The organism is bacterium (assembly GCA_040755795.1).
Lineage (GTDB): Bacteria > UBA9089 > CG2-30-40-21 > CG2-30-40-21 > SBAY01 > JBFLXS01.
Genome location: JBFLXS010000003.1, coordinates 1 through 56,028, shown reverse-complemented (window position 1 = coordinate 56,028; position 56,028 = coordinate 1). Strand labels below are relative to the sequence as shown.

Sequence of the window (56,028 nt, the reverse complement as noted above, 5' to 3'; positions counted from 1 at the left end):
GCGGGAAATTTAATCTTTATGCCTTTCTCCCACCAATAACTGACCGATTACCTCAGCCGAACGGTATTTAATTACCAGTTACCAATTACCAGTTACCAATCACCAGTTACCAGAATCAAATTCCGTGTGTTATTTGTTCAACACGACAATAGGACATCAAAACCAAATTGTTAATCAATCATGAGATGTCGGTCCTCAAAAGCTTGCACTGATGAAAATCCGTGATGGAATCCTGCGACTGGTAAATAGTTTTTAATTTTTTCTCTGCGTCTCTGTGTCTCTGCGGTGAACGCTTACAAATTACACTCGTCAATAAAAAACATATTGAAAAAAAACTCTTGACATATTTTAATTTTAGAATATAATATAAAATTAGTTATGAAGCTATTTTCAAAGACAAAATTAAAGGCTTACTTTTTTACCGGATTATTTACTTCTTTACCAGTAATGGCAACGGTAGTTGTTGGGTGGTTTATTTTAAAGTTTGTTATAAACTTACTAAGTTTGCCTCTTTCTGGTCTTTTAGATTTAAAACTCCCAGCCATTAAATTAATTGTTCCATTAGCCGGCTTAATAATTACGATTATGGTTATTTTAGTCATAGGTCTTTTGATGGCAAGTTTCATTGGGAAGACTATTATTGCGTGGTTTGAGGAACTTTTAGCTCGTGTCCCGATAGTAAGTAATATTTACACAGGTTTTAAGCAATTGATAGAAATATTCCTGATGAGAGGCAAAGAATCCTTTTCACGAGTAGTATTAGTTGAATATCCGCGTAAAGGGATTTACGCCGTAGGATTTATCACCTCAGAGGCAAACCCACAAATAGGCAACTCTACGGGTAAAGAAGTGGTTAATATTTATCTCCCAACAGCGTTAAATATTGCCTCTGGATTTTTAATTGTTGCACCTCTGAGTGAAATTATACCGTTAAATATCTCTGTGGAAGAAGGTTTAAAGTTAGTCATTTCAGGAGGTTTTATTGTTCCTTCAGATAAATTTCAGTTACCAAATGAAGTCTCTCGGATAAAAATATCAGAGAAGGTAGAGGAGATAAGAGGGAATATGAGCAAATTACAAAATTCCAAATCACAAATTCCAAAAGACAAATAAATTCCAATGACCAAAATTCAAAATTCCAAACCATAATAGGACACAGATTTTCGCAGATTATCAGCATAATAAAAAAATTAAATAATTCAGCCACACAGGCATTAACTCGGTTATTCATCGCATTTTATTTGATTCCCGGCACCGACAGGAACAAACCCTGTCCCTACAACAAAAAAATCCGTGTTTCATCCGTGTTCATCTGTGGCTAATATGTTTAAAATCTTGAAAATCTGCGGAATTCATCTTGTGTCTAACAAAAAGAATGAACTTTGGAATTTGGCGATTGGAATTTGGAATTTATTTGGGATTTGGTGCTTGGAATTTGGAATTTTGACTGCATCCGTCTGGTAAAAGATGTAGGTAAAGATTTTAAGCTGGGGGGTAAAACATAAACATAAGTAACTGTAACTGTGGTAAAATCAAGGGTTAATTTTATCCGAGAGCGTTCCAAACTCAAAAGGGGGTGTGATAGCAAATGAAGAAAGATGAGTTAATAAAGAGGGTTGCCTCAAAAATAAATCTTGATAAAAAAGAGGCGAAGCAGGTAGTTGATGTTATTTTAAAGAGTATTATAAATGGATTAAATAAGGACAAGAGATTAGAAATAAGGGGATTAGGCGTTTTTGTGGTAAAAGATAGAGCACCGCGGCAAGGAAGAATAATCTCTACTGGTAAGAAAGTACCTATTCCTGCACGAAGGGTGCCTGTATTTATCCCGGGTAAGATATTGAAAAGAATAGTAAATAAGTAACTATTCACCGCAGAGACGCAGAGGAACAGAGAAAACATGGAAATAAATCAGATAACAGAAAAAATTATTGGTGCAGCAATTGAAATACATAAGACATTAGGTCCATGTCTATTAGAATCTGCATATGAAGAGTGTTTATGTTATGAACTATCTATGGTGGGGGTTAGCTTTCAAAAGACAAGTTGAATTACCTGTAATATATAAAGGATTTAAGTTAGATTGTTTTAATGTTTCTGTTCTAAGAGATGGAATTAAGCGTATAGCCAAGAGATTTTAATTTTTTCTCTGTGTCTCCGCGTCTCTGCGGTGAATAGTTACCATTAATTTAATAATTGAGCGGCCGTAATTCAGTGGTAGAATGCAAGCTTCCCAAGCTTGACGTCGTGGGTTCGAGTCCCATCGGCCGCTCCAGCTATTTGATTTCACTACAAGAGAGCGTTGCAAATAGTTTTTAGTTACGGGGCGGGTTTGGGGTGAGTTTTGGGTGATAAAAGATGCCAAATCTATAAAAAAGAGATAATCTGCTTAGTTGACATCAAGATTTTTTCAACACCCTCAAAAAAATTTGTTGACAAAAATAAAAATTATATGATATACTTTTTTATATAAACTAAACTTTTGCGTTTTTCGCTAACACTTTGTATTTCAATCTCTTGTGTAAATAAGGGGAAATGGGAAAGAGGGGAAAAAGGGAAAAGAAGTATTTTCCTCTAAGTATAAGAAATATAGTTAGTTATACATAAAATTCTTTTTCCTCTTTTTCCAGTTTTTTCCAAATTTCCTTTATTACACCTAAAAAAAATGCAAAAGTTCAAATATAAATGAGATGGTCAAGATACATTTTGCACAAGTCTTTTAACAGAATTATTAGGAGGATGATAAGAAATGACAGATGAAGAACTAAAACCATTCAAGATAGGAGAAAGAGAAGAGATTCAAACTAAACCTATATTTAAAAGAGAGGAGAAAAAAGAAGATTTTGTATTTCATTTTCCCTATCTTCAAAGCCTATTAGACGAAAAAGATGGAGTGGAAAAGATTAAAAGGATTTATGAGAAATCAATGCGAGAGCTAAATTTATCTCTGGAAAAGGCAAAGAATCAAATGGAAAAAGAAAGGGCAATGAAAGTAATGAAGGGTTATGAAACAAGTATGGAATTGATGAACGAATTGGAAAAGATAAAACAAGAATTAGAAACAAAAAGAGTAAATTAAACTATTGCTCTGTCGCCATTCAATTGATGTCCCCCGCTGGCGGGGGATTAAGGGGGTGGAATATGAAATCTGAAATAGAAGAATCCACCCCCTACCCCCGCCAGCGGGGGACAACGGCCAATCAATCACTGGAATGGTGACAGAGCACTATCTCTACGACGGCAGTTAGCTTTACAAAGTGGATTATTTTGTGATATTTAAATAATATTTTATGGTAAAAAGCAACTTTTTTAAAAATACTTCGATAATTTAAATAGAGAACAAAATTTTAAGAGAAAAAGGAGGTATAAAAAAATGGGTATTACAATTGATCCAAACATAGGGATTAATAAAACTATTGGAGATGTAGGTAGACCTACCAAAACGGGTTCAGCTGCCTTTGCGGAGAAATTAGCTGAGGGGGCGAAAGTAGCAGCCGTTACTACCGCAGGGATGGCCGCAGGACCTATTGGAAGCGCTGTAGTAAGCAAATTGTTAGGTGGAAATCAAGACCAGGGAGAGATGATGAATAGTATGATGAAGAGTAATATGGACCTTCTTCAACTCCAAATGCAGATTCAAAATATCTCCCAAACCTTTCAAACACAAAGTAATATTATGAAAACCGATCACGATGCCAGAATGTCTTCTATTAGAAATATTAAAGGATAAAGGTGAATCTATTTATGGAAAAAATTATGGATGTTGATAATGAAGAACTTAGTTGCTTAATGGAGTCAGGTTATTTGAATCTGGCTAAAGGAAGGTTTAAAGAAGCTCAAGATATCTTTGAAGGGGTAGAAATACTGGTTCCAAATAGTGAAGTGGTTCAAATTGCTTTAGGGAATCTATATTTTGATCAGGGCAAGCCAAAAGAAGCTTTATCCTATTTTCAAAAGGCATTAAGCTTAAATCCGGAAGATGGAATTAGCAAAGTCTATGTAGCTAAGGGCCTCTTAGCTAATCAAAAAAGAGAAGAGGCGGTAGCTAAACTCAAAGAGGTAGAGAAACTTGATGCTCAAGAGAGTGCGAAAAATTTGGCTAAATCTTTACTTCAAGCTATTGGAGAAGTAAAATGAGAATTTCGGGAAAACAAGAGTCAGTGCCTTTTATCCTTGAGAATAAGATAGAACAAGAGGATACTACCCAATTTAAAGAAAAGATAAAATCTTCTTTTCAAAATCAGCCAGATAAGATAGATAATTTACAAAAGATAAAAGACCCATTTTTAACAGAAATAGAAAATATTTCAAAACAGTTTAGAGAAAAGAGGATAGATTCTTTACCGGGAGCTATATCTAAAATAGTAGATTGGGTAATAAAAGAACGATTTTGTCATGCAAAGATTAAATTGGGTGAAGCGAATACATTCATTACTAATTTTATTCAATCAGATCCATTACTTTCAAAACAAGTAGAAAAATTGCTTGTTTCATATAAGTAAGTATAATCTTCTGAGCCAGAAGGGAAAAAGAGTAGGAAATTTAAAAAGTGGAGAAAATTGAAGACAAAGAAGAAAGAGTGATAGAATATCTTCCCTATGTCTATCACCTGGCAAGGCAAATATCTCAACATGTACCCGAGGTAGATATTGAAGATTTAGCTGGATACGGAAAGATTGGATTAGTAGAGGCATCGCAGCGGTTTGATCCCAAAAGAGAGGTAAAATTTACTACCTTTGCTTATTATCGAATTAAAGGAGCAATCTATGACGGATTGCGCAAAATGGGGTGGATACCCAGAAGCCAATATAAAAAGCTAAAACTCTTTGAAGAAGGTGCAAATCAGTTCCTGGGAGATTTTCAAGAAAGTAAACAAGAGGTAATAAAAAGAACCACGCAAGAAGAAGCCTTTGAAATAAAAGAGATTATCTCATCTTTAGCTTCTATTTATATTGTTTCCTTAGAGAGTCTAAGAGAACAGGAGGGCAAAAAAGATAAAGATTTTATGGTCACAAATGAGGCAAATCCTCATGAGATATATGAAACAAAAGAATGTTTTGAATTACTAAAACAAGCCAGGAAAAAACTTTCTTCGATAGAGAATGAGGTAATTGAACTGTATTATTATCAAGGACTTACATTTGAGGCAATAGGAGAAAGATTAGGATTTTCTAAATCATGGACTTCTCGAATTCATACCAATGCGATAAAAAAATTAAATCAATTAATGGTCTAAAATATTTAAGAAAGGAAGGTGAGAAAGATGAGTCTCCCAATATCCAGCATACCTGTAAAGATACCCAGTGAAGCAATTAGTCCAGAGGTAACTCAACAATTACCTAAATCTAACTTCCATCAGTTGATGGAAAAAGTGGCGAATGTTGAACCTACTTCCTTATCTTCTGAAGATACTCTGTTATCGCAAAAGGTAGAACAAAGCAGTAGAAATGAGATGATTGAAGGAGTAGGTAAAGTTGCTATTGATTTAAACAACTCTTATCAGAGATTAGATGAAATAAACCGCCTCCTTTTTAGTGGTACAAGAACATTTATGCCCCAAGAGCTTTTAGCTCTTCAAGCCGAAGTTTATCGCCTCTCGCAGGAGATTGAACTGGTAAGTAAAGCGGTAGGGAAAACGGCTGATGGATTAAAAACAATTATGCAGACGCAGGTTTAGGCTATTATTAAGGAAAGTATTATGGAACGAGATAAAAAAAATAAACTTAAAGAGGTAAAATTAAGTTTTCTTATCTTATCTATTTTAGTCTTAACCGGTTGTGGGACGGTAGAATTACATCATGGTCTGAGTGAAGATGAAGCGAACAAAATATTAGTTGTGCTCCACAATCATAATATTTATGCCAAAAAGATAAAAGAAGAAAGCAAAAGGGAGATAAAATGGAAAGTAGTCGTAAAAGAGAGTCAAGCAAAAGCAGCCTGCAGATTACTTCAAGACTATAAATTACCTGGAGAAAAGGAAAAAGGGGTAACTGAAATCTTTAGTAATACTAATTTAATTCCTACTCCCACTGAAGAAAAAGCCCTTTTTCTTCAATCCCTCTGCGGAGAAATCTCTAAGACATTAAAAACTATAAGCGGTGTAGTTAATGCCAGGGTTCATATCTCTATGCCAGAGACAAATCTATTCTATGAAGACGAGAGTCAAAGACCAAAACCCACTGCTTCTGTCCTTATAGAATATGAGGGGGAGAGGATAGTGAGGAGAGAATCTATCCAAAACTTAGTAGCTAACGCGGTAGAAGGATTATCACCTAAAAATGTAGCGGTAATTGTTTTATTCCGTCAGCCTAAGCTTAGTTCAGAAGCAAAAAACAGTCTCATCCCCTTTTCATATCTCCCAATAATAATTGGCGTTCTTCTTATTCTCATTGTAGTTATCTCTATCTTTTTAGTGATAAGTGTGATAAAGATCCAGAGTTTAAAGCGAAAAATTTCTCAATACCAAACCTGATAATCAACAGGAGAAATTATATGTTCTCTCTCACTAACCTAACAGAAAAAGAAAGAAGTTTACAAGTATTATTAGTAATTGAGGAGAAATGGTGTGATGAATTACTTCACTACCTTCCAGTGAATAGAGAAGCAATTTTTAAACAACAATGTGATAAATTGTTAAATCTCTCTCAAGATGAAAGAAAAAGGTTCTTATCAGAGGAACTACAGTATCTCCAAAATCAAAAAAAACTTTTCAAAATAGAAGAAATACACCCTACCTGGTTAGCTAAAAATCTCCAAAAAGAACGACCATTTATTATTAGTTTTATTCTAAAGCATCTTCCTCCTAATAAAAGAAACGACATTTTAGCTATCTTTTCTGAGAAATTGAAAGAGAATCTTTCTCTATCTCCTCTCAAATCGGTAAATATATCTTCAGAGATGTCTAAAATAATAAGAAAAAAGTTTGAAAATAGGTTTATTTCAATGAAAAACTTAGGCGGAAAGGTTAGTAAGATAGTTTTATTAAAAGAAGAGAATTTTTTAAAATTTATCAGAGAAATAGGACTGAGAGAAGTAGCTAGAGCCATTAAAGGAATTAATGAAAATGACTGGACACAATTATACTATAGTCTCCATAGAAAAGAGAGAGAAGAACTTTCTATAAAAATGAGAGAATTAACACAGATAGATAATGAAGAGATTAAATTCTCTCAAGAAAGATTTGGCACCTGGATAACTTATGTTAAGAAAACCTTTCATCAGATAGAAGATCTTTTTAAAGAGGTGGGTCTGCTGATATTATCTGCGCTATTATTGGGTGAAAATAAACAGGTAATTACCCAAATCTGTCAAAAACTTCCCATTGAAGATGCAGAAAAAATATACCTCTATTTAAAAGAACCCAAGTTCACCCTTGCCCAACAGGAAAAAGATAAACTATATAAATTAATTGAATCTGTGATAGAAGAATAAGGATAAAAATATGACTGACGATAAGAGGGTAAATTTTAAAAAGATGTTAAAAAAAGCAGATGAATTAGAAGAGGTCTATGAAGGTAAGAAGGTAGGCAGAATATGGCAAAAAGAACAAAGACCAAAGATTGTTGATGATTTTCTTAGGCAAAAGGAAAAGATAATTAAAGGAGAAAAATGTGGTTTTTCCAAGACACCTCTTAAAATGGAAAAAGACAAGGTGATAAAAGCACCAGTTATTTTAGCTCAGGAGAGGGCAGAGAAGATTATTGAGCAGGCAAATAAAGAAGTAGAGATGATTAAAAGCCAGGCAGAAAAAGAAAAAGAATTAGCTATCACCCAGGGGTATGAAAAAGGTTATCAAGAAGGATTAGCTCAGGTTACAGAACTCCTCCTTAAGGCAAAGGAGGAAAGAAAAAGATGGTTCACCTCCGCGGAACCTAAGCTGGTTGAATTGTCCATAAAAATTGCTAAAAAGATAATTGGTCAAGAGCTTAACTTAGACCAATGGAAAATTACAACCATTGTGAAAGAAGCACTTCAAGCAGTTAAAGAACAAGAAAGGATAATTATACGCGTCAACGCGGACGATATTGAAAAATTAAAGGTAAGAAAAAATGACCTTCTTAACACCTTAGAAAAAGCAAGAGATATAGAATTTAAAACAGATTCAGAAATAGCCTTAGATGGTTGTGTCATTGAAACAGAGATAGGGAGGATAGATGCTCAAATAGATACCCAGTTATCAGTGATAGAAAAGACCCTTTTGTCTTTAGGAAGGTGATAAATATGGGGATGTTAGAGGAAGCTATTAAAATGATAGATGGTATTGCTCCTCTACGCGTAGTAGGGAAGGTGATTGAGGTAACAGGAATAACAGTTAAGGTTTCTGTTCCTCAGGTGCAGATAGGAGATATTTGCTATATTAAAAAATCTAAGGAAAATCTCTTAGTTAAAGCTGAAGTAGTGGGATTTGATCAAAACAAGACTATCTTGATGCCTTTAGGAGATATTAGTGGCATTGGAGTAGGGAATGAAGTCATTCCCACTTACCGGCCTTTTACAGTAAAGGTAGGAAATGAATTATTAGGCAGGATATTAAATGGATTAGGTGAACCTATGGATATTGAAACAAAGGGGCCATTCCTCTCGATGGAAGAATATCCAGTCTATAATTCGCCACCCAACCCGCTCCAAAGAAAACGCATCACCAGGGCATTATCTATGGGAGTAAAAGCAATTGATGGTTTGTTAACCTGTGGTGAAGGTCAACGCATGGGCTTTTTTGCCGCAGCTGGGGTAGGAAAAAGCACCCTTATGGGTATGATTGCTCGCAATACCAAAGCAGAGGTGAATGTCATTGGCTTGATAGGTGAAAGAGGCAGAGAAGTAAATGATTTTTTGGAAAAGGAGTTAGGGGAAGAAGGATTAAAGCGTTCGGTAGTAGTGGTATCTACCTCAGATCAACCATCTTTAGTTAGATTAAAGGCAAGTTATGTTGCTACTACTATTGCCGAATATTTCCGAGACCAGGGGAAACAGGTAATTCTTATGTTGGATTCGATTACTCGATTTGCCCGAGCGCAACGAGAAGTAGGCTTAGCCGCCGGAGAACCTCCTGCACGACAAGGATTTCCTCCCTCTGTTTTCGCTATCTTACCTAAACTATTAGAACGAGCAGGAAATTCTGATAAAGGCTCCATTACCGCCTTCTATACTATCCTGGTTGAAGGAGATGATATGACCGAACCTATAGCTGATGAAGTAAGAGCAATCTTAGATGGACATATTATTCTCACTCGAGATTTAGCCAGCAAAGGACACTATCCGGCTATCAATGTTTGTGAAAGTATCAGTCGGGTAATGGATAATATCATTTCTGAAAAACATCTACAAGCGGCAAGAAAATTAAGAGAGGTCATTGCTACTTATGAGAAGAATAAAGAGTTGATTAAGATTGGCGCCTATGAAGAGGGTTCTGATCCAGAGGTGGATTATGCCCTCCGTAAGATAAAGGAGGTAAATAATTTCTTACAACAAAAAGTTGAAGAAAAGATAAGTTTTGAAGAAGAAATAGAAGGATTAGTAGCAATATTTGCATAGGAGTATTATGCTTATGAAAGATTCAGCTTATCCACTTCAACGCCTCTTAGAAATTAAAATAAAAAAAGAGGAAGAAGCTACACTTGAAATGGCTGAGGAAAAATCAAAACTTAAACAAGAAGAGGAAAAAGAAAGATTGCTCAAAACAGAAAAAGAAAAGGTGCAACAACAATTACAAAACCTTTCTGACGAAATTAATGAAAATTTATTTCAAAATTCGATGATGATATACGAAATTGCCCAATATCGAAATTATAAGCAAGCCCTTGAGAATAAAATAGTAGAGATAGAAAAGGATATTGACCAACAGCAGATAAAGGTAAAAAAGGCGCAGCTTAGGGTCAACCAAGCCAGAGAAAAACTCATTCAAGCCTGTAAAGAACGGCAAGTAATTGAAAAACATAAAGAGAATTGGTTAACTCAAATAAAGAAGCAAATACTTAAAAAAGAACAAAAAGAACAAGATGAGATTGGTGGACTTCGTTACTCATTTAAAGATAGACTTTAGAAGGAGAAGCGGATATAAACCTGCGACTCACATAAGAGGATGAAATCTTGTTCCTGACATGCGCAGGAAGAGGCATATCCGTGTCCGTTGTCCGCTTTTCGTTCCACAGCTCACGGACAACGGTCTTTTTCAGGAGAAACGCTCATGAATCTGCGACTCACAAAGGACGATGAAAATGTAGTTTTGCAAGTCAAGCAATTACAACAAGTTACAGACATTTTCAGGAGAAACGCTCATGAACCGTGGGTTCACAAATGAGGATGAAAATAGTGGTAGGAGATAGAAGGTAGGAGGTAAGGAGATAGGTGTGAGGAGTGATGTTTTTTTTACTTTCTACTTTCTACTCTCTATTTTCTACTTACTTATTTTCAGGAGAAGATTATGAAACAGATTGACTCAACAAAGGACATTTCAACTATTAGCTCAACTTATCCTTCTGCGGGAGAAAAAAAAGAAAAGTCAGAAATTTCTCCTCCCAAAAAACCATTTGCCACATTTATTAAAAAGGAAGATACTCAACTACCCGTGTCTAACCTGAAGACTATTTCTCACACAAACATAGGGCATTTAAGTCAATCACCCGAGTTTGATAAAAAAAAGCAGATTTCTACCCCTCAAATAAACCAGGAAGCTGTTATCTTAGGCCAAATAATGCCTGCTATCTTGACTAAACCACCCGAGGTTGTTCAAGCACCCTCTCCTTCCTTGACCAAATTAAGCTTAGACCAAATATTACCCCCGCAGGAAATTGATAAGATTGTCCAAAGTGTAAGGGTAGGTACCAATGAACTTGGTCGCACTGAGTTTCAATTTGACCTAAAAACCGAGATATTAGGAGGACTGAAATTAAAGATAAGTAACAGTCAAGAAGGAAAGGTCTCTATCTCGTTTATTACGAACTCGGATGATATTCAAAATCTAATTGAATCTAATAAAACCTTGTTAGAAAATAATTTCATAAAAAGGGGATTAATGATAGAACAAATATTTATCGGACCATCTCATTCAGGCAAAGATTCTTCCTCCTATGATGAGAAAAAACAACATTCACCAGAAATAGAAACCTCCTCAGATGATATATCAATTAAACGAGTAAGGAAAAAAGAGTATATTTCAATTTACCCAGGATCAAATAATACCAGAGATTATACAGTATGAGGGGAAAATGAAGAATACCAAAAATATAACCCTGTTTTCATTTAACCACCTGCCCAGGATAACTTATGATGAACTATACTTGATAAAAGGGTTCTCAGATTATTTATCAGCAACTAATTTTGAAGATGATTTTATTAAAAAACTTTGCCTGGCTTTAGAAGAATATATGCACACTCCAGTAAAGATTAAGATTATAAAAATAAAAAGGGAGTCTTTTGAAGGGTATAAAAACACCTTGCCTGAATTTCCAGTTTGTGGGATAATCAATATCTATGCCTTAGATAAAAAAGTAGGAGTAGAAATCGATCCCGAATTATCCCTCTGTCTTATCAATAGATTATTAAACTTAAATGAAAAAGAAGAAAACCTTTGTTTATCTAAGCCATTAACGGATATTGAGGAAGGAATATTAGAGTATCTTTTGCTTAAAGTAATGCGTTTTCTTCATCAATCTTTAACCATAGAACTTCGATTAGAAAGATTAAGCACTCATTCAGAAGATTTAAATCTTTTAATTAGGGATGGCGACTTAGAGGTAGTAATTATGCTCTTTGAGATTAGTCTCGGAGAGGAAAAAGGATTTGTTAACTTATTATTTCCTTTAAGTTTAGTTCAAAGTCTGTTAATAGAGTCTAATAAAAAATCTTCAGGGTTTTTTGAGCATTCAAGATGGGTTCAAATAGAAGATTTAACCATACCGGTTAGGGCACAAATAGGAGAAGTCAGTCTCTCCTTTCAAGATATAGAAAACCTGGAGATAAATGATGTAATATTGTTAGATAAATATACCATAGAGGTAGGTGAAAGGGGATTAAAAGGAGAGGTATCTTTTCAAATAGGAGAGGGTAATATAGAAAGGGTAAAGGGAGAAATAGTCTCAGCTGATAATGGCTGTGTAAAGATTAAAATTACCCAACTTTAGTTACCACTGAATGATGCAAAAAGGAGTGTCAGGATGGAGAAAAACAAATCAGATCAATTTTCAATTCCAACAGAAGGAACTGTAGAGAATAGTTTAGATAAAAGTAAACAATTACTTAAAGAGATTGTTGTTCCACTTTCAGTTCAGTTAGGACAAACAAAGATATCCATTAAAGAAATTGGTCAATTCAAGATAGGAGATATTATTGAGTTGCACAAAAAGGAATCTCCAGTGTTAGTGGAACTCTGGTCTCAAGAGAAATTATTAGCCATGGGAGAGTTAGTTAATATAGAAGGGGAGTTAGGAGTACGAGTAATAGATCTTGTAAGCTTTAATCTGGGAGAGAAAGAATGAGCGAGACATTAAATTTTGGTATGGTGTGTTTACGAATGGTAGTGGCGCTGGGGATTGTGTGTGTGGTGGCTTACTTTATCCTCTCAAAGATTGTGCCCAGAGCAATGAGAGCAAATCTGGGAACAGGAAGGATGATAAAGGTTGTTGACTATTTTAGATTAGAGCCTAAAAAAACACTTTACATTATAGAGGTAGAAGGAGAGTATATTCTTATTGGAGTAACTGAACAGATGATTAGCCCTCTTGTTTTAACCCAACTTAATCAAGAAGCGATAAAAAAAGTTGTCTCTCAACAAACTCAACAATTACAGGCTAATAAAAGACAGGAGAAACCGGGCATGTCCCGCTGGGACACAAAGGACGATGAAAATATAAGGAAGGATGCGGGCAGGGCTGCTGAAGTCAAGCAACGCAGACTAAAGCTTGCAGATACCAGCCTTCCCGAACCCCGAGTCCCGAGTCCCGATTTTCAGGAGAATAATGATGATAGCAAGAAGGAGAAGTAATATCCTAATTTTTTTAGTCATTACCGTGATTCCCCTTTTTTCTCATGCTATTGTTTTTGCTCAAGAGACGCCGGTGATAAGTCGTCCTTTTGCTTTAATTATTGCTTTAGCAGTTTTATCATTAGCGCCATTTATTTTGATTATGATGACCTCTTTTGTGAAAATAGCAGTTGTTCTTTCCATTTTGCGAAGTGCTTTAGGCACCCAACAAATTCCTCCCACCCAGGTTATTACAGGATTAGCCTTTATTTTAACTATATTTATAATGACTCCTGTGGGTTTAGAAATACATCGAGAGGTAAAAGATATTATCAAAAGTCCTACTAACCAAATCTTTTCTGATACCTCATTTGGTTTGGTGGCAAAGGCATGGACAGCAGGACGAGAACCACTGAGGGAATTTTTAAAAAAACATGCCCATCAAAAAGAACGATTACTCTTCTATTCCTTAAGTAAACGCATGCGTAAAGCAGAAGACAGAAAAATGCTTACTCCCAAAGACTTCTCTGTGCTTATCCCTGCATTTGTGATAAGTGAATTAAAGGAAGCATTTCAGATTGGGTTTATCATCTTTGTCCCTTTTATTGTGATTGATATGGTCATCTCAAATATTCTTTTAGCCATGGGGATGTTTATGCTCTCTCCTACCGTCATCTCTTTACCGTTTAAACTTCTCTTGTTTGTATTAGTTGACGGCTGGGGTTTGATTACTAAAGGATTAATTATAGGCTATCTCTAATTTTATCTTTCAGGAGGAATTTCGATGGAGAATTTAGTGCTTAAGATTTCCAGAGAGGCACTTTTGTTGGTTTTGATTCTTTCAGGGCCACCTGTGTTAATAAGTCTGATTGTGGGTTTGATTATTAGCATTTTTCAAGCTGCTACCCAGATCCAGGAACAAACTATAACCTTTGTCCCAAAGATAATAGTGGTTTTCCTTACACTCATCATCTGTGGTAATTGGTTAATGGAATTGATGGTTAGATTTACTAACAACCTCTTTACTACTTTTCCAAACTATATTAAGTAATTTTTGGGAAATTTGTTCAAGTGGTGGTAAATTAGAGAAGGGAAAGGATAATAACTATATGGAATGGATAATCATAAATTTTTTTAAATATCACGGCATAGATATATATAGAAGTTTGGCTATAGCAGGGCTTATTTTTGCTCGGTTACTGGGCACTATCTTTCAAACCCCATTTTTAGGTGGTCGGTTAGTTCCACCTCAAATTAAAGTAGGGACAAGTATTATCCTTCTCTTTGTCTTTTATCCTATGGTGGCTGATAATATCCAGGGGGAGTTACCTACAGGTGCCCTTCCCTTATTTTTTCTCTGGCTAAAAGAACTCTGGGTAGGGTTTACTATTGGTTTTGTTGCTTCTTTAATCTTTTTTGCGGTTCAATCATGTGGTAGATTTATTGACCTTCAACGGGGTTCTACCATGGCTAATATAATGGATCCCTATCTGGCTACCCAAGCCTCTCCGCTGGGAGAGTTCTTATTCCAAGTAATGATAGTTGTCATTTTAGCCATTAATGGACATCATTTCTTTTTTTATGCCTTTGCCAGGGGTTTTCAGATAATTCCTATTAACAGTTTCCCGGTAATTCCTCCTGGAATTACCCCTTTGGTAGAATTAATTCTTAAATTAAGTGGAAATATTTTCTTGATTTCTCTAACCTTAGCGGCTCCAGCATTAGTGACATTATTCTTAATTGATGTAGGATTAGGTATTGTCAATCGTGTTGCCCCTCAGATTCAGGTTTTTTTCTTAGGTATGCCAATAAAAGCAATGATGGGTGTATTGATGTTACTCCTTGCTTTTGCCTTGATGCTAAGACAGATGGAGAGGTATTTAGACCTGATGCTTCAAGATGTTTATCAGGGAATTAAATTTTTGGGTGGATGAAGCAACTTTTTCAAGATAGTGCCGATAATTGAAATAGGTAATTAACTTTTATAGAAAGGGGTGATTCAAAATGGCTAAAGTAGAAGGTGTAAAAACTCGGCCTGTAGTAACACCAGGACCTTCGGAAGAGACAAAGATTTCTAAAAAGGCAGGAGATTATCAAGGTCATCCTGTCCGGAAAGCCTCGAACAAAGGAAATGCTGTAGCTACAGAATCTCGCTCAACTAAGACTCAAGAGAGGAAAATTCAAATTCAGAAATCAAGGAATCTTTTTCAAACAATAATCAGTGGGGCTAAGGATTTGGTGAAAAAGGGAGTTAAATCTGTAGAGGATACTGCTAAAAGAGCATATGAAGCTGTAAAAGAAGTAAGTGAGAAGGTTAAAGAAGGATTTGAGACAGCCAGAAAAATAGTTTCACAGAGTGTTCAAGACAGAGAGAAGCAAATACAAACACAAAAAGCTACTGAATCTCAACGGCAAATGGATATTAACAACCTATCTGAGAGAGCCCGTCAGAGTGGTTTATCTGAAACAGAAGCTGCCAAATTGAGGAATAGTATTAGTAGCCTTTCTAAGAATGAACAAGGTAGAGAGATCAAGTTTTTAGAAGGGATTGTTCAATCACCTAATGCCGAAAGGGCGTTAAGGACTTACATAGCTTTGCGTGATCGTGAAATAGATAACCCTTCACGGATTACTCGTGATATTGTCCACACCTTAACCCAAGGCGTATCTGAACCTCGAACTACTGCTACTGCAGGAAGAGAAGGAATTTTAGGCAGAAAGGAGGCTTTAGATGCGGCTGATGCCTTGATTAGAATGCCACAAAGTGAATACCAGCGTGTAACAAACCTTCTTAGCAGGGCAGGGCAACGTGATGATGGAACAATCCCAGCTAACGCTAGTGCTCAAACAGAACGAGTTTTAATTCTCAACGCTGGAGCTGCCCGAAAAGATGAGTTAGGTAGTCCTTCTTTATGGAATAGGATCCGGATGTTGGTAGGTTATCCAAGTACTCATATGCGGGACATTGAGCAGTATGCTGCTCAGATACGTAGTCAGCCAAGGGAAGAGTTAATTCGACGATCTACGGTACTGGATCTGGATGGGGATGTTCAGGCAGAGGCATTGCAGCAGCGTTTTACCCACTCCTGTACCCCCACGGCTCAACAAATGGCCCGAGCTGAAGCAGACCCTATCTATGCTTGGCAACTTCATGAAGAAGCAATTCACAGTTTACAAACTCAGGGAGATATTGCAGATGAACAAAGACAGTTATTAACAGCTCATGGCGGTAGCGCTGTAGCTCGGGATGGTGGAGTAGGAGTTGGTAGAGGGATGTGGCCAGAACGTACACTTAACACCTTCGTTGGCCAATATAGTAACGAAACATATGTACGGAATGACATTGACAATTCTGTTAATTCTCGAAGTAATGCTCTGAACCGAATTGACCCACTCTTACGGGGAGGTACAGATGTTCCTATTGTAGTAGCATGGAATGGTGGTGGCAGTCACTCGATGTTAATCACAGATGTACGTGGCAGTGGGGATAATAGAGAATACTTGGTTTCAGACCCATGGACAGGGAAAACCGATTGGATAAGTAGTCAAAACATTATTAATGGAAATACCGACTTTTTTGCTGGACAGGGTCGGTTGTGGATTACTTATGAATAAATACTAAAAAAGGAAAGAGTGTCATGTTTAGGAAGAAATTAATCCTATGTGTAGGAGGTTTAATATTATTAAGTAGTTGTCGGGAGGAAATGAATAAAATGAAATTAAATGCCCCTGAATGGATAAAAGACACAAATGCTTATAATGAAGTCCAAGCACATCCTGTTCTAACGAGCTCATGGGATAAGATGATACAAATTGCCTTTACTTCAGAGATAACCTTTCAAAAGCGAGTGAGACAAATTGTAATGTGGCATCAGGAAGGATATAACAAAGTCTATAGTCAGAATCCTCTTCCTCCTGGTTCAATAGACCCTTTGGCAGGAGCCGCTTGGGACATACTTGAAGAAATGACTAATCGAGAAGTCGAAAGAATTACTAAAGAAAAACTGCCAAAAGAGCAAAAAAGAGAGAAAATAGCTAAACTTATGACTATGCTTGATAAGGAGATTACTGAGTATGGGGGGCTTATATGGAGAGAGCGTGTTTATAACCGTATCCACAAAAATCTTAAGAAAAAGATAAATCATATGGAGGTGAAATAATATGATTGATTTGAAAGCTGTTCGTCCAGTTGAGTATCTCAAAGAGGGCTTCTTTCTCAACGATGGTTGTACTCTGCGGGAGGGAATTAATGGCTTGTATTCTTTGGCTATGGCATATGAATTCCGTAATAAAAAGGTACATCCTGAAAAATTAAAGAAGCTAACTGATGCCTTACTTGGAATTGTTAAGAAACATGATATTGAATCCTTAAAAAAGGTTGAAAGTGTCATAGAGCCACAAACAAGAAGAGTAATTGAAGATGAATTCCAGAGGATAAAGACAGAGCTACCTTCTTCCCTTTTTAGTGAACTTATTCAGGAATGTACCAGGTGGCTTATTAATTGGAGAAACTTCTTAGCCGTGATTGTACATTTACAACGTATCAATGCTCAATTGGCTCTTCTCATTGGAATCACTGAAGAGAAAATTTAAATAAGGGACGTAGCATTAGACTTTTCCCAGTAAGTAAGAGAAGGAGGCTAAAAAATGATACAAAAAGATTTAATTAATGATCATTTAAAGACCTTTGGTGCGAAAGTCAAAGTGGATGACTTAGCTTTGGATGAGGAGAATTTCTGTGGGATTGTATTTGGCAAGAAGGGAGAAGAGATTCAGATAAATATTGAGGTGATTGAAGAAGAAGATATGGTTTGCTTCCATACTACCCTTTTGGAACTACCAAAGGAGAATCGAGAAGAGATATATCGCCAGCTGCTCTCAGCTCACCTCTTTGGCCTGGAGACCAACGGTGCTTTTTTTGGTGTTAACCCAGAGACAGATGATGTATTACTTTGCTATACCTGGGTTTTAGAACAGATGGAATATCAAGATTTTGAGGCTATGCTGGAGAATCTCTTTGCTGCTACAAAGTATTGGATTAGTGAATTAAAAGGTGGTGGTGAAGAAACTAAACTATCACCTGTCCAGAGACCAAGTGGGATAATTAGAGTGTAACCGTTCACCGCAGAGACACAGAGACGCAGAGAAAAAATTAAAAACTATTTACCACTTGCAGAATTCCATCACGGATTTTCATCAGAGCAAGCTTTTGAAAACCGACATATCATGATTGATTAACAAATTTGGTTTTGAGGTCATATGTAGGACAATGATTACCTCAATAATCTTTTCTGTTGTCTGATTTATTTCAATCTCTTCTCTGTTCCTCTGCGTCTCTGCGGTGAATTACTATCTGAACGGTTACATTAGAGTTTAACAACAGGTTACGGTTGGGAGTATACCCTTGTAGGGCAGGCTGTAGAGGCAGAAAAGACCTCGCAGACAGGCAGGTATGGAGATTAAATTAGTGTGACCGATCGCTCAGGATATTCATCCCGTCTTTATGTATCAAGCGAGTCTGGCAACAATCAGGATACATATCCCAAATCAAAGCTGCGTTCAGAATACATATCCTGAACAATCAGTTTGCTAACTCCAGAAAGGAAAATCCTGTACTATAGATTTATAAGGTATCCTTAATGGGTTAATTGGGGTCAAACCTAAAAAGGAGAGAAATTTCTATGGCTAATAGCGAGACAGGAGAAAAAACAGAAGAGGCTACACCGAAAAGGATTCGGGAGGCAAGGAAGAAAGGGCAGGTAGCTAAAAGTCAAGACCTGACTTCCATGGCTTTATTTGTAGCTGCCTTTGCTGTTTTGAGTATGTCCATTAATTACATCTCCCAAAACTTACAAGGATTTATGCAAAACTCATTTGTCTATGCCAATAGAATTCCTTCTTTGGTAAATAAAGAGGTAGTCAATCATCTGCTCTTAGATGCTATAACTGTGATGGGGAAGGTGTTAATGCCGTTTTTGGCTGTTGTTTTTGCTATGGCGGTAGTGGTGAATTTTTCCCAGGTAGGTCCACTATTGACAGGACATCCTTTGATGCCACAACTGACCAAACTAAATCCTATAACTGGCTTTAAACAGAAATTTTTTTCTGCCAAAACCTATATTGAATTAGCTAAAACATTAATCAAGTTAATAATTGTAAGTATTTTAATTTATTTGATTATAAAAGGTGCGTTGCGCCTTATCGTTTTGAGTATTGGGGTACCTTTATGGCGAACAGTAGAATTAGTAGAGGCACTGATTTACAAAATAGTAGTTCAAGTAAGTATTGCCTTTATTGTTATTGCGGTAGCGGATTTCTTTTATCAACGCTATCAGTATAAAAAGGGATTACGAATGAGTAAATACGAAGTAAAAAAAGAATATAAAGAAGAAGAAGGAGATCCTACTCATAAGGCAGCACGACAAAGATTACATCGAGAGATATCTTTTCAGGATATGATTCAAGCAGTCAAAAAAGCAGATGTAATTATTATAAATCCACACCAGATAGCGGTAGCTATTCAATATGACCAAAATAATATGAATGCCCCTCAGGTAATATCTAAAGGAGAAAGGCTGATTGCTGAGAAGATTAAAGAGATTGCTAAAGAATATAAAATCCCTATTGTCCAAAATATTCCTTTAGCTCATAGCTTAATGGAATTAGAGATAGGAGAAGAAATCCCTGAGGAGCTTTATGAAGCGGTAGCTGAGGTGTTGAATTTTGTCTATAAACTGGTGAAGGAAAAAGAAGGGGTATAACTTTACCCTCAATCTTATTTTTCAGGAGGAAGAAAATGAAAAAATTAACTAAAACTAAATTCATTCAAGGAGGTATCGTGATGATAATATTATTATCTAATTTAGACCTTTGGGCACAATCTTCTCAAAATCCACTCATTGGCAAATGGGTTTCAAAAAGTGACTCTGTAACTATTACCTATACCTTTACCGAGAATACCTTTTTGGGGGTGAGAGAGAAAAATTTGGGGGAATTCGGAACACAAACTACCTCAGTTGAAGGTACTTATCTTATTGAAGGCCCTCAGGTTGTTTTGACCTCATCAGATGGACAACAGAGAAGATATAACTTTTCTCTCAAGGGAGATATACTGAATTTAGGTGGCACAAACTATGTCAGACAATCAGTCGCACCAAAAGAATCAGTTGTACCAAAAGGAAAGAAGAAGCTTCCTCCCCAGGATTCTATTCCTCCCTCAATGCAAAAAAGTCAGGTGGTATTAGTTGCGCCTGATGGTATTATTCAGCTTCCCTGCCCTAATAGGTGGAAACCTGTTACCAAACAGGAAGTGGATGTGATATTTGGAAGTGGGATGATTATAAAACAATATCTCGTTACAGATAAAGGGGATAATCTTTATGTTAAGATAGATACTGATATTGTGGGAGACAACGAAAAGAGAGAAGCAGTGAGAAAATTAACCCCTCCCCATCAACCAATTAAAACAGGAAAGATGAATCGTAATGGCTACTCAGGTAATTTTGCCCTCTATCGCTTACAAAATGAATATGATAAAATAGAAATTTCCAAGATTATAGCTCTTGAGATAAAAGATAGAGGCATAGTTCTTGTTTCTAAAATTAGTATTAAAGATACCGAGGAGGTAATTAACCAATATAGTGAGAGCATCGATTCTATTTTGGACCAGGTTAATTTCTCCTTATCTCCTGACCCAGATCTGGCTAAAATGCTTATTGGAACCTGGAGAGGTGAAGGGGGTATGCATATAGATACACCAGGAGTTGGTTCAGTAGGGTGGGGAGGAGAATTTATTTGCACCTTTAGGCCGGATGGAAGATACTATAAAAAGAGTAGTAGCGGCGTTAGCGGAACAACTGAAGATTCTACTGAAATCGAAACGGGAAGGTTTGTAGGTACTAATGAAGGAGAGGAAACAGGATTGTATTCACTGATAGGAAAAATGCTGATTTTACGAACAAAAGAAGGGAAAATTACAGCCAATAGGATTATTACCTTTGAGAAAGAAGAGACTACTGCCTTTATGATTGGCAAGGTCTTATTTAAAAAATAAATAACATTGTAACAGGTCGAATCGTTTTGCCAATATATTTGTAACCAAGGATTAGCAACTTTTGATAGTTTTTGCCGATAATAGATATGAAAATTAAAAATCGGGCTCGCGGGTTTAGAAGGAGGTGAGTTTTTTTACAAAGCCAAGTAGAGCCAAAAAACAAAAAGGAGGTAAAATTAAAATGTTAGGAGGTATTGTAGACAAACTAGGAGTAGGAAATGTTATTAACACAACAATCGATCGCTTGCTTCCGGGAAAATTAGGAGATATTGCGGGAGATATTGCGGGAACAATGGTGGATCTTCAGACAGGGAATGTTTTGGGTGGCATAAACAATTTAAAGGATACCTTCCAAAAGCTGACCAATTTAATGGATATGCCCCTGACAGATTTCCTTGGAGGGCGAAGAATGCCAATTGCTTCGCCATCTTCCTTTCTACCTATAGGCGAGAATTTAGCTGAACCTCATGGACGATTAAGGGTAGAAGGAAATACCATCTATACACCTGGCGGATACAAGATTGAAAACTTAGGTAACACCAACTGGAGGATTACCTCTCCTAATGGAAAGACAACCCTGATTCATGGAGACCCTCATGTCAGCGAATCAGATGGTGGTAGATGGGACTGGGACGCTAAGACGATGTCTTTTACCTTACCGGATGGAACCAAGATAACCGCAAATGCCACTGCGGCAACAGGTGTAACTACTGACTTCCATGTCTATTATGGAAATCAGCGGGTTTCTGCAACCGGTGTTGATACAGGCAATCCCAGGGTAAGTAATGTTAACTATGATGCTTATGCCCATGATGCCAGGATGGATGATGGTTCCAGGGTATTTCTGGGTGGTGATGGTGATGATTGGTTTAAAGAATCCGCAGGAGGTAGAGAGATAGTTGGTGGTGGAGGCTATAGTGCCCTTAAGTTAGGAAGAGAATTCTGGGGAAATGGTGGATTCAATATAGCAGAGTCAATGCTTAATGACGAAAGAAGAAGAAAGGTGCAAGAGGCCGCAGCCAGACTTGCTGCCGGGGGTAACATTGAGGATGTAATAATGAGTATTATGAGTGGGTTACTGGACGATGCTGAAAAGGACCTACGAAGTGCAGTAGGAGGGTTAGGTAAGGATCCTTCACAAAAAGAGCTTATGGAGCTTCAATTAAAAATGCAGAAGTTTCAGAGATTGTATGATATGTTTAGCAATATGATGAAGACTTTCCATGAAACTCAAATGACAACTGTCCGGGCACTTAAGGCATAAAGATCATTATGCCATCGGGCATGAGTTGAAAAACATTTTTTAACGACCACATAGCAAATAACTGTGCGGGAATTCCTTGCCAGTTATTTGCTTTATATTCCCAAAGGAGGTTAATAATAATGGCAGAAGAAGTTAAAACCAGTCCAATAAATCTTGAATCACTGGGTGAATTCATCCGTGGAGAGATTACCCTTCAGGAATTACACCAAATACATGGGGATGATTTGATGGATCTGGCCAGGGCAGGGGAGATGCTATTTGCTCAAGGGCAATTAGACCAGGCACAGATAGCCTTTGAAGGATTAACCGCTTTAAATCCTCATATTGGCCACTTTCATACTGCTCTTGGCTGTATCTATTTTAGACAACAGAAAAAGGATGAAGCCCTAACAGAGTATAGCTTAGCCATTGAGAAGAATCCAAATGATATTGATGCTTATGCTAATCGTGGGGAGCTACGATTAACTAATGGTGATATTGAAGGTGCATTAAATGACCTTAATCAGGCAATTTCCCTTGACCCTCAACAGGATGTCTCTAAAAAGAACCCGGTAGCTATGCGAGCGTTAACCTTAGCTATGGCTCTTAAAGAAACTATTACCCAACAAAGTGCTAACCAATAGTAAAGAAGGGTAATGTTGATGAGTTTGTAGAGTGAGGGGAGCAAAGCGAAAAAATCTTGCTCCCCTCCTTTAAAATTTTGTAAGCGTTCAGGTGGTGTAACAAAAGGAGATGTGGAGATTAAGGAGATAGGGAGATATTATTAAAAAAATTGAAATTAATAGAAACTAATAGAAATTTATGGAAATTTGTTGTTTTCCACAATCAATTTCTACCTATTTCTATAAATTTCAATCTATTTCTATTATCTTATCTCCATATCACTCTTATCTCCTTATCCCCTTTCTTACACTTTTGATATATAGCCTGAACGGTTACAAAATTTTTTTATCAAGTTACCAAGGGTATAGTTTCGTGATTTTTATCCCCGCAGAGTTCGCAGAGAAGATAAAGAGAAATGATTAGATATCCCTGAGAAAAGTTGGTCATCGGCGATTGGTATCATAAGACTGATTATTTCTTTAGTCTGACTCGTTCGGATTAAGATTCAGAGGAGAAAAACAATTTTTATTAACTCAACCTCATGAGGTAAAAGGTAAAAAATTCCATCATGATTTTTGTCTAAACTGGAAAGTAAATCATTTTGCCTGCTAAAATCTTTCTCTGTGTTCGGAGCCTGTCCCAATGTATAGGGGGATACCTCTGTGGTTAGATTATACCAAAATCCACGAAAGTCCAGTACCAGACGATGAGGGCTATTTTTCAAGATAGCCCCCACTTCACGGATGCTTTACGTTCTCCAGGTGATTTTAACTTGACTTTTGCTTCTTTTTAAGTTAAAATATATTAAGAGTAACGAAAGTAGCGAAGAAGGGCGTCAGTTATTTTGGGGGATAAACACAAGATTCAAGGTTTAAGGCTTCAAGGGTTTAAAAGTTGAACCTAAAACCTTGAACTTTAAAACCTTTAAATCTTATTTTCAAAGGAATCACCCACTCCACTGAGATATTACTTAGCAGAGTCGAAGGGAAAAAGAGGCTATGTTTAATAAAATAAATCTATCCGCGGATAAGTTTTCTCTAACAAATATCAAAAATCTTTTATTAGAAGGGGATATAGTTGGTATTCTAACTCGATACAGTGATATTCTCTTAGCTTTTTTAGTGACAAGTATTATTGGGTTGCTCATTATTCCAATTCATCCTCGAATAATGGATATTTTACTCACCTTAAATATTACTATTGCTGTGACCATTCTCCTGGTAGCTATCTACTTACAGAGCCCTATTAAGTTAAGCGTCTTCCCCAGTATCCTTTTGATAACCACACTATTTCGTTTAGGTCTAAATGTTTCCAGTACCAGATTAATTCTGCTTTATGCTTATGCAGGAGAAGTAATTAATGCCTTTGGTAATTTTGTGGTAGCGGGTAATTATGTAGTTGGTGCAGTGATTTTTCTCATCATTACCATTATTCAATTCATAGTTATTTCTAAGGGGTCTGAACGGGTAGCTGAGGTAGCGGCTAGATTTTCCTTAGATGCTATGCCTGGTAAGCAGATGAGTATTGATGCCGATATGAGGGCTGGGGTTATTAATGTCACTGAAGCCAAACACCTAAGAAATGAATTAGCCAGAGAATCCCAATTCTATGGCTCTATGGATGGAGCAATGAAGTTTGTTAAGGGAGATGCAATTGCGGGAATTATTATTGCTATTATCAATATTATTGGTGGCTTAACCATAGGAACACTTCAGATGGGTATGGACCTCACCGAAGCCCTTGAGACATTTACTATTCTTACTATTGGTGATGGATTAGTCAGTCAAATCCCGGCTCTCATTATTTCTATCTCTGCCGGGATGGTGGTGACCCGCGTGGCTTCAGAAGAGGTTACCTCTAATTTAGGTAAAGATATTGGGATGCAAATATTAACTCAACCTAAACCCATGGCTATTGTGGCGGCATTACTTTTCGGATTTGCCATTATTCCAGGACTGCCTTTTTTCCCCTTCTTTCTTCTTTCTCTTGTGACCGCAGCCATTGCCCTGGGGCTTTTTAAAACTAATAAGATACAAGCAGAGAAAATGAAATTAGAAAAACAGCTAAAACCTGCTCAAGTAGAAGAACAAAAAGGCGGTTTTCTTCCTGTGAGTCCATTGGTTTTAGAAGTAAGCGAATCTTTAACCCCCTTAGTAGATAGTCAAAGTGATGGAGGAATTTTCTTGAATGAAACAATTCCTAAAATGCGAGAGATTTTATTCTACGAGACAGGGGTTCAATTCCCACCCATAAGAATAAGGGGTGGAAACACAAATTTAGCCCCTGAGATGTATGTCATAAAAATTAATGAGGTCCCTTTAATTACTGGTCGTATGAGACCAGGAATGTGTTTAGTTAATGAAGAAAGTGCTACCCTTAAATTGTTGAATATTCCCGCTGATGAGACGATAAATCCTGCTGATGGTTCTTCTGTTTGCTGGATTTCAGAAGAGCAAAAAGAGATAGTTAGAAAAGCAGGATATAAGGTTTGGGAAACAACAGAAATAATGGTTTTACACTTAAACGGTGTTCTGCGTCGATACAGTTACGAGTTTTTAGGTCTTCAGGAGGTAAAAACTATCCTTGAAAACACCGAGAAGGTTTATCCTGCAGTAGTAGAAACGGTCGTCCCTAAGATAATAAATTTACTCCAACTAACAGATATTTTGCAACGCTTACTCCAGGAAGATATTTCTATCCGTGATATGAGAACTATCTTACAATCCATCGCAGAATGGGGAGCAGTAGAAAAGGATACAGTAATGTTAACCGAATATGTTCGTCAGGGCTTAAAAAGATACATCACTCATAAATATACCGCAGGTAAAGAAATACTCTTTGTCTATCTTTTAGATCCTCAAATAGAAGAGATGGTTTCTAATGCTATTCAACATACGCCCTCAGGTAATTACTTAGCCCTTGTTCCTGAAATTACTTATGAGATCTTAGATGCGATAAAAAAGGAAATTCAAAACCTCCCAGCCACGGCTCAAAAACCAGTTATTCTTACCAGTCAAGAGATCAGACGCTATGTCCGTAAATTAGTAGAGATACAATTCCCTCATTTAGCGGTTTTATCGTATCAAGAACTGACACCTGAAATTACTATTCAACCACTAGGTAGAATAAAGATCAAATAGAGTAGCACCTCATATTTCCTTCAAAAAGAAACCTTCATCTTATTTGAAAAATAATCGAAAAAAGATAATAGAAAAGATAATACCACCAGTAAGAAAAATTATTGCTGTGACTAAAAAAGTTATCTCCAGAGGTGAAAGTTTTCGTGATAGTAATATTTCCTTACTGCCTGGAGGAGGTGTTACTATTTTGGGTTCAGGCAGTTTATCTTTCTCTGTTTCAGACGGTTTCTCTTTCTCATCTTCTTTATCTGGATAATGTGGCTTTATTGGAGGTAGGACACTTTCTCGGGGATTACAGTAGACTAATTGCGTCGATAGACCAAGAGTAATATAGTCCCTATCTTTTAGGTGATAATACTTCTCAGGTGTTAGAGGTTCATTATTAAGTGTCGTTCCATTTTTACTATTCAGGTCAACTATAGTTGCTTCACCACCCCAGTCTAAGGAAATCTTAGCATGGTGTCGAGAAACAGTGGCATCTGTAAGAACCAGGTGACATTTTAAATCACGTCCAATCAATAATTCCTCTGAATTTTCTGTGAAGGAAAAAGATTTATCTTTATCTGGCCCATTTAAAACTCTAATAGTTATGTGTCCCCTTTTAGGTAAAATAGACAAGATATCTTTAATAGATATATCTTTATTACTATTACTATTACTCTCTGGAGGGGTAGAGTCAAAATCTTCTATCTTGACCTGAAGTTCAAAATCTCCAATTGTAATCACATCATCACTCAAAAGAGGAATATCCTGGTTAGGGAGGATCATTCTCTGATTTAGGATAGTACCAATAAAACTGCCCTGGTCTTTTAGATAAAATTCATTGCCCCCCTTATCAATAATTATAGCATGATTTCGAGAAACATTTTTGCTGGGCAAAACCACATTATTAGACTCTTCTCGTCCCAAAGTGATAGGCAGGGATGAAAAATCAAGGGTTTTTGGTGGTTGCGTTGGTTGCGATAAAGATTTAATTACAATTCTAACTCTCATCTTTGCCTCTCTATGGAAAGCGTTTTTTCTCTCTTAGCTAATTCAATTTGTTGGTAAGCGTCACTATTTTTAGGCTCAATCCTCAAAACCGCTTCAAATTTACTTATCGCCTCATCATATAATTTATGCTTCAGACATAACTTACCTATTTGATAATATGCCTGGGAATGATTAGGGTTAATTTGAAGCAATTTTTTATACTCTTCTAATGCCTCCGTATCCTTTTGTTGGGCTTCATAGAGAAGTCCTAAGTTGAAATAAGCCATTTCATATTGAGGCTCAATCTCCAGGGCTACCTTAAATCTCATTTCTGCTTTCTCATAGAGTCCATTTTTCAGGTAGATAAGCCCGATAGCATTATGAGCCTGTAAATAATTACAATTAATCTCTATGGCTTTCATCAGCATCTCTATAGCTTGTTCGTTTAATTCTCTCTTAGAATAAATCATCCCAAGATTATAATATGCCTCTGGATAGTTAGAATTAAGAGAAATAGCCTTTTTAAAATCATGGATGGCTTTCTCATCCATGTTTTTGTGAAAATATACTATGCCTCTATTATTATATAATTCCGCCCAAGAGGGATTAATCTTAATGGCTAATATAAAAGTATTCAGCGCTCGATCTAACCAGCCTTTCTTTAGATAACTTAAGCCAAGGTTATTGTAAGCTTGCACAAAATTCTTCTGGAGTTCAATAGCTATTTCAAACTCTTTAATTGCTTCATCATAACGGTTTTGTTCTAAATAAGATACCCCTATATCATTATGGTGTTGAGCTAATGTAGAAGAGGTTAACCTTTTTGGGGTTCCACTACAGCCAATAAGTAACATCCCATAGATAAATAGAATAAAGTAAGTTTTAAACAGTTTTAAATGCCTCATTTTTTTCTTTCCTCCTTTTTTACAGTAAGAAAACATTTTTTGACCACAAAAATGTAGGGATACTGTTACAATATATTATAACATTTATGGTATGATATTGCAAGAAAAAAAATTCAACCTGCAAAAAAAACTTCTTGACATTTTATCTCTCGTTATGGTAAAATATATTTATCATCCCCTTCCATTGTAGATATTAAGGGGGAAATTAGGATGGAGTGAAATTTCTATGAGTAATCCAGAAGCTATAGATTTTACCAAAGTTAATAGTGAAGATAAAAAAATGTTATTTAAATTAGGAACCCTGGAAATTACTGAAAAGCTTGGTGAAGGAGGAATGGGAACGGTCTATAAAGCAGTTAAAAAAGAGTTAGGTGGAGTTCCACGAGCAGTTAAAGTTTTGTCAGGAAAATATTATCAACAGGAAGAGATTGTAGAAAGGTTTAAAAGGGAAGCAAAGATATTAGCTAACCTTCAACATCCTAATATTGTCACTATCCATAATATCAATATTCAAAATCCCCCTTATTATATTGAAATGGAATATATTGATGGATTTAATCTCAAGGAGATAAAAAGCAAAGTTGAAAAAATTCCCTTTCTAATGATTCTTATTATCGCAGATGAGGTTTGCAATGCATTAATTGAGGCTCACGAAGGCACTGGAACATCTCCAAATAACAGACCAATTATCCATAGAGACATAAAACCCAGTAATATTATGATTGCCAAAACAGGTAGAATAATTCTAACAGATTTTGGTATTGCAAAGATTTGTGCAGAAGATAAAAATGCTCTCTTAACTTCTGTGGGCACAAGTATAGGGACATATGAATATATGTCGCCTGAACAACGGGAAGGTGGATATTGTATAGATCCACGAACTGATATCTATTCCTTAGGGATAGTTATGTATGAAATGCTTACGGGAAAAAGACATTATCAAGAAAAAGTAGAATTACCCCGGGACAAAAAGATGAATAAATTAAAGATGATTATTGATAAAGCTATCAAAGAAGACCCTAAAGATAGATATCAAAGTGTAAGCGAGATGCATGAAGATATCAAAGATTTACTTTTCAAGTCTCGGATAAAAGATAAAACAGAAGAAGTGCTTAAGTTTTTATCCCAGAGGGGAATGATAGAACCAAGAAAGAAAACAGGGATTTTGGAATCAGAGTGGAAAAGGAAGAAAATCCATAAAGGAATAATGGTTATTGCTTTTGTGGTCGTCATCCTTGTGTTATTTGTTTTTTATTTTTATTTCTTCCCTCATAAAAGCTCTATAATTATCAATTCTGATATTCCGGGGATTGAAGTAACTATAGATGGAAAGAAATTACCACCAACCTCACAAGAATATATTAAACTCGATGGGATATCTAAGGGTAAACATATAATTGAAGTAAGATTGACTACTAAAAAAGTGGATAGTGTCAAAGTGGAGATAGAAATTGATGAACCTCAGGAGTTAGTAGAGGTAGAGTTCCTTCCAAAGATTATCAATAAACAATAATGGATGGAATAAAGATATGAAAATCAAGGTAATTAGAATGGTAAAAAAAGGAGGGTCGGTCATGGAAATTAAAAGGGTTATTTTAATGATGGCTTTACTGGGATTTTCTTTTGGACAACTCATTAGCTTGAGTGGTTGTGGACCTATAAAGGTTACTGGTAAAGTGATAGATATTGAAACAGGAAAACAAACACCTCTAAAAGGGATAGAAGTAAAAATAATAGTCGAAGGAGAAGACACACCTATTGCTACAACAATTACTAATGAGATTGGAGAATTTACATTTCAAAACTTAAAGTTAGAAGAAGAGAAAAGATATAACTTAATATGTGAGGGACCCACCTTTGATAAAAGGGAGATAAGAATTAACCCAACAGAACAAGAGCCTATTACTATTGTTGTTACGCTTAATTATGCAATTGAAGGAAGAATTACTACCTTTACCACAGAACCAATTCCTCAAGCAACGGTATTTCTTCTTACAGAAGATAAAAAGGAAGTTGCTCGTCGTTCATCAGATTCTAACGGGAAGTTCTCCTTTTCTAACTTTAAGTATAATAAAGTCAATTTGAGAGTTGAATGTCAAAATTATATCCCTTGTGAATCCGAAGATGTAATTACCCTGCAGAGGGGAGCAAAAATGGAATTAGAGAATGATATTCAATTGGAAAAGATTCTTACCCCTACTTATGAGATTGGAACAATCACTGTTAATAAAATAAAGGTAAAAGTTCCTCCAGTTATTCATTAGGTGTAAAGAAGGGAAAAATGGGAAAGTAGGGAGAAAAAGAAAGTTAGGAGGTATATCAAATTGAAAATCGTAAGAATATTTTTGATAGGTATTTTAATCATAGGAATTATGTCTCTGCTTTTAAGAGGATATTATAAACAGCCTCCTTTATCCGTTAGTATTGATAGAGAAATTACTAACAAAAATGAGATAACAGTTTCGGGGACAACTGATAATAAAAGTCTGGTAAAGATATATGTATCTTTTAAAGATAAAGGAATTTTAACTTCCTTTGCAAAACCAGATTCTAAAACTGGATCTTTTGAGAAAAAGTTGATGTTGGTAAATAAAGACTCGTTACTTACTACTCCTCAACTTCAGGCTGATGAAGGAACATATACTATTGAATTCTGTGCTAAAAATCCTATGGGAAGAAAAACCACAATGGTAAGAGATGTAATAGTTGACAAAACTCCTCCTATGTTAACAATTTTACAGCCACCTACTGAAATATATAAAATAGAAGATAGAAGTATAGAAATAGCAGGAAAGACAGAACCCAAATCAAAGGTGGAAGTCTTTATCCATGAAAATATAAAAGAGATACCAATTGATTCTGATGGAAAATTTAGCATTACGGTTTTCCTTACAGAAAAAGATAATGAAATTACAATAAAAGCCTCTGATAGTGTAGAAAATTCTACCAGTACACAATTGATGATAGAAGCTATTTCTAAGGTGGATGAAGAAGAGAAGAAGGCGCTCTCTGCGATTTCAGAGGCTCAAAGGGCTATTGGAAAAGCTAAGAAATCTGAAGCAGGAAGATATGCTCCAGAACAATTGAGGGATGCAGAAGATTTCCTGAATAAGGCAGAAAAAACTTATCAAGATAAAAACTACTCCCAGGCATTAATCATGGCTAATGAATCAGCAAGGAAAGCAAAGGAATCAGAAGAAAAAGCATATTTAGTTAATCGAGTGGTAACATCTATCTCAAACGCTAATGCATTAATTAGGAAGGCAGAGGATAGTGGAGCAGAAAAATATGCTCCTGCTATGTTAAAGGACGCAAAAAATCTGTTGGCTCAAACAGAAAAAGCTTTAGATGAGAAAAATTATTCCCAGGCTTTAAATCTTGCCAATAGAGCCTTAGAAAAGGCAAGAGAGGCTAAAGAAAAGGCAAAAGAGGAGGCTGAACAAGAGGCAAAGAGAAAGGCGGTTGAAAGTGCTATTTCAATGGCAAATGAAGCCATTAAAGCCGCAAAGAAGGCTGAAGCAGAAAAATATGCTCCTGCTATGTTAAGTGAGGCAAAAAAGCTACTTGCTCAAGCAAAAGAAGCCCTAAATGTTAGAAATTATTCTGACTCTTTAGGATTTGCCAATAGAGCTTCAGAAAAGGCAAGAGAGGCTAAAGAAGAATCTTATCAAAAGGCAAAAGAGGAGGCTGAACAAGAGGTAAAGAGAAAGGAGGCTGAAAGTGCTATTTCAATGGCAAATGAAGCCATTGAAGCCGCAGAGAAGGCTGAAGCAGAAAAATATGCCCCTGCTATGTTAAGTGAGGCAAAAAAGCTACTTGCTCAAGCAAAAGAAGCCCTAAATGTTAGAAATTATTCTGACTCTTTAGGATTTGCCAATAGAGCCTCAGAAAAGGCAAGAGAGGCTAAAGAAGAATCTTATCAAAAGGCAAAAGAGGAGGCTGAACAAGAGGTAAAGAGAAAGGAGGCTGAAAGTGCTATTTCAATGGCAAATAAAGCCATTGAAGCCGCAGAGAAGGCTGAAGCAGAAAAATATGCCCCTGCTATGTTAAAGGACGCAAAAAATCTGTTGGCTCAGGCAGAAAAAGCTTTAGATGAGAAAAATTATTCCCGGGCTTTAAATCTTGCCAATGGAGCCTCAGAAAAGGCAAGAGAGGCTGAAGAGAAGAAAAAGGGTGAAGAAAAAAAGACGGATGTTGAAAGTGCTAAAGAACCTATCAAAGAGGTGGTTAAAAAACCAGAGGAGAAAAAACCAGAGGAGAAAAAGGAAGTATTCTCAGGGACGCCTTTTCAGCAGGCCCTCACCTACAGGGATAACAAAAACTATTCTAAGGCAGTGGAGATATTTAGCCAAATAAAGCCCAATGAACCAAATTACCTTGAGGCAGAATGGAATATTGCCATTTTGTATGTGATTTATCTTGAAAGAATAGATGAGGCAGTGGATATATTAGATAAAATTTGGAGACTAAATAATAAAGCTGAAAACGCTTTTATTTCATTTTATAAAGGAATTGCTTATTATAAAAAGGCAGAAAATATACCTAAACTAAGAAAAAAAGAAGCTATAGAAGAATTCAATAAAGCTATCAATTACTTAGAAGATGCATATCGTCTAAGACGGCAGTTTAGTACGGTGACAATTAAAGGAGTCCCATTTCAAATACCATCAAAAAATATTCAGGATATCAAGTATTATATAGCTTTATCATATTATAATATGAACGATAAGAATAAGGCCATAGATGCATTTAGAGAGTATCTTAATTATGATTATAAAGACCCAGAAGATGCTAATCAAGCTGAAAAAATACTCAATACTCTAATAATAAGATGATGCTCAAATTTTGTAACCGTTCAGGCTATATATCAAAAGTGTCCGAAAGGGGATAAGGAGATAAGAGTGATATGGAGATAAGATAATAGAAATAGATTGAAATTTATAGAAATAGGTAGAAATTGATTGTGGAAAACAACAAATTTCCATAAATTTCTATTAGTTTCTATTAATTTCAATTTTTTTAATAATATCTCCCTATCTCCTTAATCTCCACATCTCCTTTTGTTACACCACCTGAACGCTTACCAAATTTTAGTATGATTCAAAAATGGGTGAAGGATGAGCGGTTTTTCATTCTATGGTTTTACCTTGCCATAGAGAAAAAGGAGGAGTTAACTTATGGGAATGCTAAAAAAGGTGATATTAATCCTATTTATTTTGAGTAAGATAAATCTTTCTTTGGCAGATGAGGAGATAAATGTTTATTTTCCATGGGATAAGGAAAATAAAAGATTAGCAATAGAAAAACTCCTACATTCAAAACCTTATGATGATGTTAACCCCAGATGGTCTCTTGATGGGAAGATGATAGCCTTTGAGAGAATTTCAAGAGAAGGAAATTCATTTCAACAGATATGCTACTTCGATGTAACTGACTATGATATATTACCTATTGTAGAGTTAAAGGAAAAGACAAAATTTGTCTTAGGTGAAGAGATGTCAGGTAAAACTAAAGAAGGTAAAGACCTTTATGCCAGTTATTTTTGTTGGAAGCCTTTGAGTAGGGAAAAGAAGGAATATGAATTTTTAGATAAAGCAATGAGGGAGTTAGAAGAAGCCAAAAAGAAGGCAATAAAACTCGGAATAAAAAGAGATGAATTAGATAAGATAGACCAGTATATATATGAAGCCGAGGATTACAAAAGAAGAAAGGCTTATGATACGAGTTTAAACTTTGTAAAGAAAGCACTAACTATACTTAATCTCTCAATTCAACAGTTTGTCTTTAGCAAAGATTTTAATTTGTATAAAGGAATTATTATAGGTAATTCTAAAGAAATTTTTCCTTTGGTAACATTAGAAAATATAACCAATACTTATCCTGATTGGTCTAAAAAAGATGAGATAGTATTTGTCTCTGGACTGACTGGTAATGGTGATATTTATTTATTACCCCAGGATGCTTCTCAGGATAAAATGAAAAGATTAACAGATAATAAAGAAATAGATTTATACCCTCAATGGTCACCTGATGGGACAAAAATTGTTTATTCTACTTATAAACAAGGGAATATGGATCTCTATATTCTTGCAGAACTTGACAAACCTAAACCTTCTCATACTCAACTCACTAATTTACCAACATTTGAAGTTTTTCCCACCTGGTCTAAAAATGGAGAAAAAATAGCTTTCTATGGAGTAAGAACTCAAAGTGCAGAACCTATTGCCGATTTGTATGTAATAAATTCTGATGGAAGTAGTCCTCCTCGAAAAGTTGCTGAGCGAGTACTCCGGACTGAAAAATATGGTCCTACCTGGCTACCTTCTAAATTTGGAAATAAAATAATCTATATCTCACAATTTAGAGATAATATCTTCATTATAGATGTGGATACTGGCAGAAAATGCCGACTAAAGATTGATGATAAAGTAATAAGTGATATTGATTGTATCTATTATAAAGGTAAGAAAGAAGAAACCTTATTAATTGTATATTCTGCCCAGTATAAAAATGGTCGGATGCGAATTTTTATCAAAGGAATTAAGCCTGAAGATATACCAAAGGAATAAAATATATATGTCCAAAAGATATATGTATAAAAATAGGATATGTTTAATTATATTATTACTTTGCTGTAGTATTTCAATAATCTCGTGTGCAAAAAGAAAAAGTAAAGCTGATGAAATATTCTCTTATTATCAACAAGCAAAAGAGGCTTTCTTTGAACAAAGTGATTTTGAAAAGGCAGACACTTTATTAAAGAATGTCCTTAAACTGAACCCTAAATTTAAAGCTGATTATTTCAACTTTATGCTTGGTTATATCTATGAGTCGAAACATCTTTATAATGAGGCGATTGCTCACTACTCTAAGGAACTTGAAACTAATAAAAGAAAAGAAGTTAAAGATAAAGAGATTTATCAATTTTCCTTGCTTTACTTAGCAAGGACATATTTCGAAGCAGGACTACTATACAAGAAATTTTTTAATTTGGCTGTTAATTCACAAATTAATTATTATAATACAAAGTTGCTTCTAAGAAAAGAAGTTATCACTACCCAAAGTCTAAAGTTAAAACCAGAAAATATCAATCATCTACTATACTTCAGAGGACTTTGTTATTATCTGCGTGGAGATTTGAATGAAGCGGTTAGTGACTTGAGGAAGGTGGATATTAAATCTACTCTTTATTTGAAGGCACTAATAAAATTAGGTGCTTGCTATTACAAGTTGGGAAAGATTAAAGAGGCTGAGCAAACATGGAAGGAAGTATATTCTTACTCGAAAGACCCTATTATTCTGAATGAACTGGGATATACTTATGCTGAATTAGGCATAAAAGAGAGGTTTAATCAAACACAAGAATGGGCTAACCAGGTCCCATTGGAAAAAGGGAGAAAATCTCTTTGTTTAATACACTTTAAAAATAATAAAATAGACAAAGCACTTGAATTACTAAAGGAAATTCAACTTGAAATCCCTGACTTAGTAGAAGAAAGAGGAGCATACATAAGTAGAGACTCAAATAGGAAGGTCAAGTATATTACCAACTTCTATAACCCGGCTATGTTAAATCATAAAGCAGACATTTATTTTACCATGGCTATCAAATACTATAAGAATTACCTAGAGTTAGCTAAAAATAAAGATTTAATATATCATCAAATAGGGTTATCTCAATTTCATTCTAATCAGCTAAAAGATGCTATCTTGACTTTTAGCCAACTTATAAATGATGCTACCGATACAAAAATCAAAGCTATGAGCCAAATTAACTTAGGAACTTGTTATTATTTAGATGATAGAAAAGAAAAGGCTTTTAGTATTTGGGATAATCTCTACCGAAATAGTGTGAGAGACCATGAAATGTTAAGTCAGATTGGGGTTACCTATGCCAGGTTGAAAATAAGGTTAGAAGATGCCCTTAGCCTTTGTGAAATTCCTGAAGCAAGGATTCCAGGAGAGCTATCATGGAATCTTGGAATTGTTTATTTTCAGAAGGGATTAAATGAGTCAAAGATAGAATATTTTTCAGAGTCTATTGGGTATTTAGAAAAAAATCATACGCAGAAAGGTGGCTATACCCTGGAAATAGACGACCCTTCGTTATTATTGGATTTAGCAAGCGCCTATTACAATCGAAGATTATTTCGGACAGCAACCTCTATCATCTTTTCCTTTAGACAGTATTATCCTGAAGTTGACCAAATATTTAATCCATTTCAGGTAGTATCAGAACTCAAAGGGATGGAAGGTATAAACTGGAAAATAAACTGGAAAGAAATAGGTCTATGATTGATTACCAAAATTTTGAGTGTAAGGAGGAATTTAAGTTATGAATAGAAAATTAAATTTAGTTAAAGTAGTTACATATATCTTTGTGTTATTGTTACCTTATGAGGTTTTTGGGCTACCAATGAGATATGCAGAATATGCCATGCCTGAATCTCTTAATCCACTAAATATACAAGATGCAATTTCCCTTAGACTTTCAAGCCTACTTTATAATAGTTTAGTAGGTTTTGATATCAATATGAACCCATCTGCTGATTTATTAGATACTCTTACTCCTCAAAGAATTGATAGCAGAAGATATAACTTTACATTACGCAAGAATGTAGTTTGGCATGATAATATCCCCTTAACTGCTGAGGATGTAGAGTTTACTTTTAGAATGATTACTAATCCTCAGACAGAGACAAACTTAAAATGGCTAAATGGACTATTTAGTGATGTCCAGGCCATTGGTTCCCATACTATTCAATTTACCCTTAAAACAGAAATACCTGAAGAATTATTTTTAGGAAGGATGTTTTTTAATATTATCCCTAAACACATATTTGAGCCAACAACAGAATTTATATCTGATGAGGAGGCATTTGGAAAAACAAAGGTTATAGGAACAGGACCATACTATTTTTATAGCAGAGGAACTGATAAAAAAATAAGACTTAAATGGAATGAGTCTTATTTTAAAGGATTTAGAAAACTAAATAAGAATTTGGGTGATGAAAGGATAGATGAAATAATCATGATGCATGTTGATGATCCACTTGCAGCCAAAGATATGTTGATTAATGGTGGAATTTACCTTTTGCCAGAAGTCCGACCGAGTGAGTGGGAAGAGATTGAGAAATCCGCTCAGCAGACTGGCTGTAAATTAATAAAACATAGCTCTCGCAGCTTTGCATTTTTTGCCTATAACTGTAATCATAAATTCCTTAAAGATAAACTTGTAAGACAAGCGTTAACTTATGCAATTGATATTGAAGCGATGATAAAAAATGTGTATGGAGAAAAAGTCCCTATTGACCAAATTATGTATAGTCCACACCCGCGTGAGGAAAGTAATCCAGATATTGAACCAAGAAAATATAATGTCGAGCAGGCAAAAAAACTATTAGCAAAAGCAGGTTTTATTTATGATGAAAAAGATAAGGTGCTGAAGAAAAATGGGGAACCATTTATAGTAAGTTTAAAGGCATATGTTACTAATGAGAAGGCATTTAGTAGAATTTGTGATATGTATCAAACACGCCTATCAGATATTGGAGTAAAGATAATGATAGGAAACGAAGAAAGAGTATATTATATGGAGATGAAAAAGTGGATAAATGAGGTAGTAAGAGATAAAAACTTTGATATTGCCTTTGGCAGATGGAATTTTCATCCAGAGGCGGAGATTGTAGAAGAAATTTTTTCTCCATCTGAAATGCGAAAAGGAGGCAATAACTTTGTTTCATATAGGAATTCTGATTTAGAAAAACTGATTATTGAAAATGAAACCCTTTCGGATCCAGAAGCAAGATTAAAAAATAAACATGAGATGGATAGAATCATCTATGATGACTGCCCTTATACTTTTTTATTCCCATTACCTGCCTATGCAGGAGTTAGAACAAATGAACTAAAAGGAGTTGATATTCATCCTTATCATTTCTTTACCTATATAACTAATTGGTATATTAGAGAATAAAGGTTACTTTCAATGAGGTTTTTCATTACTTTAATTAGAGAAATAGCCAGGTCTATTTTTAGCCTTTTTATAGCCAGCTTATGTGTGTTTTTATTAATCTATTTTTCACCAGGAGGTGGTTATGACTATTATAGTGCCCATAGTAAAAATAGTTCATGGAATCTTCATTACTTCAATTGGGTAAAGAAAATAGTTGTTAGGCATGATTTTGGTAAGACAAAAGGAGGAGGGGAAGAGGTACTTCCACAGATTTTATATGGAATTAAAAACTCTATCTTTCTTATTTCTATTGCTTTATTAACTTCAATTTTATGCACCGCTATTTTTTTGTTATTATCTAATAGATTTAGACAACCTTTTTTATCCGGAATAGGTAAATTTATCATTTATGCCTTTTCTGGAATCCCTATTTTTATCTTTAGCTATGTTATTTTGAAACTCTCTCATACTAAACTATACCCTTATGGTAATGAACCAGAATTGTTTCACTATCTAGTGCCAGGTGTAATACTTGGTATCTTTGAAGGAACATTGAATGAAATGGTTAGGCATTCAAAAGAAGAGATTATAGCTATTAAGAGAGAACCTTATATCCTTATGGCTATAGCTAAAGGAGCGAAGGTATGGAAACATTTAAAATATAGCCTTATTATTCTTATATCGCGAGTAATATCTTCACATTTAGTAATTCTAATCAGTGGCACAGTTATTGTTGAGCAGATGTTTGGATTACCTGGAATTGGGTCGCTAACCTGGGATTCTGCTAAAAATAGAGATACTAATTTACTTCTGGGAATACTCATTATAGTAATATCGGGAGTTATTTTGCTCAACTTTACTAATAAATTAATCCAGGTAGTATTAGACCCACGTCTACGGAAGATATAGGAGAATATTGTGGATTCATTAATAAAGAAGATAATATGGAAAGAAATAAAAATATGCCCGTCGCTATACTTAAATATTTTATTGTTCCTGATAATTATAGTTGCAGTGATTATCTCCTATTTAATTGAACCTAATCCAGGGAAAGAACTTTCTCCTCCTACCTGGGAGCATATTTTTGGGACCGATGATTCTGGGGAAGATATTTTTTTACGAACTATAGTCGCCATCCGTAGATATTTCTTCCCTGGTTTATTAGCTGTTGGTATCGTTACTTTATTAGGAGGGATAATTCTTGGTGTAGGCTCAAGTAGTATCTGGTCAGAAGTATTCATAGGTAAAGTAGGTATTTCCCTTACATCCTCTATTATGGATGTTCTTGAATCTTTTCCTAAGTATATTACTATTCTCCTGATAATAACTTTTTTGGATCCACCACAATTTCGTGATATTGTAATTGTTTTAGGAGTCCTTAATTCGGCTAAATTAGGTAGGCTTGTGAAGTTAAAGATTGAATCTTTACAGAAAAACTACTTTATTGAAGCAAATGAAGCTTTAGGATTAGGAAAGTTTGATATAGTGTTTCGACATATATTATTCTACAATTGCCTTCCTATCTTTATTATTCAAGCCTCCTTGCAGATGGCTGAAGTGATTATGATAGAAATAGGCGTGAATTATTTAGCCTCTACTAGTCCTTGGGGCTACTACCCTTTTGGAAAAAATTATTTTGGTGCTATTTTAGTCGATGCCAGGGATAAGTTTGAAGCTTGGTGGTTCACTTTCTTCCCTGTAATAATGGTGGTTACTAATATCCTTGTCTTTTATGGATTGGCAGATAGTATTAACAGAAGGATTAAACTTCATCAACATGTTGGATTGGAATAGTAAAAAGGTAAGGAATGGATAAATGGAAATGCCTTTACTTGAGATTAAAAATCTCACAACTTATTATAAAAAATCTTCTTTACCAGTGGTTGATAATGTAACTTTTGATATCAGGCAAGGAGAGGTAGTAGCTTTGTTTGGCGAGTCTGGGAGTGGAAAGACACAAATTGCTTATTCTATCATGGGGCTAATTCATCATTTACAAGGGATTATAAACGGTGAAATATGGTTTAAGGGAGAAAATCTGCTTGATGGATTAAATAGATATAGGGATTTTGGTAAATGGATAAAGAAATCTGGATATGAGGAGAAAATGAGACAAATTAGAGGAAGAGAAATTTCTCTGATTATGCAAGGGGCAAGAAGTGCACTTAATCCTTTCCAAAAAATAAGAACACAGGTTGAAGAAGTTTATCTTATAAATGATGAAAGACACCAAAGACATAAAAAAACAGATGAGATTTTTAAAAAACTACATCTCTACGGAAAGGCAGAAGAATACCCTCATCACCTGAGTGGTGGGATGTGTCAACGAGCAATTATTTCTATGGCAATAGCGGCAAATCCTACTATTCTTATTGCTGATGAGCCAACTACGGGAATTGACCCCCCTTTAATGATTAAGATTATAGAATTACTTAAAGAGTTTTTAAATGAAAATGGTAATAAGAGGGCACTCTTTTTCATCTCTCATGACCTTAAGGCGGTAGAAAAATTAGCTGATAGAGTTATAGTCATATATGCAGGTGAAATAGTAGAAAAAGGAAAAAAGGAGATATTAACAGATAAAATAGATAAACATCCTTATACAAAAATGCTTATTGAAGCTCATAAAAGTTCAAAAAAAGAATATTTTACTAAACAACCAATTTTAGACCAGGTTACGAAAGGATGTAAATTTTATAATAAATGTAGTGTTAAAAACGGGTTATGTCTGACGGGAAAACCAGAATTATATTCAATTGATACTGAATTAGAACATGAGGTTAGATGTTTTAATTACAGTTAAAAAAAGGAGAGAGGTTAATGTTAAAGATTGAGAATGTAGCGAAGAAATTTTCGTGGTCAGAGACCTTAATTAAGAAATTTATCTCAAAACTTACACCAAAAACACAAAAAATTATCTGGGCAGTAAATAATGTTTCTTTAGACATCAATAAGGGAGAATGTGTGGGAGTAATAGGTGAAAGTGGTTGTGGTAAGACTACATTAGCCAGGATTATCCTTCGATTATTCCCTTATATAGATAAAGGAAAGGTGAAATTTGGTAATTCAGAAATATGTGTTTATGAATTCTCTAAGAAACAAATTTATGAATATCGAAGAAGAGTTCAGATGGTTTTTCAACATCCAGAGGCTTCTTTGAATCCACACATGTCTATAGGTAAAAATATAAAAGAGGCTATAATGCTTAAAAGTAAGGGAAAAGGTATAAGTAAAAAAGAAATAAATGACTTAATAAGGACATATTTAGTAAATGTACTTTTGAATCCTGAATATATTCATGCATATCCCCATGAATTAAGTGGGGGAGAAAAACGGAGAATTGGATTAATTCGAGCATTGTCCGTAGAACCAGATTTAGTTATATGTGATGAACCATTTTCAGGCCTGGATGCACCAGTGAGAAATCATATTATAGAACTTTTGAAAAATAAACTCCAGGAAGGTCTTTCTCTCTTACTTATATCTCATGATATAGGAGTAGTCAAAACTTTATGTTCTAAAGTAGCGGTTATGTATTTAGGAAGGATTGTTGAAATAGGTGATGTTAAAAAAGTCATCTCTGAAGAGGCAAGACATCCTTATACAAAGGAGTTATTTTCTGCCTCTAACTATCAACCAACTAACATAGGTGATAAAGAACCAGAGATGAAAAGAAAGAATTATGACAGCTGTCTATTTCACGATAGGTGTAAATCATCAAAAAAAAGATGTCGAGAAGAAACACCACTTCTTGAATCAATTAGTGAAAACCATAGTGTAGCATGCCACTATTGGAATAGATAATAAAAGATGAGCGATGAGAAGACGAATGACGCGAAATGAAGAATAAGGGATGAATTCTCTTTCATCCTGCGAAGTGGTCGTTTATCATTCTAAGAAAAGGGAGTGTGAAGAAAATGAAAAGAATTTGGAGTAGAATTGTTTTATCCTTGTTTCTCTATCACTGCTTGTTTGCTGAAATTAGTTTTTGTCAAAATTTACCAAAGGAAGTTGAAAATTACTTTACAGAAGGCGTATTAAATTTTAGAAGAACTAAAAATAGCCTCGGTGAGATGAAAGAAAAACTTAATAAGATATTTGAAGAAAAAGAGATAACTTTGGATAAGTTAAGAGAACTATTTCCTCAAGAAGAAGTATCTCTATCAAACTTCTTTGATGGATTAAAGGAAAAATATAAAACCGAGGAATTCTCATTTATTAACGAGGTTATTAAACAGGATGTAATTAACCTTCAATTAGCAAAAGAATCTTTTGAGAAAGTAATTGATTCTGAGAAACAATTTATAGATGCATATATCTTTAAGTCACTTACTTGTTTAGAGATGGGATTATATGAAGAGGCAATCTCATCTTTCAAGAAAATCCCTGAGAGTGAATTTAAGAAAGAATTTATAGAACCACTAGAGTTTGAAAATCTCTTTTTTGGCATAGCCAAACTATCTCTTGATGCTAAAAGGAATAGGTTGAAAATTAAAGGGGCAGAAAATTTGGTTCCAGAGAATATAATAGATAGATTAATACGAATAAGAGAGTTTGAACTAAAAAGCATTATAGAAAAAAAGACTGTTCAGAAAAACCTGGCCGAGTTGTATAATGAGGAGATGTTAAACAGATTTAAATTAGTCGAATTTTATATAAAAAATCAAGAGAAAGAAAGAGCAACAAAAGAATTTGAAGAAGTTTATAAAGAAGTAAAAGATGAATTAAAAGAAGAAATCTATAACCAGGTGAAAGAGGAAATAGACAATCTTAAGAAAAAAGGTATAGAACCTTTACCTGGCTCAAGTATCTTTGATTTTGAAATGGAAGAACCTATAATAAAACGGTTTGAGCCAAAGATAGAGATAAAGATTTTTAAACAAAGTGAATATCCTGCATGTTGTGATAAAGATTTTTATATCATCCCCGCTAAGGGAAAAATAGAGTTTAAAAATGAAGGAATTTATTATCCGATTACTGACCTTAAAGAGAAAAAGATGGAACTACCTAAAGATATCGAATTACCCAGTGGTAAATATACTTATATAATTAACCTATCCAATGTGAAAATTATTGAGCCGGATAAATTTCCTCTGGGAATAGTAATAGAAAACAAAGAAAGAGACCTAAAAGATAACTTATGTCCTGAATTACACATAAAAGGTGAGAAGGGAAGTGTTATTCTAAAAGAGAATGTATACGAATGGAATCAAAAATATGGAAATCTTACGAATAAAACAACAAAAAACACTGTTAAACTTGCTACAGGCTCTTCTATTGAGAAGGTGATTATTCATAATCTACCGCTTTATAAGGGAGAGGGTAAATATAAGGTTAAGATTATTCGTATTGGCGACTGGCCTGTCCCAGGAGAAGGAGATAAACCACTTGCTATCGTTGGTCTAGGCAGTATGATTTTGCTCACTTTGATAATAAGATAAATTTATAGTAAGTAAAGGAGAATATGTCTATGTTGAAAAAATTAATAATTTTAAGTAGTTTGATAGGAATAATGATGAGTTTAACTATGAGGGTAGCTGAGGCAGAGTTTAGAATTATCTCTCCAAATGGTGGAGAGGAATGGGCCGGTGGAAGCCCCAGGGATATAAAGTTAGTAGTAACAGGAGGCAGTCCTCCTTATACACTTGAAGCTTCATATTCTACTGATGCCGGGATAACATATCCCTACTTTATTGGCACTACAACACAAACAGAAGATGGAACTTATACCTACAATTGGACACTTCCAAATATTAATTCAAAAAATGTTAAAATCCAGGTTCTTGGAACCGATAGTGCTACACCTACTCCAGAGACATATTCTGATGTAAGTGACGGAACATTTACCATAGATAGTAGTTTACCAATTATATTACTGACCCCATATACCCCAGACCCAACAAAGGATAATACACCTACCTATACTGGTACTGCTACTGATACAATGACAAAGATGGTAGATATTGAATATAAAGTTGATGATGGTAACTGGGTCGATGTAGACCCATTTAGTCAAGCATCAACGGTAACATTTACATTTACAACAGGGACATTATCTGATGGACCTCATACCATTACAGTCAGGGCAAAGGACGAAGCAGGAAATTGGGGAACTTCTACTTCGGATACATTACTGGTTGATACGACTCCTCCCATTGTAATACTAAATCCTTATACCCCAGACCCAACTAATGATAATACACCTACCTATACTGGTACTGCTACTGACGCAACTGATATTATGGTGATCGAATATAAAGTTGACGACGGAGGGTGGGATTTTGTAGGCACAAACTATGGCACACGAACTGTTCCCTTTACATTCACAATAGGGCCATTATCTAATGGTCCCCATACTATTTCATTCAGAGCACAGGATTACTCGGGTGGTAACATGGGTTCAGCAACCTCTGATACTCTATTTGTTGATATCAGCATCCCGAATGTCTTATTAAGTTCTTACACCCCAGACCCAACAAATGATAATACACCTACTTATACTGGTACTGCTACTGATACAATGACAAAGATTGTAGATATTGAATATAAAGTTGATAATGGTAACTGGGTCGATGTAGACCCATTTAGTCAAGCATCAACGGTAACATTTACATTTACAACAGGGACATTATCTGATGGCCCTCATACCATTACAGTCAGGGCACAGGATGAAGCAGGAAATTGGGGAACTTCTACTCCGGATACATTGGTTGTTGATACAAGTCCTCCTATTGTAATACTGAATCCTTATACTCCAGACCCAACTAATGATAATACACCTCCTTATACGGGTACTGCTACTGATACAATGACAAAGATTGTAGATATTGAATATAAAGTTGATAGTGGAGACTGGACCGATGTAGACCCATTTATCACAACTTCAACGGTAGTATTTAAATTTACACCAATATTATCTGATGGACCTCATACCATTACAGTAAGAGCAAAGAATGAACTAAATAATTGGGGAACTTCTACCTCTGATATATTAGTAGTTGATGTTACCTCACCAACTGTTATATTAAATCCTTATGCCCCAGACCCAACAAATGATAATACACCTACTTATAGAGGTTCTGCTACTGATACAACTACAAAGATTGTAGATATTAAATATAAAGTTGATGATGGTAACTGGGTCGATGTAGACCCATTTAGTCAAGCCTCAATGGTAACATTTACATTTACCATAGGGCCATTATCTGATAGACCTCATACCATTACAGTCAGGGCACAGGATGAAGCTGAAAATTGGAGTTCTTTTGTTTCAGATATCTTAGTTGTAGATACAACTCCTTCTAATATAATATTAAATCCCTATACCCCGAATCCAACAAATGATAATACACCTACTTATACGGGTACTGCTACTGATACAATGACAAAGATTAAGGTTATTGAATATCAAGTTGATGGAGGAACATGGAAACCTGTAAATCTATTCTCTGAGGCCCTAAGTGTCCCCTTTACATTTACAACAGGGCCATTATCTGATGGACATCATACCATTACAGTCAGGGCAAAGGATGAAGCAGGAAATTGGGGGACTTCTACTCCGGATACATTGGTTGTTGATACAACTCCGCCTAATGTAGTCTTGGCTCCTTATACACCTGACCCAACTAATGATAATACACCTACTTATACTGGTTCTGCTACTGATGCAACTACAAAGATTATGGAAATTCAGTATAGGATTGATAGTGGAGACTGGGTTATTGGAACAATCATCCCAGGACTAACTGTATACTTTACATTTACTACAAATGCACTAATTGATGGACCACATACTATTACTGTAAAGGCAAGGGATGAGGCTGGGAATGGGGGTACTTCTACTCCGGATACATTGGTTGTTGATACAACTCCGTCTAATGTAGTCTTGGCTCCTTATACACCTGACCCAACTAATGATAATACACCTACTTATACTGGTAATGTTACGGATAAAACAAAAATTGTAGATATAGAATATAAAGTTGATGATGGAGACTGGACTAATGCTACATTTACACCGGGACTAATTGTATCATTTACATTTACTACTACTGCATTACTTGATGGACCACATACCATTACAGTCAGGGCAAAGGATGAATCTGGGAATTGGGGGACTTCTACTCCGGATATATTGGTTATTGATACAACTCCGCCTAATGTAGTCTTGGCTCCTTATACACCTGACCCAACTAATGATAATACACCTACTTATACGGGCTCTGCTACTGATACACTCACAAAGATTGTTGAAATTTGGTATAGTGTTGATAATGGAGACCCATCTATTGTATCAATCACCCCAGGATTAACTATATACTTTACATTTACTACATATCCATTACTTGATGCACCCCATACTATTACAGTAAAGGCAAAGGATGAGGCTGGGAATTGGAGGACTTCTACTCCGGATATATTGGTTGTTGATACAACTCCGCCTAATGTAGTCTTGGCTCCTTATACCCCTGACCCAAGTAATGATAATACACCTACTTATACTGGTAATGCTACGGATAAAACAAAAATTGTAGATATAGAATATAAAATTGATGATGGAGACTGGACTAATGCTACATTTACACCAGGACTAATTGTATCATTTACATTTACTACTACTGCATTACTTGATGGACCACATACCATTACAGTCAGGACAAAGGATGAGGCAGGAAATTGGGGCACTTCTACTCCTGATACATTAGTTGTTGATACAAATCCTCCTATTGTAGTCCTGAATCCTTATACTCCAGACCCCACTAATGATAATACCCCTACTTATACTGGTATTGCTACTGAGGCAACTACAAAGATTAAAGAGATTTGGTATAGAGTTGGTACAGAAACATGGACTGGAATAGCCATTACTGAAGGTGTAAGTGTACTATTTACATTTACTACTACTGCATTATTTGATGGAACACATACCATTACAGTCAGGGCAAAGGATGAAGCAGGAAATTGGGGCACTTCTACTCCTGATACATTAGTTGTTGATACAAATCCTCCTATTGTAGTCCTGAATCCTTATACTCCAGACCCCACTAATGATAATACCCCTACTTATACTGGTATTGCTACTGAGGCAACTACAAAGATTAAAGAGATTTGGTATAGAGTTGGTACAGAAACATGGACTGGGATAGCCATTACTGAAGGTGTAAGTGTATCATTTACATTTACTACTACTGCATTACTTGATGGACCCCATACTATTACAGTCAGGGCAAAGGATGAAGCTGAGAATTGGGGGACTTCTTCTCCGGATACCTTAAATATTGATACAAAACCACCATACATAAGACAAGCAATCTATAAAGATAAAGGTTCTATAGGACTAAATGCAGGTGATGAAATAGAGATAACCTTTAATGAGCTTATAAAGTCAGAAAGTCTATCAATTAATGATTTTAAATTAAATGTTCAAGGAGATACATTTGGGACAGGTGCTATGACAACTAAGAATGAAATATCCACAGGTACATATACTGTAACAATCATATTAGGGAATGAACCAAAGTTGAAGGTTCCTGGAAAATATGTTGGGGTAACTACACCAGGTTCACCTTCTGGTATAAATGTTAAAGAAACATCCTCAATAAATGATATAGCAGGGAATATGGCAACCACCACTACTGAACAAATTTCAGACCAGGATATTATAGATAAAGATTCACCTAAAATTTCCCGGGCAATTTATGTAGATAAACCAAACACCGCCCCTGGAGTAAGTAGTGGAGATGAATTACTTATAATATTTACAGAGGATATAACAATAAATGGAGCAGTGCCAGAAGACTTTTACTTACCTGTGCATGGAGATACATTTGGTATGGAAGCGACTATAACACAAACTGCCAAATCTGAGATAAAAATAATATTAGGAACACAAACATTCTTAACAATAGAAGGGATATATCAAAAAGGATTTATAGGCACAGGAAACCCATCAGGAATAGATATATCTAAGAATATAATGCCAGGACATATAATTGACCTATCAGGAAATGATGCGGTATCATTAGAAGAAGGGAACGAAAAAGATATAGAATTTGAAGATAAAGTTCTACCTACAATTGAAAATCTTCTACCCAAAAATGGCGAAGTTGTTAATAATCTTCCTGTAATTTCTGCCTGGCTGAGAGATGTTGGAGCTGCATATAACTCTGGAATAAATCCAGACTCTATTACGATTTTTCTCAATGGGAATAGAGTTATTGATATTAAAAAATTAGAGTTTGATGAGCAAAAATCACAGGATAAATTTGAAGGAAATAACCTGACAGTAATTTTAAAAACTCCCCTCTCTCAAGGAGAATATACTCTGAGTATGATTGTAGCAGACAAGAGAGATAATTGGTCTGCAACTGCCACAACTAAATTTATAGTTGGTCAACCAGAAATTGTCTCTCAACTTATTAATTATCCTAATCCATTTACCTCAGGCGAAGGAACTTATATTCGATATGTCCTTGGTGAACCAGGGAGAGTAACTATTAATATTTATGATATCTCATGGCAATTAGTAACTTCAATTGAAATTGGGGATAGAGATGCTGGAATACAGAAAGAAAAATGGGTTGGTTTATCTGCTTTGAATGAAAAACTACCGAATGGTATCTATTTCTGCGAGATAGTAGTGATTGAAAGAGATTCTGGAGCAGAACATAAAAAATATTCTAAAATGGCTGTCTTTAATGAAAGATAGAAGAACAAACAAAAGGAGGAAATTAGTATGTCTATATTAAAAAATCAAGTAGGGATTATCATTTTAATATGCTTTGTATTACTTCAATATCCTATTAATGCCTCAGCACGTAAAGCTGGAGGAGACACTTATGCCTTCCTAAATTTAGGCCCAGGAGCAAGAGCTTTAGGTCTGGGAGGTGCTTTTGTGGCAATCGCTGATGATAGCTCAGCCTCTTATTGGAATCCAGCGGGATTAGCAATGATAAAATCAAGAGAGGTAATTCTTATGTCAGATTTTGGGGGCAATAATGAGATTGAAACAAAGTACTCTTATATGAGTAGTGCTTCCCCAATTAATCTTAATAAATTGCTTCCTCTTAAATTCTTTAAAAATTCTGATGGAATTGGAATTAGTCTTATTAACTTTGGTGTTGATGATATACCAAAAACAGGTATAGATGCCTATAATGAGATAATAAAAATTGGAGCATTTGATGATGAGGAGAGAGCTTTTATTTTTTCCTATGGAAATGAAATTATTGAAGAATTCTTTTTAGTAGGGATAAGTTTTAAGTACATTACCCATAAATTTGACGGACATTCTGGGAAAGGATTTGGTATAGACTTAGGAGCATTAGCTAATGTTTCTTCTATGTTTGACAGAAAATATAAAACAATCTTAGGGTTACGGAATGTAAGAATAGGAGGTTGTATCAAAAACAACTTTAAGAAAAAGTGGGATTCTGGACCTAATGATGAAGGATCAATATCATCAGAATTAGGATTAGCATTTGACCTGCTAAAGGATAGAAAATGGACTTGCTCGCTTGCATTGAAGCAAGGAGAAGAAAGACCATTGATTGCTTCATTAGGAACAGAATTTCAACTCATTGAGGATTTATTGACTATAAGAGGTGGAATTAATAACTGGTACTTAGAAAATCGATATAAAGAGTTAGATTTAAAAAAACTAAATTATGCCCGTAAATGGTCACTCGGAGTAGGGATTAGGGTTGGTAGAGGAGAAATAGATTATGCTATTTCAAGTGGAAGATTTGAGACCAAACATCAACTCTCAACTACTATAAAATTTTAATCCATTATTTGTAACCGTTCACCTATGAAAAGGATTTGTCAAGTAAAAGAGAGCGTTGCAAATGGTTTTTAGTTATGGTGTGGGTTGGGGAGAGTTTTGGGTGATAAAAGATGCCAAAGCTATAAAAAAGAGATAATCTGATTAGTTGACATCAAGATGAGGAGGTGTTATATAGTTGTCCCTTCTAAAGTGGTTAAAGTTTATGATTGATTAAGTCGATTAAGATAACAGAAGTAAATTTTAAATTTAGGAGGGGAACAATGCATCCAAATAACCAATTATCGACTGGTTAATGCCCCTCTGGGTTGTCTTTTGGGACTCCAAAATGTCAAGAAATACAAAAAGATGGCAAGAAATGAGGTAACACAATGCCAGGGACCGTAAATATAACCTTAAGTTCTATGCAACGCTCTCTCTACAAGAGAGCGTTGCAAATGACTTTTAGTTATTAATAAAAAAATTTAAATTTTTTTCTTGACAAATTTACCGAGTTTATGATATATTATTAATTACAATTCAAATTCATTATTTGAGAATAAAAAAGGGAGGGTTTTATTATAAATCCTCCCTTTTTTTATTCGAAGATGCGTAAGTGTTCAGGGTGTAATAATTGGTAATGGGCAAGTAATTACCATTCACCAGTTACCATTTACCAAACAAAAGGAGCCTATTATGGGTAAGGAATTATATGACTATTTACTTAATCAGAAATATATATTATTTACTTATTTATTTAACCCTAAAGACCAACCAATAAATGGGCAGATTGGTTTAGGTGTGGTCTTGCAAGATGGTTTGAGCAATTTTAAAAAGAGTCTCTTGCGATTTAAATTGATGGTTGACCTGGCGAATATCCTTGAAAAATCCGTAGATGTAACGATATTAAATGATACTTCACCTGTTTTAAGACAACAGACAATTAAATCTACTCAACCAATATTTGTTCGCAATGCGGAGCCAAATGTGGCATAAATAAAGAGGGCTTCAACTGGTAAGTGGTAACTATACTCCAGTGGGGTATAATTGTGATTATTTAAAGTAATCAGTAATCGGTAATTTGAGATAGCAGGCTACTGCTTGCTCTTTACCGATAACCTGATAACCGATAACCTGAGTTGATAGTAACAGGAAATCACAAAATATACCTCTCTAAAGTATAATTACCATTCACCAGTTACCATTTACCAAATATAATTGGTAATTGGTTAAATATCTTCGTCGTGAGTTCAGCCGAACGGTATTTAATTACCATTCACCAGTTACCATTTACCAAATATAAGGAGAGCGAGAAGTTGAAATTAAAAACTGTGGGGATAACTTTTGGCATTATATTTTCTATCTTTCTTAGTAAAGAAGTTATCGCCCAACCAACTATTACCAGTATTAATCCAAACATCGGCATAAATAGTGGCACGATAAGTGTAACCATTAGAGGTTCTAACTTTCAATCTGGAGCCACGGTTACCCTTACTCGAGCAAGCACTTCTATTATTGGCACATCTACATTTATTGAATCGGGAACAATTACCGCCGTCGTTGATTTAAAAAATGTTCAAATTGGTAGTTGGACCGTCTTCGTTACTAACCCTGATGGTCAAACCGGAACATTGACCGATGGATTTAGAGTTATACCCCAATTGTTGATTACGGAAGTTTATTACGACCCTGTAAATGAACTGCAGGAATTCATCGAGATAAGGAATAACACACCATATTTAATTGACCTTTCAGGATACTACCTCTCAGACATAGAAGGAACTCATACATTTCCTGCCAATAGTGTTCTTCTTCCCTATGGAACGATTACTGTGGCACAAAGAGGAACAGCATCCTGCGCCGCTTTTGGTAAAAATCCAGATTTTGAATTGAATAATACCGACTCCAATATCCCGGATGTAACAAAAATAACAGGCTACACAATTGAATTATCTAATGGGGGTGATGAAGTTATATTGTCGGATAATTTTAAAACCGTGATAGATGTGGTTGTTTATGGAGGCGGTTCTTATCCTGGGGTCACGGCACATTCAGGGGTAACTGAAGGCAACTCTTTACATCGCCAGCCACCTTATCAGGATACAAACGATTGTAGTGTAGATTTTCAAGGAGGCAGTCCTACCCCAACCACTCAAAGAACTAATATTAACCTGAAGATAAACAAATACAAATATCCTGCCGGCGATGCCGCTATCGGAGAGAGAATTACATATCATATTTACTATGAGAATCCTGATGCTACTACCATATATAATGCTAATATTACCGACCTGTTACCAAATGAAGTAGATTATAGTGGTAGTACTGATACCAGTGGTGTCTCGCCAACGGTATCAGGTAAAAAAATCACCTGGGAGATAGGGACATTATCTACTGGAATAAACAAAATTATTTTATATGGTACACTGACAATAACCGCAATGGGCTCAAGAACCTTTCTAAATCTCGCCAGTATTACGACTAATTTACTTTGTTATGATGAGCAAGATTGGAACGATAATTATGCCTCCTGCTCAACACATATCACCTCACCAGTCAGTAACTTATGGATAAAAAAGACAGGAACAGAAAATATCCCTACGGGCAATCTCATTGAATATCAAATAACCTATGGTAATAAAGGAAGTTATACCGTAGGTAGTGTGACGATTACTGACATTTTACCTGATGGTGTAAGTTATAGCTCTGATACCAGTAGTCTATCGGGTACTATTTCGGATAATAAAATTACCTGGTTTATCGGCACATTATCTGCTGGGGTATCAGGCACATTTACTTTATATGGAACTGTTTCGACGCTCGGTTCTAACACAATTGTTAATATTGCCAGTATTACGGGGACATGTTATTTTGAGCAAGATGAAAGTGATAATGTGGCTACCTGCTCTACCCATATTCAGGGCATAGCGGCTGACCTGTGGATAAAAAAAATAGGCACAGATAACATTATGCCTGAAGAGAGAATTACCTATACGATTACTTATGGTAATAATGAGAATTATAAAGTCGGCAGTGTCAGTATCACTGATTTATTACCTGATGGTCTAATTTATTGTGATGATGATTGTGCCTTTACAAAGAGTATTTCAGGGAATAAAATTAAATGGTTAATAGGGACATTGTCTGCAATGGAAGCAGGGACAATTACTTTGTATGGTTCTGTAACTGCTCTGGGCTCAATTACCATAATTAACATTGCCAGTATCACCAGTGCCTGTTATCCAGAAAGCAATTTCAGTAATAATATGGCTACCTGCACGACACATATTGGTGCTCCCCCAGGTAATCTCTGGATAAGCAAGTATAGTAGTGTCAGTGAAATTCTTCCAAAGCAAGTCATCAAATATGATATTTACTATAAAAACAAGGGTAATTATACTGTCGGCAGTGTAACGATTACAGATTTATTACCTGATGGCATAATCTATCGTTCTGATAATAGCGGCTTGCCAGTAACTATTTCCGGCAATAAAATTACCTGGTTTGTAGGAACATTATCTCCAGAGGGAGGTAGTTATGATTTTCAATTATATGGCACTGTTACAGCCCTTGGTTCTATGACCCTTATCAATATTGCCAGTATTACAGGTGTCTGTTATATTGAGCAAGATAAAAGTGATAATTTTGCTACAGCCTCAATTCATGTAACCTCACCCCCAGGTAATTTATGGATAGAAAAAATAGGGCCAGGAAGTATTACGACCCAGGATGTAATTGAATATCAGATAAAATATGGCAATAAGGGAACTTATACCGTTGGAAGTGTAACAATTACTGACATTTTACCCGATGGAGTAAGTTATGGAACTGATACAAGTGGTTTGTTAATAGGGACTTGCGGAAGTAATTTTATTACCTGGTTTGTGGGCACATTGTCCCCGGGTGTATCTGCCACATTTACTTTATATGGCACGGTGACGGCACTTGGGTCTAACACTATTATTAATATTGCTACTATCACCGGCACCTGTTATGTTGAAAATGATAACAGTGATAATCTCGCAATCTGCTCAACCCATGTTAAAGGCACTTTGACTGATTTGTGGATAATGAAGGAAGTTCTGGGTAGTGTGACGACGGCTGAGGCAATTGCTTATAAAATAACCTATGGGAATAACGGTAGTTTTACCGTTGGCAGTGTCAGTATTACCGATTTATTACCTAATGGCGTAAGTTACAGTTATGATAATAGTCCTTTCTCAAAAAATATTTCAGGCAATGAGATTATCTGGTCAATAGCCACATTATCACCAGAAGAGACAGGTTCATTTACCTTGTATGGAACCGTTACTGCACTTGGCTCAACGACTATTATCAATATCGCCAGTATCACCAGTCTGTGTTATCCTGATAAAGACTGGGCTAATAACATCTCCACCTGTTCTACACATATTTCAGGCACGCAAACTAATCTCTGGGTAAAAAAATACGCACCGGCGAATGTTATTGCTGGTGAAAGAGTTACCTATGATATCTGGTATGGTAATTACGATAAAGTAGGTGTCCGAAATGTTGAAATCATTGATGAATTACCAGAAGGAACAAGTTATAGTAGTGATGATAGTGGATTACAAACAAATATATCAGGAAATGAAATTACCTGGTTTGTCGGGACATTATCCGGACAGGTCTCAAGGACATTTTATTTGTATGCAACGGTAACAACTTTTAATTCTGTAAAAATAGTTAATTCCGCAACCATTACGGGTGAATGCTACATTGAAAAGGATTTAAGTGATAATGTTACTCGGGGAACAACAACTGTTTTTGCGGGTAAGATTTCCATTACCCCAACTGCCGGAACCGTGGGAAGTATAATTACAGTCCTTGGTAGTGAATTTAGTGCGACTGAAGGGATACTGATTAGTTTGGGAAATACTTCAAGTATTGCCGTTGTAACAACAAATGCATCTGGCACCTTCACCACAACCTTCACCATTGATACCCAACCTTATGGTACCTACACGGTTAAAGCCATAGGACTAACTTCTAATCTAAAAGCAATAGATTTATTCAGAGTTTTACCAAGCATAATTTTCATCACCCCCACTAACGGCACAGTTGGGAGTTTTGTGATGGTAAGGGGTAATGGATTTGGAGGGCGTAAGACAATCAGGGTTGATTTTGGGAAGAGGGTGGATATTCAACAGACCTCAAGCGATGTAGCCGGTAGCTGGACAACAATATTTACAGTGGATACACAACCCTATGGTCAGACAACCATCAAGGCATATGGCAGTGAAGAGGCATCCGGGATATTTAGTATCTTACCGAATATTATTAAGGTTACGCCGCGGGCAGGCACGGTTGGGGCAGTCATCACCATTAGCGGCAATGGATTTGGGGCAACGACATCTATCCGAATTGTTTTTGGGAGGACGACAAGTATCGGGTTTGTAACGACGATGGCTGAAGGGAGCTGGACAACAACCTTTACTGTGGATACGCAGACTTATGGGACGACGACTGTGACTGCGTTTGAGGATGATATTAATATTTTTGCAGGAGCAAGTATCTTTATTTTACCAAAACTCATCTTTATATCGCCGTCAGAAGGCACGGTTGGAAGCATGGTTACCGTAGCGGGCAATGGATTTGGTGGGAATAAAGTTATCGCCATAGATTTTGGCACAACATCAAGCATCCAGACGGGCTGGAGTTGTGAGGCAGGGAGTTTTAGCACGACATGGACGGTGGATACGCAAGCCTATGGTCAGACAACCATCAAGGCACACGGAAGCGAAGAGGCAAAAGGGCTATTTAAGATATTACCACATATTATTTTGGTTAGTCCTGCAGAGGGCACGGTTGGGACAATCATCCGTATTTGTGGCAATGGTTATGGGGCAAATAGTTTGATTCGGGTAGAATTTGGGATAACACCAACAATTCAAATTACCTCAAGCTATGCGGGAGGTAGTTTTAGCACGACATGGACAGTAGATACACAGCCTTACGGCACGACAACGGTTGTAGGTTATGACGATGTGCTGGGTATCCAGAGTGGAGATAAGATAAAGATTTTACCCAATATCATTGTTATTACGCCTGGTCAGGGCACGGTTGGGAGTGTGGTCACGGTATCGGGGAATGGATTTGGAGCGAACAAGGTTATCAGGCTTGATTTTGGGACAAGAGCAATGATTCAGACGACTTCAAGCTATAGCAAAGGGAGCTGGGCAACGACATTTACCGTAGATACGCAAGTCTATGGCCAGACGACGATTAAGGCATCCGGGAGTGAGCAGGCTTATGGGATATTTATGATATTGCCAGAGATAATATTGATTTCACCAACAGAAGGCACAGTTGGTAGTTGTGTAACGATAAAAGGCAATGGCTATGGAGCAAAGGAAAGTATACATATTGGATTTGGTACTACACTGACTATTA

General features: G+C 35.8%; 50 protein-coding genes and 1 tRNA gene. 48 read left to right on the top strand and 3 right to left on the bottom strand.

Annotated features, from left to right (window positions below; genetic code table 11):
• Positions 1-378 precede the first annotated feature (378 nt).
• From AB1414_00370 to sctV, 32 genes are all read left to right on the top strand, one after another.
• A complete protein-coding gene (locus AB1414_00370) occupies positions 379-1,113 on the top strand; it encodes a DUF502 domain-containing protein (protein MEW6605889.1) in 735 nt (244 codons plus the stop codon).
• A 475-nt stretch (positions 1,114-1,588) separates the two neighbouring features.
• Positions 1,589-1,864, top strand: coding sequence for an HU family DNA-binding protein (locus tag AB1414_00365; protein MEW6605888.1), 276 nt, complete (start codon positions 1,589-1,591; stop codon positions 1,862-1,864).
• A 36-nt stretch (positions 1,865-1,900) separates the two neighbouring features.
• Entirely contained in the window at positions 1,901-2,050 is a 150-nt protein-coding gene (locus AB1414_00360; GenBank protein ID MEW6605887.1) for a GxxExxY protein, read from the top strand.
• 150 nt (positions 2,051-2,200) lie between these two features.
• Positions 2,201-2,275, top strand: a tRNA-Gly gene (locus AB1414_00355).
• 474 nt (positions 2,276-2,749) lie between these two features.
• Positions 2,750-3,079 (top strand): hypothetical protein, encoded by a 330-nt coding sequence (locus AB1414_00350; protein MEW6605886.1) that lies wholly within the window; start codon positions 2,750-2,752, stop codon positions 3,077-3,079.
• 294 nt (positions 3,080-3,373) lie between these two features.
• A complete protein-coding gene (locus AB1414_00345) occupies positions 3,374-3,730 on the top strand; it encodes a hypothetical protein (GenBank protein ID MEW6605885.1) in 357 nt (118 codons plus the stop codon).
• A 14-nt stretch (positions 3,731-3,744) separates the two neighbouring features.
• On the top strand, positions 3,745-4,137 hold the full coding sequence (locus AB1414_00340) for a tetratricopeptide repeat protein (GenBank protein ID MEW6605884.1): 393 nt from the start codon (positions 3,745-3,747) through the stop codon (positions 4,135-4,137).
• On the top strand, positions 4,134-4,502 hold the full coding sequence (locus tag AB1414_00335) for a hypothetical protein (protein MEW6605883.1): 369 nt from the start codon (positions 4,134-4,136) through the stop codon (positions 4,500-4,502). The genes AB1414_00340 and AB1414_00335 overlap by 4 nt, the downstream gene beginning before the upstream one ends.
• 47 nt (positions 4,503-4,549) lie before the next feature.
• Positions 4,550-5,236, top strand: coding sequence for a sigma-70 family RNA polymerase sigma factor (locus AB1414_00330; protein MEW6605882.1), 687 nt, complete (start codon positions 4,550-4,552; stop codon positions 5,234-5,236).
• Positions 5,237-5,263: 27 nt separating this feature from the next.
• On the top strand, positions 5,264-5,677 hold the full coding sequence (gene sctI / locus AB1414_00325) for a type III secretion system inner rod subunit SctI (protein MEW6605881.1): 414 nt from the start codon (positions 5,264-5,266) through the stop codon (positions 5,675-5,677).
• Positions 5,678-5,698: 21 nt separating this feature from the next.
• Positions 5,699-6,472 carry a hypothetical protein gene (locus AB1414_00320; GenBank protein ID MEW6605880.1) on the top strand — a complete coding sequence of 258 codons (774 nt, stop codon included), beginning with the start codon at positions 5,699-5,701 and terminating at the stop codon, positions 6,470-6,472.
• 20 nt (positions 6,473-6,492) lie between these two features.
• Entirely contained in the window at positions 6,493-7,431 is a 939-nt protein-coding gene (locus tag AB1414_00315) for a hypothetical protein (GenBank protein MEW6605879.1), read from the top strand.
• A gap of 10 nt (positions 7,432-7,441) precedes the next feature.
• Positions 7,442-8,215: a FliH/SctL family protein gene (locus tag AB1414_00310; GenBank protein MEW6605878.1), complete on the top strand. Its 774-nt coding sequence runs from the start codon at positions 7,442-7,444 to the stop codon at positions 8,213-8,215.
• A 5-nt stretch (positions 8,216-8,220) separates the two neighbouring features.
• Positions 8,221-9,534, top strand: coding sequence for a flagellar protein export ATPase FliI (gene fliI, locus AB1414_00305; GenBank protein ID MEW6605877.1), 1,314 nt, complete (start codon positions 8,221-8,223; stop codon positions 9,532-9,534).
• Between the two features lie 13 nt (positions 9,535-9,547).
• On the top strand, positions 9,548-10,042 hold the full coding sequence (locus AB1414_00300) for a hypothetical protein (GenBank protein MEW6605876.1): 495 nt from the start codon (positions 9,548-9,550) through the stop codon (positions 10,040-10,042).
• A 381-nt stretch (positions 10,043-10,423) separates the two neighbouring features.
• Positions 10,424-11,200: a hypothetical protein gene (locus tag AB1414_00295; GenBank protein MEW6605875.1), complete on the top strand. Its 777-nt coding sequence runs from the start codon at positions 10,424-10,426 to the stop codon at positions 11,198-11,200.
• A gap of 7 nt (positions 11,201-11,207) precedes the next feature.
• Complete coding sequence (locus AB1414_00290) at positions 11,208-12,122, top strand: FliM/FliN family flagellar motor switch protein (GenBank protein ID MEW6605874.1); 915 nt, start codon at positions 11,208-11,210, stop codon at positions 12,120-12,122.
• A gap of 33 nt (positions 12,123-12,155) precedes the next feature.
• Complete coding sequence (locus tag AB1414_00285; GenBank protein ID MEW6605873.1) at positions 12,156-12,476, top strand: FliM/FliN family flagellar motor C-terminal domain-containing protein; 321 nt, start codon at positions 12,156-12,158, stop codon at positions 12,474-12,476.
• Positions 12,473-12,982, top strand: a complete 510-nt coding sequence (locus AB1414_00280) for a flagellar biosynthetic protein FliO (GenBank protein ID MEW6605872.1) — start codon at positions 12,473-12,475, stop codon at positions 12,980-12,982. Before AB1414_00285 ends, AB1414_00280 begins: the two co-directional genes overlap by 4 nt.
• Entirely contained in the window at positions 12,957-13,721 is a 765-nt protein-coding gene (gene sctR, locus AB1414_00275) for a type III secretion system export apparatus subunit SctR (GenBank protein ID MEW6605871.1), read from the top strand. The genes AB1414_00280 and sctR overlap by 26 nt, the downstream gene beginning before the upstream one ends.
• Before the next feature lie 24 nt (positions 13,722-13,745).
• On the top strand, positions 13,746-14,012 hold the full coding sequence (gene fliQ / locus AB1414_00270; protein ID MEW6605870.1) for a flagellar biosynthesis protein FliQ: 267 nt from the start codon (positions 13,746-13,748) through the stop codon (positions 14,010-14,012).
• Positions 14,013-14,070: 58 nt separating this feature from the next.
• On the top strand, positions 14,071-14,895 hold the full coding sequence (gene fliR / locus AB1414_00265; GenBank protein ID MEW6605869.1) for a flagellar biosynthetic protein FliR: 825 nt from the start codon (positions 14,071-14,073) through the stop codon (positions 14,893-14,895).
• Positions 14,896-14,965: 70 nt separating this feature from the next.
• The gene (locus AB1414_00260) at positions 14,966-16,576 is read left to right on the top strand and encodes a hypothetical protein (protein MEW6605868.1); all 1,611 of its coding nucleotides are present in this window, start codon (positions 14,966-14,968) and stop codon (positions 16,574-16,576) included.
• 89 nt (positions 16,577-16,665) lie between these two features.
• On the top strand, positions 16,666-17,121 hold the full coding sequence (locus tag AB1414_00255; GenBank protein MEW6605867.1) for a hypothetical protein: 456 nt from the start codon (positions 16,666-16,668) through the stop codon (positions 17,119-17,121).
• A 1-nt stretch (position 17,122) separates the two neighbouring features.
• Positions 17,123-17,554: a hypothetical protein gene (locus tag AB1414_00250; protein MEW6605866.1), complete on the top strand. Its 432-nt coding sequence runs from the start codon at positions 17,123-17,125 to the stop codon at positions 17,552-17,554.
• Positions 17,555-17,608: 54 nt separating this feature from the next.
• Positions 17,609-18,076: a type III secretion system chaperone gene (locus tag AB1414_00245; GenBank protein MEW6605865.1), complete on the top strand. Its 468-nt coding sequence runs from the start codon at positions 17,609-17,611 to the stop codon at positions 18,074-18,076.
• 566 nt (positions 18,077-18,642) lie between these two features.
• Positions 18,643-19,722 (top strand): EscU/YscU/HrcU family type III secretion system export apparatus switch protein, encoded by a 1,080-nt coding sequence (locus AB1414_00240; protein ID MEW6605864.1) that lies wholly within the window; start codon positions 18,643-18,645, stop codon positions 19,720-19,722.
• A gap of 35 nt (positions 19,723-19,757) precedes the next feature.
• Positions 19,758-21,014, top strand: coding sequence for a hypothetical protein (locus tag AB1414_00235; GenBank protein MEW6605863.1), 1,257 nt, complete (start codon positions 19,758-19,760; stop codon positions 21,012-21,014).
• A 181-nt stretch (positions 21,015-21,195) separates the two neighbouring features.
• The gene (locus AB1414_00230; protein MEW6605862.1) at positions 21,196-22,278 is read left to right on the top strand and encodes a DUF1521 domain-containing protein; all 1,083 of its coding nucleotides are present in this window, start codon (positions 21,196-21,198) and stop codon (positions 22,276-22,278) included.
• A gap of 119 nt (positions 22,279-22,397) precedes the next feature.
• Positions 22,398-22,901 carry a tetratricopeptide repeat protein gene (locus AB1414_00225; GenBank protein ID MEW6605861.1) on the top strand — a complete coding sequence of 168 codons (504 nt, stop codon included), beginning with the start codon at positions 22,398-22,400 and terminating at the stop codon, positions 22,899-22,901.
• Between the two features lie 178 nt (positions 22,902-23,079).
• Entirely contained in the window at positions 23,080-23,304 is a 225-nt protein-coding gene (locus AB1414_00220; protein MEW6605860.1) for a hypothetical protein, read from the top strand.
• Positions 23,305-23,879: 575 nt separating this feature from the next.
• Positions 23,880-26,021 (top strand): type III secretion system export apparatus subunit SctV, encoded by a 2,142-nt coding sequence (gene sctV / locus AB1414_00215; GenBank protein ID MEW6605859.1) that lies wholly within the window; start codon positions 23,880-23,882, stop codon positions 26,019-26,021.
• A gap of 39 nt (positions 26,022-26,060) precedes the next feature.
• On the opposite strand, the gene AB1414_00210 is transcribed toward sctV, so the two are convergent.
• The gene (locus AB1414_00210; protein ID MEW6605858.1) at positions 26,061-27,014 is read right to left on the bottom strand and encodes an FHA domain-containing protein; all 954 of its coding nucleotides are present in this window, start codon (positions 27,012-27,014) and stop codon (positions 26,061-26,063) included.
• Entirely contained in the window at positions 27,011-27,898 is an 888-nt protein-coding gene (locus AB1414_00205) for a tetratricopeptide repeat protein (GenBank protein MEW6605857.1), read from the bottom strand. Before AB1414_00205 ends, AB1414_00210 begins: the two co-directional genes overlap by 4 nt.
• 226 nt (positions 27,899-28,124) lie before the next feature.
• Here AB1414_00205 and AB1414_00200 point away from each other — a divergent pair, with 226 nt between their 5' ends.
• The 3 genes from AB1414_00200 to AB1414_00190 all read left to right on the top strand — a co-directional run bounded on the left by AB1414_00200 (position 28,125) and on the right by AB1414_00190 (position 32,733).
• Positions 28,125-29,411, top strand: a complete 1,287-nt coding sequence (locus tag AB1414_00200; GenBank protein MEW6605856.1) for a serine/threonine-protein kinase — start codon at positions 28,125-28,127, stop codon at positions 29,409-29,411.
• A gap of 61 nt (positions 29,412-29,472) precedes the next feature.
• On the top strand, positions 29,473-30,162 hold the full coding sequence (locus tag AB1414_00195; protein ID MEW6605855.1) for a carboxypeptidase-like regulatory domain-containing protein: 690 nt from the start codon (positions 29,473-29,475) through the stop codon (positions 30,160-30,162).
• Positions 30,163-30,222: 60 nt separating this feature from the next.
• Entirely contained in the window at positions 30,223-32,733 is a 2,511-nt protein-coding gene (locus AB1414_00190) for a DUF4398 domain-containing protein (protein ID MEW6605854.1), read from the top strand.
• 3 nt (positions 32,734-32,736) lie between these two features.
• Here AB1414_00190 and AB1414_00185 read toward each other — a convergent pair whose 3' ends face one another.
• Positions 32,737-32,883: a hypothetical protein gene (locus AB1414_00185; GenBank protein ID MEW6605853.1), complete on the bottom strand. Its 147-nt coding sequence runs from the start codon at positions 32,881-32,883 to the stop codon at positions 32,737-32,739.
• A 110-nt stretch (positions 32,884-32,993) separates the two neighbouring features.
• On the opposite strand from AB1414_00185, the gene AB1414_00180 reads away from it, so the two are divergent.
• The 13 genes from AB1414_00180 to AB1414_00120 all read left to right on the top strand — a co-directional run.
• On the top strand, positions 32,994-33,122 hold the full coding sequence (locus tag AB1414_00180) for a hypothetical protein (protein ID MEW6605852.1): 129 nt from the start codon (positions 32,994-32,996) through the stop codon (positions 33,120-33,122).
• Entirely contained in the window at positions 33,076-34,467 is a 1,392-nt protein-coding gene (locus AB1414_00175; GenBank protein ID MEW6605851.1) for a hypothetical protein, read from the top strand. The genes AB1414_00180 and AB1414_00175 overlap by 47 nt, the downstream gene beginning before the upstream one ends.
• Positions 34,468-34,474: 7 nt before the next feature.
• Positions 34,475-36,193: a tetratricopeptide repeat protein gene (locus tag AB1414_00170; GenBank protein MEW6605850.1), complete on the top strand. Its 1,719-nt coding sequence runs from the start codon at positions 34,475-34,477 to the stop codon at positions 36,191-36,193.
• Between the two features lie 40 nt (positions 36,194-36,233).
• Entirely contained in the window at positions 36,234-37,874 is a 1,641-nt protein-coding gene (locus tag AB1414_00165; GenBank protein MEW6605849.1) for an ABC transporter substrate-binding protein, read from the top strand.
• Between the two features lie 12 nt (positions 37,875-37,886).
• On the top strand, positions 37,887-38,762 hold the full coding sequence (locus AB1414_00160; protein ID MEW6605848.1) for an ABC transporter permease: 876 nt from the start codon (positions 37,887-37,889) through the stop codon (positions 38,760-38,762).
• Between the two features lie 9 nt (positions 38,763-38,771).
• Positions 38,772-39,647: an ABC transporter permease subunit gene (locus tag AB1414_00155; GenBank protein MEW6605847.1), complete on the top strand. Its 876-nt coding sequence runs from the start codon at positions 38,772-38,774 to the stop codon at positions 39,645-39,647.
• A gap of 22 nt (positions 39,648-39,669) precedes the next feature.
• Positions 39,670-40,656, top strand: a complete 987-nt coding sequence (locus tag AB1414_00150) for an ABC transporter ATP-binding protein (protein ID MEW6605846.1) — start codon at positions 39,670-39,672, stop codon at positions 40,654-40,656.
• A 17-nt stretch (positions 40,657-40,673) separates the two neighbouring features.
• Entirely contained in the window at positions 40,674-41,657 is a 984-nt protein-coding gene (locus tag AB1414_00145) for an ABC transporter ATP-binding protein (protein MEW6605845.1), read from the top strand.
• Positions 41,658-41,770: 113 nt separating this feature from the next.
• Positions 41,771-43,294, top strand: coding sequence for a hypothetical protein (locus AB1414_00140; GenBank protein MEW6605844.1), 1,524 nt, complete (start codon positions 41,771-41,773; stop codon positions 43,292-43,294).
• Between the two features lie 29 nt (positions 43,295-43,323).
• Entirely contained in the window at positions 43,324-48,561 is a 5,238-nt protein-coding gene (locus AB1414_00135; GenBank protein ID MEW6605843.1) for an Ig-like domain-containing protein, read from the top strand.
• A 27-nt stretch (positions 48,562-48,588) separates the two neighbouring features.
• A complete protein-coding gene (locus tag AB1414_00130; GenBank protein ID MEW6605842.1) occupies positions 48,589-49,638 on the top strand; it encodes a hypothetical protein in 1,050 nt (349 codons plus the stop codon).
• Positions 49,639-50,310: 672 nt separating this feature from the next.
• Positions 50,311-50,610, top strand: a complete 300-nt coding sequence (locus AB1414_00125) for a hypothetical protein (GenBank protein MEW6605841.1) — start codon at positions 50,311-50,313, stop codon at positions 50,608-50,610.
• A 320-nt stretch (positions 50,611-50,930) separates the two neighbouring features.
• Positions 50,931-56,028 (top strand): lamin tail domain-containing protein (locus AB1414_00120; GenBank protein ID MEW6605840.1); only part of this gene is annotated, 5,098 nt, incomplete at its 3' end.

Excerpts from the sequence above, each read along its gene's own strand:
- AB1414_00225 (MEW6605861.1), top strand. The coding sequence starts at position 22,398 with ATGGCAGAAGAAGTTAAAACCAGTCCAATAAATCTTGAATCACTGGGT.
- fliR (MEW6605869.1), top strand. The coding sequence starts at position 14,071 with ATGGAATGGATAATCATAAATTTTTTTAAATATCACGGCATAGATATA.
- AB1414_00345 (MEW6605885.1), top strand. The coding sequence starts at position 3,374 with ATGGGTATTACAATTGATCCAAACATAGGGATTAATAAAACTATTGGA.
- AB1414_00140 (MEW6605844.1), top strand. The coding sequence starts at position 41,771 with ATGAAAAGAATTTGGAGTAGAATTGTTTTATCCTTGTTTCTCTATCAC.
- fliI (MEW6605877.1), top strand. The coding sequence starts at position 8,221 with ATGGGGATGTTAGAGGAAGCTATTAAAATGATAGATGGTATTGCTCCT.
- sctV (MEW6605859.1), top strand. The coding sequence starts at position 23,880 with ATGTTTAATAAAATAAATCTATCCGCGGATAAGTTTTCTCTAACAAAT.
- AB1414_00245 (MEW6605865.1), top strand. The coding sequence starts at position 17,609 with ATGATACAAAAAGATTTAATTAATGATCATTTAAAGACCTTTGGTGCG.
- AB1414_00170 (MEW6605850.1), top strand. The coding sequence starts at position 34,475 with ATGTCCAAAAGATATATGTATAAAAATAGGATATGTTTAATTATATTA.
- AB1414_00315 (MEW6605879.1), top strand. The coding sequence starts at position 6,493 with ATGTTCTCTCTCACTAACCTAACAGAAAAAGAAAGAAGTTTACAAGTA.
- AB1414_00235 (MEW6605863.1), top strand. The coding sequence starts at position 19,758 with ATGAAAAAATTAACTAAAACTAAATTCATTCAAGGAGGTATCGTGATG.
- AB1414_00145 (MEW6605845.1), top strand. The coding sequence starts at position 40,674 with ATGTTAAAGATTGAGAATGTAGCGAAGAAATTTTCGTGGTCAGAGACC.
- AB1414_00280 (MEW6605872.1), top strand. The coding sequence starts at position 12,473 with ATGAGCGAGACATTAAATTTTGGTATGGTGTGTTTACGAATGGTAGTG.
- AB1414_00365 (MEW6605888.1), top strand. The coding sequence starts at position 1,589 with ATGAAGAAAGATGAGTTAATAAAGAGGGTTGCCTCAAAAATAAATCTT.
- AB1414_00200 (MEW6605856.1), top strand. The coding sequence starts at position 28,125 with ATGAGTAATCCAGAAGCTATAGATTTTACCAAAGTTAATAGTGAAGAT.
- AB1414_00255 (MEW6605867.1), top strand. The coding sequence starts at position 16,666 with ATGAATAAAATGAAATTAAATGCCCCTGAATGGATAAAAGACACAAAT.
- sctR (MEW6605871.1), top strand. The coding sequence starts at position 12,957 with ATGATGATAGCAAGAAGGAGAAGTAATATCCTAATTTTTTTAGTCATT.
- AB1414_00295 (MEW6605875.1), top strand. The coding sequence starts at position 10,424 with ATGAAACAGATTGACTCAACAAAGGACATTTCAACTATTAGCTCAACT.
- AB1414_00220 (MEW6605860.1), top strand. The coding sequence starts at position 23,080 with ATGGAAATTTGTTGTTTTCCACAATCAATTTCTACCTATTTCTATAAA.
- AB1414_00320 (MEW6605880.1), top strand. The coding sequence starts at position 5,699 with ATGGAACGAGATAAAAAAAATAAACTTAAAGAGGTAAAATTAAGTTTT.
- sctI (MEW6605881.1), top strand. The coding sequence starts at position 5,264 with ATGAGTCTCCCAATATCCAGCATACCTGTAAAGATACCCAGTGAAGCA.
- AB1414_00205 (MEW6605857.1), bottom strand. The coding sequence starts at position 27,898 with ATGAGGCATTTAAAACTGTTTAAAACTTACTTTATTCTATTTATCTAT.
- AB1414_00335 (MEW6605883.1), top strand. The coding sequence starts at position 4,134 with ATGAGAATTTCGGGAAAACAAGAGTCAGTGCCTTTTATCCTTGAGAAT.
- AB1414_00290 (MEW6605874.1), top strand. The coding sequence starts at position 11,208 with ATGAAGAATACCAAAAATATAACCCTGTTTTCATTTAACCACCTGCCC.
- AB1414_00210 (MEW6605858.1), bottom strand. The coding sequence starts at position 27,014 with ATGAGAGTTAGAATTGTAATTAAATCTTTATCGCAACCAACGCAACCA.
- AB1414_00350 (MEW6605886.1), top strand. The coding sequence starts at position 2,750 with ATGACAGATGAAGAACTAAAACCATTCAAGATAGGAGAAAGAGAAGAG.
- AB1414_00240 (MEW6605864.1), top strand. The coding sequence starts at position 18,643 with ATGGCTAATAGCGAGACAGGAGAAAAAACAGAAGAGGCTACACCGAAA.
- AB1414_00230 (MEW6605862.1), top strand. The coding sequence starts at position 21,196 with ATGTTAGGAGGTATTGTAGACAAACTAGGAGTAGGAAATGTTATTAAC.
- AB1414_00310 (MEW6605878.1), top strand. The coding sequence starts at position 7,442 with ATGACTGACGATAAGAGGGTAAATTTTAAAAAGATGTTAAAAAAAGCA.
- AB1414_00135 (MEW6605843.1), top strand. The coding sequence starts at position 43,324 with ATGTTGAAAAAATTAATAATTTTAAGTAGTTTGATAGGAATAATGATG.
- AB1414_00180 (MEW6605852.1), top strand. The coding sequence starts at position 32,994 with ATGATTCAAAAATGGGTGAAGGATGAGCGGTTTTTCATTCTATGGTTT.
- AB1414_00165 (MEW6605849.1), top strand. The coding sequence starts at position 36,234 with ATGAATAGAAAATTAAATTTAGTTAAAGTAGTTACATATATCTTTGTG.
- AB1414_00185 (MEW6605853.1), bottom strand. The coding sequence starts at position 32,883 with ATGGAAATTTGTTGTTTTCCACAATCAATTTCTACCTATTTCTATAAA.
- AB1414_00175 (MEW6605851.1), top strand. The coding sequence starts at position 33,076 with ATGGGAATGCTAAAAAAGGTGATATTAATCCTATTTATTTTGAGTAAG.
- AB1414_00300 (MEW6605876.1), top strand. The coding sequence starts at position 9,548 with ATGAAAGATTCAGCTTATCCACTTCAACGCCTCTTAGAAATTAAAATA.
- AB1414_00130 (MEW6605842.1), top strand. The coding sequence starts at position 48,589 with ATGTCTATATTAAAAAATCAAGTAGGGATTATCATTTTAATATGCTTT.
- AB1414_00250 (MEW6605866.1), top strand. The coding sequence starts at position 17,123 with ATGATTGATTTGAAAGCTGTTCGTCCAGTTGAGTATCTCAAAGAGGGC.
- AB1414_00360 (MEW6605887.1), top strand. The coding sequence starts at position 1,901 with ATGGAAATAAATCAGATAACAGAAAAAATTATTGGTGCAGCAATTGAA.
- AB1414_00160 (MEW6605848.1), top strand. The coding sequence starts at position 37,887 with ATGAGGTTTTTCATTACTTTAATTAGAGAAATAGCCAGGTCTATTTTT.
- AB1414_00125 (MEW6605841.1), top strand. The coding sequence starts at position 50,311 with ATGGGTAAGGAATTATATGACTATTTACTTAATCAGAAATATATATTA.
- AB1414_00260 (MEW6605868.1), top strand. The coding sequence starts at position 14,966 with ATGGCTAAAGTAGAAGGTGTAAAAACTCGGCCTGTAGTAACACCAGGA.
- AB1414_00285 (MEW6605873.1), top strand. The coding sequence starts at position 12,156 with ATGGAGAAAAACAAATCAGATCAATTTTCAATTCCAACAGAAGGAACT.
- AB1414_00370 (MEW6605889.1), top strand. The coding sequence starts at position 379 with ATGAAGCTATTTTCAAAGACAAAATTAAAGGCTTACTTTTTTACCGGA.
- AB1414_00150 (MEW6605846.1), top strand. The coding sequence starts at position 39,670 with ATGGAAATGCCTTTACTTGAGATTAAAAATCTCACAACTTATTATAAA.
- AB1414_00195 (MEW6605855.1), top strand. The coding sequence starts at position 29,473 with ATGGAAATTAAAAGGGTTATTTTAATGATGGCTTTACTGGGATTTTCT.
- AB1414_00340 (MEW6605884.1), top strand. The coding sequence starts at position 3,745 with ATGGAAAAAATTATGGATGTTGATAATGAAGAACTTAGTTGCTTAATG.
- fliQ (MEW6605870.1), top strand. The coding sequence starts at position 13,746 with ATGGAGAATTTAGTGCTTAAGATTTCCAGAGAGGCACTTTTGTTGGTT.